General features: G+C 51.1%; 49 protein-coding genes, 17 pseudogenes and 2 other annotated features (2 of these 68 cut by a window edge). Of the genes and pseudogenes, 40 read left to right on the forward strand and 26 right to left on the reverse strand.

Going from position 1 to position 57,671, the window contains the following annotated elements; translation table 11 throughout:
- The 3 genes from patZ to trxC all read right to left on the reverse strand — a co-directional run.
- Positions 1–1,338 carry the 5' portion of a peptidyl-lysine N-acetyltransferase PatZ gene (gene patZ / locus C1P89_RS00440; RefSeq protein ID WP_000083025.1) on the reverse strand. The gene continues 1,323 nt to the left of window position 1, outside the view, so the window shows 1,338 of its 2,661 coding nt (coding positions 1–1,338); its start codon is at positions 1,336–1,338; the stop codon falls past the left edge of the window.
- A gap of 31 nt (positions 1,339–1,369) precedes the next feature.
- Positions 1,370–2,068 (reverse strand): tRNA-uridine aminocarboxypropyltransferase, encoded by a 699-nt coding sequence (gene tapT / locus C1P89_RS00445; RefSeq protein ID WP_005137294.1) that lies wholly within the window; start codon positions 2,066–2,068, stop codon positions 1,370–1,372.
- 68 nt (positions 2,069–2,136) lie between these two features.
- Positions 2,137–2,556 (reverse strand): thioredoxin TrxC, encoded by a 420-nt coding sequence (gene trxC / locus C1P89_RS00450; protein ID WP_001098726.1) that lies wholly within the window; start codon positions 2,554–2,556, stop codon positions 2,137–2,139.
- A 206-nt stretch (positions 2,557–2,762) separates the two neighbouring features.
- Here trxC and C1P89_RS00455 point away from each other — a divergent pair, with 206 nt between their 5' ends.
- Positions 2,763–3,800, forward strand: coding sequence for a tRNA/rRNA methyltransferase (locus C1P89_RS00455; RefSeq protein ID WP_000997403.1), 1,038 nt, complete (start codon positions 2,763–2,765; stop codon positions 3,798–3,800).
- Between the two features lie 47 nt (positions 3,801–3,847).
- Here the strand turns inward: C1P89_RS00455 and ung are convergent, their stop codons facing one another.
- Positions 3,848–4,537, reverse strand: a complete 690-nt coding sequence (gene ung / locus C1P89_RS00460) for a uracil-DNA glycosylase (RefSeq protein ID WP_001262716.1) — start codon at positions 4,535–4,537, stop codon at positions 3,848–3,850.
- A 304-nt stretch (positions 4,538–4,841) separates the two neighbouring features.
- Here ung and grcA point away from each other — a divergent pair, with 304 nt between their 5' ends.
- Positions 4,842–5,225: an autonomous glycyl radical cofactor GrcA gene (gene grcA, locus C1P89_RS00465; protein ID WP_000627807.1), complete on the forward strand. Its 384-nt coding sequence runs from the start codon at positions 4,842–4,844 to the stop codon at positions 5,223–5,225.
- A 55-nt stretch (positions 5,226–5,280) separates the two neighbouring features.
- Here grcA and eamB read toward each other — a convergent pair whose 3' ends face one another.
- Complete coding sequence (eamB, locus tag C1P89_RS00470; protein ID WP_000189207.1) at positions 5,281–5,868, reverse strand: cysteine/O-acetylserine transporter; 588 nt, start codon at positions 5,866–5,868, stop codon at positions 5,281–5,283.
- A 102-nt stretch (positions 5,869–5,970) separates the two neighbouring features.
- On the opposite strand from eamB, the gene C1P89_RS00475 reads away from it, so the two are divergent.
- On the forward strand, positions 5,971–6,852 hold the full coding sequence (locus C1P89_RS00475) for a LysR family transcriptional regulator (RefSeq protein ID WP_001445929.1): 882 nt from the start codon (positions 5,971–5,973) through the stop codon (positions 6,850–6,852).
- A gap of 208 nt (positions 6,853–7,060) precedes the next feature.
- Here C1P89_RS00475 and srmB read toward each other — a convergent pair whose 3' ends face one another.
- Positions 7,061–8,395, reverse strand: a complete 1,335-nt coding sequence (gene srmB, locus C1P89_RS00480; RefSeq protein ID WP_000219193.1) for an ATP-dependent RNA helicase SrmB — start codon at positions 8,393–8,395, stop codon at positions 7,061–7,063.
- 131 nt (positions 8,396–8,526) lie between these two features.
- On the opposite strand from srmB, the gene trmN reads away from it, so the two are divergent.
- On the forward strand, positions 8,527–9,264 hold the full coding sequence (trmN, locus tag C1P89_RS00485) for a tRNA(1)(Val) (adenine(37)-N(6))-methyltransferase TrmN (protein WP_005143255.1): 738 nt from the start codon (positions 8,527–8,529) through the stop codon (positions 9,262–9,264).
- Here the strand turns inward: trmN and C1P89_RS00490 are convergent.
- The 5 genes and pseudogenes from C1P89_RS00490 to C1P89_RS00510 form a co-directional block, all read right to left on the reverse strand.
- Positions 9,249–10,172, reverse strand: a pseudogene (locus tag C1P89_RS00490) (FAD-binding protein); the annotation flags it as partial. The gene trmN and the pseudogene C1P89_RS00490 sit on opposite strands and share 16 nt — an antisense overlap.
- 45 nt (positions 10,173–10,217) lie before the next feature.
- Positions 10,218–11,078, reverse strand: a pseudogene (locus C1P89_RS00495) (IS3-like element IS600 family transposase); the annotation flags it as partial.
- 15 nt (positions 11,079–11,093) lie between these two features.
- A protein-coding gene (locus C1P89_RS00500) for an IS1-like element IS1A family transposase (protein WP_223175047.1) occupies positions 11,094–11,791 on the reverse strand; the annotation gives its coding sequence in 2 pieces (ribosomal slippage) (positions 11,094–11,542 and positions 11,542–11,791; 699 coding nt in all).
- A gap of 55 nt (positions 11,792–11,846) precedes the next feature.
- Positions 11,847–12,151: pseudogene (locus tag C1P89_RS00505) on the reverse strand (transposase); the annotation flags it as partial.
- A 65-nt stretch (positions 12,152–12,216) separates the two neighbouring features.
- Positions 12,217–12,915: pseudogene (locus tag C1P89_RS00510) on the reverse strand (FAD-dependent oxidoreductase); the annotation flags it as partial.
- A 255-nt stretch (positions 12,916–13,170) separates the two neighbouring features.
- Here C1P89_RS00510 and rseD point away from each other — a divergent pair.
- From rseD to shoB, 13 genes are all read left to right on the forward strand, one after another.
- Positions 13,171–13,326 (forward strand): rpoE leader peptide RseD, encoded by a 156-nt coding sequence (gene rseD, locus C1P89_RS00515; RefSeq protein ID WP_001303621.1) that lies wholly within the window; start codon positions 13,171–13,173, stop codon positions 13,324–13,326.
- Positions 13,323–13,898 carry an RNA polymerase sigma factor RpoE gene (gene rpoE / locus C1P89_RS00520; RefSeq protein WP_001295364.1) on the forward strand — a complete coding sequence of 192 codons (576 nt, stop codon included), beginning with the start codon at positions 13,323–13,325 and terminating at the stop codon, positions 13,896–13,898. The genes rseD and rpoE overlap by 4 nt, the downstream gene beginning before the upstream one ends.
- A gap of 32 nt (positions 13,899–13,930) precedes the next feature.
- Positions 13,931–14,581, forward strand: coding sequence for an anti-sigma-E factor RseA (gene rseA, locus C1P89_RS00525; protein ID WP_001168452.1), 651 nt, complete (start codon positions 13,931–13,933; stop codon positions 14,579–14,581).
- Complete coding sequence (gene rseB / locus C1P89_RS00530) at positions 14,581–15,537, forward strand: sigma-E factor regulatory protein RseB (RefSeq protein WP_000812056.1); 957 nt, start codon at positions 14,581–14,583, stop codon at positions 15,535–15,537. The genes rseA and rseB overlap by 1 nt, the downstream gene beginning before the upstream one ends.
- Positions 15,534–16,013, forward strand: a complete 480-nt coding sequence (gene rseC, locus C1P89_RS00535; RefSeq protein ID WP_000589067.1) for a SoxR-reducing system protein RseC — start codon at positions 15,534–15,536, stop codon at positions 16,011–16,013. The genes rseB and rseC overlap by 4 nt, the downstream gene beginning before the upstream one ends.
- 197 nt (positions 16,014–16,210) lie before the next feature.
- A complete protein-coding gene (gene lepA, locus C1P89_RS00540) occupies positions 16,211–18,010 on the forward strand; it encodes a translation elongation factor 4 (RefSeq protein WP_000790168.1) in 1,800 nt (599 codons plus the stop codon).
- Between the two features lie 15 nt (positions 18,011–18,025).
- Entirely contained in the window at positions 18,026–19,000 is a 975-nt protein-coding gene (gene lepB, locus C1P89_RS00545) for a signal peptidase I (protein WP_000002542.1), read from the forward strand.
- A gap of 271 nt (positions 19,001–19,271) precedes the next feature.
- Positions 19,272–19,952 (forward strand): ribonuclease III, encoded by a 681-nt coding sequence (gene rnc / locus C1P89_RS00550; RefSeq protein WP_001068343.1) that lies wholly within the window; start codon positions 19,272–19,274, stop codon positions 19,950–19,952.
- Positions 19,949–20,854, forward strand: a complete 906-nt coding sequence (gene era, locus C1P89_RS00555) for a GTPase Era (protein WP_000020737.1) — start codon at positions 19,949–19,951, stop codon at positions 20,852–20,854. Before rnc ends, era begins: the two co-directional genes overlap by 4 nt.
- A gap of 11 nt (positions 20,855–20,865) precedes the next feature.
- Complete coding sequence (gene recO, locus C1P89_RS00560) at positions 20,866–21,594, forward strand: DNA repair protein RecO (RefSeq protein ID WP_000399393.1); 729 nt, start codon at positions 20,866–20,868, stop codon at positions 21,592–21,594.
- Positions 21,595–21,605: 11 nt separating this feature from the next.
- Entirely contained in the window at positions 21,606–22,337 is a 732-nt protein-coding gene (gene pdxJ / locus C1P89_RS00565) for a pyridoxine 5'-phosphate synthase (RefSeq protein ID WP_005137304.1), read from the forward strand.
- Complete coding sequence (acpS, locus tag C1P89_RS00570; protein ID WP_000986029.1) at positions 22,337–22,717, forward strand: holo-ACP synthase; 381 nt, start codon at positions 22,337–22,339, stop codon at positions 22,715–22,717. The genes pdxJ and acpS overlap by 1 nt, the downstream gene beginning before the upstream one ends.
- Before the next feature lie 221 nt (positions 22,718–22,938).
- Complete coding sequence (shoB, locus tag C1P89_RS00575) at positions 22,939–23,019, forward strand: type I toxin-antitoxin system toxin ShoB (protein WP_000128776.1); 81 nt, start codon at positions 22,939–22,941, stop codon at positions 23,017–23,019.
- Between the two features lie 193 nt (positions 23,020–23,212).
- Here shoB and yfhL read toward each other — a convergent pair whose 3' ends face one another.
- Positions 23,213–23,473 (reverse strand): 4Fe-4S dicluster ferredoxin YfhL, encoded by a 261-nt coding sequence (gene yfhL / locus C1P89_RS00580; RefSeq protein WP_000054752.1) that lies wholly within the window; start codon positions 23,471–23,473, stop codon positions 23,213–23,215.
- A gap of 214 nt (positions 23,474–23,687) precedes the next feature.
- Here yfhL and C1P89_RS00585 point away from each other — a divergent pair, with 214 nt between their 5' ends.
- Positions 23,688–24,890 (forward strand): tyrosine-type recombinase/integrase, encoded by a 1,203-nt coding sequence (locus C1P89_RS00585; RefSeq protein WP_001138337.1) that lies wholly within the window; start codon positions 23,688–23,690, stop codon positions 24,888–24,890.
- Between the two features lie 172 nt (positions 24,891–25,062).
- Here the strand turns inward: C1P89_RS00585 and C1P89_RS00590 are convergent, their stop codons facing one another.
- Both C1P89_RS00590 and C1P89_RS00595 read right to left on the reverse strand, forming a co-directional pair.
- Positions 25,063–26,250: an IS91 family transposase gene (locus tag C1P89_RS00590; protein ID WP_000937543.1), complete on the reverse strand. Its 1,188-nt coding sequence runs from the start codon at positions 26,248–26,250 to the stop codon at positions 25,063–25,065.
- Entirely contained in the window at positions 26,250–26,546 is a 297-nt protein-coding gene (locus tag C1P89_RS00595) for a hypothetical protein (protein ID WP_005116784.1), read from the reverse strand. Before C1P89_RS00595 ends, C1P89_RS00590 begins: the two co-directional genes overlap by 1 nt.
- Before the next feature lie 144 nt (positions 26,547–26,690).
- Here C1P89_RS00595 and istA (C1P89_RS00600) point away from each other — a divergent pair, with 144 nt between their 5' ends.
- Both istA (C1P89_RS00600) and istB (C1P89_RS00605) read left to right on the forward strand, forming a co-directional pair.
- Entirely contained in the window at positions 26,691–27,863 is a 1,173-nt protein-coding gene (gene istA / locus C1P89_RS00600) for an IS21-like element IS21 family transposase (protein ID WP_000952382.1), read from the forward strand.
- Complete coding sequence (istB, locus tag C1P89_RS00605; protein WP_000544828.1) at positions 27,863–28,660, forward strand: IS21-like element IS21 family helper ATPase IstB; 798 nt, start codon at positions 27,863–27,865, stop codon at positions 28,658–28,660. Before istA (C1P89_RS00600) ends, istB (C1P89_RS00605) begins: the two co-directional genes overlap by 1 nt.
- Positions 28,661–28,783: 123 nt before the next feature.
- On the opposite strand, the pseudogene C1P89_RS00615 reads toward istB (C1P89_RS00605), so the two are convergent.
- Positions 28,784–28,987, reverse strand: a pseudogene (locus tag C1P89_RS00615) (transposase); the annotation flags it as partial.
- A 53-nt stretch (positions 28,988–29,040) separates the two neighbouring features.
- Between C1P89_RS00615 and C1P89_RS00620 the strand changes: the two are divergent.
- The 11 genes and pseudogenes from C1P89_RS00620 (at position 29,041) to C1P89_RS00665 (ending at position 35,836) form a co-directional block, all read left to right on the forward strand.
- Positions 29,041–30,250: pseudogene (locus C1P89_RS00620) on the forward strand (IS3 family transposase).
- Positions 29,322–29,438 (forward strand) — a sequence feature (AL1L pseudoknot). (Overlaps the previous pseudogene by 117 nt.)
- A 39-nt stretch (positions 30,251–30,289) precedes the next feature.
- Positions 30,290–30,646: pseudogene (gene traA, locus C1P89_RS00625) on the forward strand (type IV conjugative transfer system pilin TraA); the annotation flags it as partial.
- A gap of 14 nt (positions 30,647–30,660) precedes the next feature.
- Entirely contained in the window at positions 30,661–30,972 is a 312-nt protein-coding gene (traL, locus tag C1P89_RS00630; protein WP_000900149.1) for a type IV conjugative transfer system protein TraL, read from the forward strand.
- Positions 30,973–30,993: 21 nt separating this feature from the next.
- Positions 30,994–31,176 (forward strand): annotated as a pseudogene (locus C1P89_RS00635) (TraE/TraK family type IV conjugative transfer system protein); the annotation flags it as partial.
- A gap of 1 nt (position 31,177) precedes the next feature.
- Positions 31,178–32,428, forward strand: a pseudogene (locus C1P89_RS00640) (TraG/VirB4 family ATPase); the annotation flags it as partial.
- Positions 32,425–32,811, forward strand: a complete 387-nt coding sequence (trbI, locus tag C1P89_RS00645; RefSeq protein ID WP_000214083.1) for a type-F conjugative transfer system protein TrbI — start codon at positions 32,425–32,427, stop codon at positions 32,809–32,811. The pseudogene C1P89_RS00640 and the gene trbI, both read left to right, overlap by 4 nt.
- Positions 32,808–33,119 (forward strand): annotated as a pseudogene (locus C1P89_RS25705) (type-F conjugative transfer system protein TraW); the annotation flags it as partial. The gene trbI and the pseudogene C1P89_RS25705, both read left to right, overlap by 4 nt.
- Positions 33,096–34,112: a conjugative transfer relaxase/helicase TraI domain-containing protein gene (locus C1P89_RS00650; protein ID WP_370657814.1), complete on the forward strand. Its 1,017-nt coding sequence runs from the start codon at positions 33,096–33,098 to the stop codon at positions 34,110–34,112. The pseudogene C1P89_RS25705 and the gene C1P89_RS00650, both read left to right, overlap by 24 nt.
- Positions 34,113–34,131: 19 nt before the next feature.
- Positions 34,132–34,879: pseudogene (gene traX, locus C1P89_RS00655) on the forward strand (conjugal transfer pilus acetylase TraX).
- A 54-nt stretch (positions 34,880–34,933) separates the two neighbouring features.
- Entirely contained in the window at positions 34,934–35,494 is a 561-nt protein-coding gene (locus C1P89_RS00660) for a fertility inhibition protein FinO (protein ID WP_000139341.1), read from the forward strand.
- 129 nt (positions 35,495–35,623) lie between these two features.
- Positions 35,624–35,836, forward strand: coding sequence for an ANR family transcriptional regulator (locus tag C1P89_RS00665; RefSeq protein WP_004971339.1), 213 nt, complete (start codon positions 35,624–35,626; stop codon positions 35,834–35,836).
- A gap of 366 nt (positions 35,837–36,202) precedes the next feature.
- Here C1P89_RS00665 and C1P89_RS00670 read toward each other — a convergent pair.
- Positions 36,203–37,359, reverse strand: a protein-coding gene (locus C1P89_RS00670) for an IS3-like element IS600 family transposase (RefSeq protein ID WP_085948186.1) whose coding sequence is annotated in 2 segments (ribosomal slippage) — positions 36,203–37,110 and positions 37,110–37,359 — 1,158 coding nt in all. Because the reading frame shifts where the segments join, the coding sequence is not laid out codon by codon here.
- Positions 37,360–37,489: 130 nt separating this feature from the next.
- On the opposite strand from C1P89_RS00670, the gene C1P89_RS00675 reads away from it, so the two are divergent.
- Positions 37,490–38,617: an IS110-like element ISSso6 family transposase gene (locus C1P89_RS00675; protein WP_001063816.1), complete on the forward strand. Its 1,128-nt coding sequence runs from the start codon at positions 37,490–37,492 to the stop codon at positions 38,615–38,617.
- 289 nt (positions 38,618–38,906) lie between these two features.
- Here the strand turns inward: C1P89_RS00675 and C1P89_RS00680 are convergent.
- Positions 38,907–39,604, reverse strand: a protein-coding gene (locus C1P89_RS00680; RefSeq protein ID WP_094096600.1) for an IS1-like element IS1A family transposase whose coding sequence is annotated in 2 segments (ribosomal slippage) — positions 38,907–39,355 and positions 39,355–39,604 — 699 coding nt in all. Because the reading frame shifts where the segments join, the coding sequence is not laid out codon by codon here.
- A gap of 519 nt (positions 39,605–40,123) precedes the next feature.
- Between C1P89_RS00680 and tnpB the strand changes: the two genes are divergently transcribed.
- Both tnpB and C1P89_RS25710 read left to right on the forward strand, forming a co-directional pair.
- Positions 40,124–40,471 carry an IS66 family insertion sequence element accessory protein TnpB gene (gene tnpB / locus C1P89_RS00690; RefSeq protein ID WP_000612543.1) on the forward strand — a complete coding sequence of 116 codons (348 nt, stop codon included), beginning with the start codon at positions 40,124–40,126 and terminating at the stop codon, positions 40,469–40,471.
- A 49-nt stretch (positions 40,472–40,520) separates the two neighbouring features.
- A pseudogene (locus tag C1P89_RS25710) lies at positions 40,521–40,622 on the forward strand (hypothetical protein); the annotation flags it as partial.
- 99 nt (positions 40,623–40,721) lie between these two features.
- Here the strand turns inward: C1P89_RS25710 and istB (C1P89_RS00700) are convergent.
- Both istB (C1P89_RS00700) and istA (C1P89_RS00705) read right to left on the reverse strand, forming a co-directional pair.
- Entirely contained in the window at positions 40,722–41,477 is a 756-nt protein-coding gene (gene istB, locus C1P89_RS00700; RefSeq protein ID WP_001282649.1) for an IS21-like element ISSso4 family helper ATPase IstB, read from the reverse strand.
- Positions 41,478–41,493: 16 nt separating this feature from the next.
- Positions 41,494–43,029 carry an IS21-like element ISSso4 family transposase gene (istA, locus tag C1P89_RS00705; RefSeq protein WP_000447019.1) on the reverse strand — a complete coding sequence of 512 codons (1,536 nt, stop codon included), beginning with the start codon at positions 43,027–43,029 and terminating at the stop codon, positions 41,494–41,496.
- Positions 43,030–43,260: 231 nt separating this feature from the next.
- Between istA (C1P89_RS00705) and tnpC the strand changes: the two are divergent.
- Both tnpC and C1P89_RS00715 read left to right on the forward strand, forming a co-directional pair.
- A pseudogene (tnpC, locus tag C1P89_RS00710) lies at positions 43,261–44,703 on the forward strand (IS66 family transposase); the annotation flags it as partial.
- Between the two features lie 37 nt (positions 44,704–44,740).
- Positions 44,741–45,202: pseudogene (locus C1P89_RS00715) on the forward strand (Tn3 family transposase); the annotation flags it as partial.
- Between the two features lie 525 nt (positions 45,203–45,727).
- On the opposite strand, the gene senB reads toward C1P89_RS00715, so the two are convergent.
- The 5 genes and pseudogenes from senB to C1P89_RS00745 form a co-directional block, all read right to left on the reverse strand.
- Positions 45,728–46,903 (reverse strand): enterotoxin production-related protein TieB, encoded by a 1,176-nt coding sequence (gene senB / locus C1P89_RS00720; protein ID WP_001020413.1) that lies wholly within the window; start codon positions 46,901–46,903, stop codon positions 45,728–45,730.
- Between the two features lie 68 nt (positions 46,904–46,971).
- Positions 46,972–49,233: a TonB-dependent receptor domain-containing protein gene (locus C1P89_RS00730; protein WP_001100764.1), complete on the reverse strand. Its 2,262-nt coding sequence runs from the start codon at positions 49,231–49,233 to the stop codon at positions 46,972–46,974.
- Between the two features lie 168 nt (positions 49,234–49,401).
- Entirely contained in the window at positions 49,402–50,178 is a 777-nt protein-coding gene (locus C1P89_RS00735; protein ID WP_000981092.1) for an energy transducer TonB family protein, read from the reverse strand.
- A gap of 7 nt (positions 50,179–50,185) precedes the next feature.
- A complete protein-coding gene (locus C1P89_RS00740) occupies positions 50,186–51,061 on the reverse strand; it encodes a ChaN family lipoprotein (protein WP_001224624.1) in 876 nt (291 codons plus the stop codon).
- A 332-nt stretch (positions 51,062–51,393) separates the two neighbouring features.
- A pseudogene (locus C1P89_RS00745) lies at positions 51,394–52,080 on the reverse strand (replication initiation protein); the annotation flags it as partial.
- Positions 52,081–54,061: 1,981 nt separating this feature from the next.
- On the opposite strand from C1P89_RS00745, the gene C1P89_RS00765 reads away from it, so the two are divergent.
- Entirely contained in the window at positions 54,062–54,409 is a 348-nt protein-coding gene (locus C1P89_RS00765) for a DUF6404 family protein (protein ID WP_000142452.1), read from the forward strand.
- Positions 54,410–54,428: 19 nt separating this feature from the next.
- Here C1P89_RS00765 and C1P89_RS00770 read toward each other — a convergent pair whose 3' ends face one another.
- Positions 54,429–55,019: a hypothetical protein gene (locus tag C1P89_RS00770; protein ID WP_000194540.1), complete on the reverse strand. Its 591-nt coding sequence runs from the start codon at positions 55,017–55,019 to the stop codon at positions 54,429–54,431.
- Positions 55,016–55,276: a hypothetical protein gene (locus C1P89_RS00775; protein ID WP_000371882.1), complete on the reverse strand. Its 261-nt coding sequence runs from the start codon at positions 55,274–55,276 to the stop codon at positions 55,016–55,018. Before C1P89_RS00775 ends, C1P89_RS00770 begins: the two co-directional genes overlap by 4 nt.
- Before the next feature lie 97 nt (positions 55,277–55,373).
- Here C1P89_RS00775 and C1P89_RS00780 point away from each other — a divergent pair.
- The 3 genes and pseudogenes from C1P89_RS00780 to C1P89_RS00790 form a co-directional block, all read left to right on the forward strand.
- Positions 55,374–56,583: pseudogene (locus C1P89_RS00780) on the forward strand (IS3-like element IS629 family transposase).
- Positions 55,655–55,771: a sequence feature (AL1L pseudoknot), on the forward strand. Its footprint overlaps the pseudogene before it by 117 nt.
- Positions 56,584–56,627: 44 nt before the next feature.
- A pseudogene (locus tag C1P89_RS00785) lies at positions 56,628–56,825 on the forward strand (Tn3 family transposase); the annotation flags it as partial.
- Positions 56,826–56,957: 132 nt separating this feature from the next.
- A protein-coding gene (locus tag C1P89_RS00790; RefSeq protein WP_001063816.1) for an IS110-like element ISSso6 family transposase crosses the window boundary here: on the forward strand, positions 56,958–57,671 show its 5' portion. It continues 414 nt past the right edge of the window; only the first 714 of its 1,128 coding nucleotides appear in the window; it begins with the start codon at positions 56,958–56,960; its stop codon lies beyond the right edge, outside the window.

Raw genomic sequence — 57,671 nt, forward strand, 5'->3', positions numbered from 1 at the left:
CTGATTACGCCGGTACTCCACCATATGCATAAAAGCAGTGATGGTTCCTTCCGGGGTACGGTAGGTCGGCAGCCCGGCTTCGCTGAATAAACGTCGTGCCTCTTGCGAGGAGTGCTCGCCGCACCAGTTCGTCAGCAAAGAGACATATTTGCTGCGGGGATGATGCTTTACCGCTTCAATTAATACTTGCGCGCTTTCTGTTGCGGGAGCAGCGGCGCTGGGCGAATGAATAACCATCAGCGCATCAAAATCCTGGCTGTGGAGCAGAATGTCCAGCGTTTTGACATAATGCTCGCTGCTGGCGTCATCGCGCAGATCGAGAGGGTTAGAGACTGCCACATGTTCTGGCAATGCATCGCGCAATTTCTGGCAGGTTTCTTCGCTTAGCGTTGCCAGCTTGCCATTGCGTGACCATAAGGCATCCAGCGCCAGCGCGGCAGGCGCAGCACCGTTGCTGATAATCATCAACCGGTCGCCACGCAGCGGGCGCATATGGCTAAGGGTTTCCACCGCCGAAAACAGTTCGTGGGTATCCTGTACCCGCAACAAACCGGCACGCTGAATAGCCGCATCCCATGCCGGGTCCATTCCTGCCGTCGTGTTGAGCAGTCGCTGTGCCGCCGGGCTACGTCCGCTTTTAATCACCAGAATCGGTTTATTACGCGAGGCACTACGGGCTGCCGAAACAAAGCGTCGCGCGTCGCTTAACTGTTCGAGATAGAGCAGGATGGCGCTGGTTTTACTGTCGCGCGCCAGATAGTCGAGCAATTCATCAACGTCGATATCCAGGCTGTCGCCGAGCGCAATAAAGTAGGAAAAGCCCATCTCACGCTGTTGCGCCCAGTCGAGGATGGTGTTGGAGACGGCTGCCGATTGTGAAATAAACGCCAGCTTGCCGCGTTTAATCGGCACAGGCGAAAAGCTGGCATTCAGACCTTGCCAGGGAGCCAGTAAACCCAGACTGTTTGGTCCAAGCAGGCGCATGTTATGGCGCAGGGCGCAGGCGCGGAGATCTTCGTGTTGCGATGCCGGGGCGGAAAGAATAATGCAGGTTTTACAGCCTTTCTCGCCGAGCTCTTCCAGAAGAGCAAGATTACGGCTGGCATTGGTACATAAAACCGCAAGGTCGGGTGTAAAGGGCAAGCTGGCAATATCCGGCCAGGCCAACACACCCAACACCGCTTTCCAGGCTGGCGTCACCGGGAGTACCGGTCCGTTAAAGCTTCCCGCCAGCAGGTTACGCATCATCAGGTAACCTGCGCGATTGGGTTTCATCGACGCGCCAATTACCGCTATCGATTTTGGTCGCAGTAGTGCTTCCAGTCCTCGCTGACTCATACCGGTCTCCCGCAGAAGTGACCGAATGATTTTAAACGCTTTCTAACTGTTCTGCTGTGATGCTACCCAGATGTTGCGTTTTTCCTGCCAGATAGCGTGTTTTAAAGCGGGTAAAATGCTCGCCTAACCCTGCTGCCGCCCCGGTATCGCCGGCCATATCTAACAGTGCGATGGCTACCTCGGCAGTACAATATTGGCCTGCAGCCTGGGCTTCACGCAGGCGATAGGCAGAAAGCCGGGAAAGATCGACGGAAATGACGGGAAGATTATCCAGATACGGACTTTTACGAAACATCTTGCGAGCTTCCGGCCAGGTACCATCGAGCATGATAAACAGCGGTGGCTTACCGGCAGGTGGTGTGAAGATCACTTCCCGTTGCTCATCAGCATACGAGGCGGGAAAGACCACCATTGGCTGATAATCCGGGTTTTGTACCAGATCCAGCAAATCCTGCGAGGGTTCGGTACGCGACCATTGAAACGCAACGGTATCAGGCAAAATATCAGCAATCAGACGCCCGGTATTACTGGGCTTCATTGGCTCGGTGTCGAACATCAGCAAACAGAAGCGACTTTTTGCTTGTGCTGGGGTAATTGTCGAACAGAGACATAATTTCTCTGGCAAAAGACAGCGTTGGCAGCGATGAACGCGATTACCGCGGGCAAGAAAAGGACGTGTTGCGCGCGCAATACGCTCGGCGCGTAACTGGAGAACAGCGTTTTCGGTCATAAGAGAGCGTCGAAAAAACGCCATTGTCGCAGAGGAGAAAACGGGGCACAAGATGCACCCCGGTAAGATTAAAGAGATTCGTTCAGCCAGCTATCGAACGGCGCTTTCGGTACTGCGCCATTAAGCATGTCGACAACCTGACCGTTTTTGAAAATCATGATCGTCGGTATACTACGAATTCCAAAGCGACTGCTCAATTCACGTTCAGCTTCGGTATTCACTTTCACAAAGCGCACTTTACCGCTACGCTCTTGCGCGACATCTTCAAAAATTGGTGCGAAATTACGGCAGGGGCCGCACCACGGTGCCCAGAAGTCGATCACCACAGGTAGATCATCCTTCAGCAATTTGTCGAGTGTTTCACCGGTCGCATTAATCACCTCTCCGTCAAACAAGTCGTGACCGCAGCGTCCGCATTTTGCCGCATCTTCGATCCGATCGTCGGGAATGCGATTGATGGCCTGACAATGGGTACAAACGGTATTCATAACTAACCTCGGGATGAGTAAGGAGACTTATCGGCAACGACGCCGGTATGTTTCTAATATGTTACATATTATCGGGGACATTGTTCCAGACAACAATCTGTTTTATTCAATAGGTATGATAGTCGCAGGCTTTGGTACGAAATCATGGCGAACCGCGCGGACTTCGGGTAATCTGCGCGCTTCGCGCAGCGCTGGTGGAGAAAAGCATGAACGATGAAATGAAAGGTAAAAGCGGCAAGGTCAAAGTGATGTATGTCCGCAGTGATGATGATTCTGATAAACGTACCCACAACCCGCGTACCGGGAAAGGGGGCGGGCGTCCAGGAAAATCTCGTGCTGACGGTGGCCGTCGCCCCGCCCGCGATGACAAACAGAGTCAGCCCCGTGACCGCAAGTGGGAAGATTCGCCGTGGCGCACGGTTTCCCGCGCGCCGGGTGATGAGACGCCGGAAAAGGCCGATCACGGTGGCATCAGTGGTAAAAGTTTTATTGATCCGGAAGTGTTGCGTCGTCAGCGTGCGGAAGAAACCCGCGTCTACGGCGAAAATGCCTGTCAGGCACTGTTCCAGAGCCGTCCGGAAGCAATTGTTCGCGCCTGGTTTATCCAGAGCGTAACGCCACGTTTTAAAGAAGCCTTGCGCTGGATGGCGGCAAACCGCAAAGCGTACCATGTGGTGGATGAAGCTGAATTGACAAAAGCGTCAGGCACGGAACATCACGGCGGCGTTTGCTTCCTGATCAAAAAGCGTAACGGTACAACCGTGCAGCAGTGGGTAAGCCAGGCAGGCGCGCAGGATTGCGTTCTGGCACTGGAAAATGAATCTAACCCGCATAACCTGGGTGGCATGATGCGCAGCTGCGCGCACTTCGGCGTGAAAGGTGTCGTGGTGCAGGATGCGGCACTGCTGGAGTCGGGGGCGGCTATCCGTACCGCAGAAGGCGGCGCAGAGCACGTTCAGCCGATTACTGGCGACAACATTGTTAACGTGCTGGATGATTTCCGTCAGGCAGGTTACACCGTAGTGACCACTTCCAGCGAGCAGGGTAAACCGCTGTTCAAAACTAGTCTGCCAGCGAAAATGGTACTGGTGCTGGGTCAGGAATATGAAGGGTTACCGGATGCCGCACGCGATCCGAACGATCTGCGCGTGAAGATTGACGGTACGGGCAACGTTGCCGGGCTGAATATCTCTGTCGCAACCGGCGTTTTGCTTGGTGAATGGTGGCGTCAGAATAAAGCCTGATAAATCAGCCGGGTGGCAACTCTGCCATCCGGCATTTCCCCGCAAATTTACTCACTCTCTGCCGGTAATACTGGCATCCAGTCAATCGGCGTCTCGCCACGTTGTTCCAGCCACTGATTTGCCAGCACAAAATGGTTGCAGCCAAAGAATCCACGATGCGCCGAAAGCGGCGACGGATGCGGTGCTTTCAGTACATGATGGCGTTGCTTATCTATAATCGCCCCTTTCTTTTGCGCATGTGATCCCCACAACAAAAACACCACGCCTTCGCGGTGCTGGTTAATCAGGCTGATGACTTTATCAGTAAACGTCTCCCAACCGAGGCTGGCGTGGGAATGCGCCTGACCTGCGCGAACCGTCAACACAGTATTGAGCAGCAGAACGCCCTGACGCGCCCAGCTTTCGAGATAGCCATGATTAGGGCGGGTGAAGCCCGGAATAGTATTTTCCAGCTCTTTATACATATTCAATAATGACGGAGGAATGGCAATGCCGGGACGAACGGAAAATGCCAGACCATGCGCCTGTCCCGGTCCGTGATAAGGATCCTGGCCGAGAATCACCACTTTAACGTCACCCAACTCGGTAAAGCGGAACGCGTTAAAGACATCTTTTTGTGGTGGATAGATAGTGACGCCGGACTGCCGCTCGCTGGCGACGGTCTGAAGGGTATTAAGAAAATAAGGTTGTTGCTTCTCTTCAGCCAGCACGTCATGCCAGGTTAATTCGTTAGCCATCTCGCTCTCCTGCGAATCTTCAATCCGCCTAGCTTAACTGCTTCTTTCTACAGAACAAAATCATGCTCATTTTTTAGACTTAAACGAGTGCAAAAAAATGTAAATTGGTAAAATTTCACACCCGCATAAGTTGATGTAAAACAATAAAATCCATTTACGACCACAATCGATGTGTGGTTTTTATTGATTTAAATCAAAGAATCAAGGGTGGTTGAGGAGTATATATACACTCAAGCAACAATGGTTTTACCAATTGGCCGCGACAGGCTGAACAAATCAAATAATTTTGCCGGGGAGGCATCACATGATTACAGGTATCCAGATTACTAAAGCCGCTAACGACGATCTGCTGAACTCTTTCTGGCTGCTGGACAGCGAAAAAGGCGAAGCACGTTGCATCGTTGCAAAAGCAGGTTATGCAGAAGATGAAGTGGTTGCAGTAAGCAAACTGGGTGACATTGAATACCGTGAAGTTCCAGTAGAAGTGAAACCAGAAGTTCGCGTTGAAGGTGGTCAACACCTGAACGTTAACGTTCTGCGTCGTGAAACTCTGGAAGATGCAGTTAAGCATCCGGAAAAATATCCGCAGCTGACCATCCGTGTATCCGGTTATGCAGTTCGCTTTAACTCTCTGACTCCGGAACAGCAGCGCGACGTTATCGCTCGTACCTTTACTGAAAGCCTGTAAGGCTTAAGTAGCAAGTTACTAAGCGGAAGAGGGCGACCTCTTCCGCTTTTTTTCGTTAATAGAAAATGCGTACCGCGCAATAGACCAGTAACAGGGCAAGCACGATATTTAACTGGCGACCATACTGGCGAAACAATCGCTGAAACAGATGCCCCGCCAGCGCCCAGCACACATTGCCAAACGTCCCAATCATCGCCAGCAAAACGCTGACGCCAACTACCCAGCTTAGCGCCTGTGTTTGCGGCAGAACAAACGTCGACAGTGCCGTAACACCGTACAAAATGATTTTGACGTTCACAAACTGCAAAGCAAAGCTGGCCCAAAAGCTGATTGGTTTTGCCTGAAGTCCGTCTTCCTTTGTTGGGCTGGTGGCGATTTTCCACGCCAGCCAGACAATATATGCCGCCCCCGCCCAACTCAAAAGGTGTACCGCTGCCGGGTCAATCACTGCCAGTGAAAATGAAATGCCCGCACACAGTAACATCACAATCAAAAATCCCAGACTCATCCCTGCCAGCACGCGGGTACTTTGACGAAATCCATGCGACGTAGCAGAGCTAAGGGCGAGAATATTGTTCGGTCCTGGCGTCATAGCGGTAATCAGGGTGTAAGTCCAAAAAGCACTTAAAAGGGTCGGTGTCACTTGTTATCTCCTCTGTTTTGGTAGACAGTACCCGACACGGAACATTTAAAAAAATGAATGTTTTTATATTCTAGATTCGATATTTTCGATAGGTTTGGGGTTATGGATCTGCGCCGTTTTATTACGCTTAAAACCGTGGTGGAAGAGGGTTCCTTTTTGCGAGCTTCGCAAAAATTGTGCTGTACACAATCGACGGTGACTTTTCATATTCAGCAGCTTGAGCAGGAGTTTTCAGTCCAGTTATTTGAGAAAATTGGCCGACGGATGTGCCTTACCCGCGAAGGAAAAAAGTTGCTGCCGCACATTTATGAACTTACCCGAGTGATGGATACGCTTCGTGAGGCTGCCAAAAAGGAGTCAGATCCGGACGGGGAACTACGCGTTGTTTCGGGCGAAACGTTGCTCTCTTACCGAATGCCGCAGGTGTTGCAGCGTTTTCGGCAACGCGCACCAAAAGTGCGTTTATCGTTGCAGTCGCTGAACTGTTACGTGATCCGTGATGCGCTACTGAATGATGAGGCCGATGTCGGCGTCTTTTATCGCGTAGGGAATGATGATGCCCTGAACCGACGAGAGTTGGGTGAACAATCGCTGGTGCTGGTGGCTTCACCACAAATTGTAGATGTCGATTTTACTGAGCCGGGAAGACATAACGCCTGTAGCTTTATTATCAATGAACCACAATGTGTCTTCCGGCAGATATTTGAGAGCACGCTGCGTCAGCGGCGGATCACGGTGGAAAACACCATTGAGCTTATAAGTATCGAAAGCATCAAGCGTTGTGTCGCGGCGAATATCGGAGTCAGCTACCTGCCGCGTTTTGCGGTGGCAAAAGAGTTGGAGTGCGGAGAATTAATTGAATTGCCTTTTGGCGAACAGTCGCAGACCATTACGGCCATGTGCGCACACCATGCTGGAAAAGCGGTTAGCCCGGCGATGCACACTTTTATTCAGTGTGTTGAAGAGAGTTTTGTGGCTGGATAAAAATAATGTCGGGATTAAACCCGGCATTTAACTTGTCGACAAAGTGCGCTTTATTCATGCCGGATGCGGCGTGAACGCCTTATCCGGCCTACAAGATCGTGCAAATTCAATATATTGCATGAGCCACGTAGGCCTGATAAGCGTAGCGCATCAGGCAGTTTTGCGTTTGCCAGCACTTTTAATACCAGGCTTAAACCCGGCATTGAGATTACTCTTCTGTCGTTTGCGGTGGCACGCCCGTTCCGCTTGGTTTACGGCGCTTACCAATATTTTTGGTGTCGCGATGGCGTTTTTTCACCCGCGGTTTCTCTTTCTCTTTAGCTTTTTTCTTCTCGGCGCGTTTTGCCAGTACTTTCTTCGATGGCTTGCCGGTCTGCTTCTCGCTTGGCGCACGCGTTTTCGGGCGTAACTCATCAATAACGCGAGCTTTAATCGGCTCTTCAATGTAACGGCCAACCTTGCCCAGCAGCAAATGGTCATGGGCTTCCACCAGCGAAATTGCGGTGCCTTTACGACCGGCGCGCGCGGTACGTCCGATACGGTGCAAATAAGTATCGCCACTGCGCGGCATATCGAAGTTAAAGACGTGGCTGACGTCAGGAATGTCGATACCGCGCGCGGCAACATCGGTTGCAACCAGTACGTTTACGCGACCTTCGGTCAAACGCTTGATCGCTTCGTTACGCTTGCCTTGTACCATCTCACCTTCGAGATAGCAGTTGTTGATGCCCGCTTCGCGCAGCCAGTTTGCCAGCTCATGCACACGTTCACGCTTACGCACAAACACAATTGAGCGGGTCGCTTCCGGCTGTTTTAACAGATGCACCAGCAATGCGGTTTTATGTTCCAGGTCATCGGCGCGGTAATACCACTGATGAATTTTTTTGCGCTCACGGGTGGACGGATTGGCAGAAACCTCCACCGGATCTTCCAGCAGACGCTCGGCAAAGTCCTGAATCGCATCGCCTTCCAGCGTTGCCGAAAAGAGCAGGGTCTGTTTACGCCAGCGCGTTTCGCCAGCAATATGTTCGATATCCTGAGCGAAGCCCATATCCAGCATACGGTCTGCTTCGTCGAGGATCAGCGTTTCAACCGCGCGGCAATCGAAGTTCTCTTCTTTTATGTATTGCAGCAGACGTCCGGTCGTGGCGACCACGATGTCCTGATTTTCGCTGAACACTTCCGCGTGGTTCATATAGGCTACGCCGCCGGTGATGGTGGCGATATCCAGATGCGTATGTTTCGCCAGTTCGCGGGCATGATCGGCCACCTGCATCGCCAGCTCGCGAGTTGGGGTGAGGATCAAAATACGCGGCGGACCGGATTTCTTACGTGGGAAATCGAGCAGGTGCTGCAACGCTGGCAGCAGATACGCCGCCGTTTTACCGGTGCCTGTCGGCGCAGAACCGAGTACATCACGGCCATCGAGCGCAGGCGGAATGGCGGCAGCCTGAATGGCGGTCGGGCGAGTGAAACCTTTATCCTGGAGGGCTTCCAGCAGGCTTTCGTCGAGTTCAAGTTCGGAAAAAGTCGTTACAGTCATGTTCTACCTCTGTGTGGGGCGCTGATTATAGACGTTACGGCTGCAATCTTCATCTGTTTGTATGGATATCGCTTCTCGGGTATTGTTCTCACCCGGTGCTATCGCCGTTTTTCCTGCAAGGTTTTATTTTCATGTCACAGTCTACATCCGTGCTTCGTCGTAATGGATTTACTTTTAAACAGTTTTTTGTTGCTCACGATCGCTGTGCGATGAAAGTGGGAACGGATGGCATTTTGCTGGGCGCATGGGCACCGGTGGCTGGGGTGAAACGTTGCCTTGATATCGGCGCGGGTAGCGGGTTGCTGGCACTGATGCTGGCGCAGCGAACCAGTGACAGCGTGATAATTGATGCCGTTGAGCTGGAAAGTGAAGCTGCCGCGCAGGCGCAGGAAAATATCAACCAGTCCCCGTGGGCAGAGCGGATTAACGTCCATACGGCGGATATTCAGCAGTGGCTCACACAGCAGACAGTACGCTTCGATTTAATCATCAGTAACCCACCTTACTATCAGCAGGGAGTAGAGTGCGCGACACCTCAACGGGAACAGGCTCGCTATACCACTACGCTTGATCACCCATCGCTGCTGACCTGTGCGGCGGAGTGCATTACCGAAGAGGGATTTTTCTGCGTGGTGCTGCCAGAGCAGGTTGGTAATGGTTTTACTGAACTGGCATTAAGCATGGGCTGGCATTTACGTTTGCGGACGGATGTGGCGGAAAACGAAGCGCGACTGCCGCATCGGGTGCTGCTGGCATTCTCCCCGCAGGCGGGAGAATGCTTTAGCGATCGCTTAGTCATTCGTGGGCCAGACCAGAACTATTCCGAAGCGTATACGGCGCTGACCCAGGCTTTTTATCTGTTTATGTAATGATTGCCGGGGGGAAGGATCGATGGACCGGAATGCGTGAGCAGTTCCGGGTAATCCAGCGTAAAATGCAGGCCACGACTCTCCTTGCGCATCATCGCACAGCGAACAATCAACTCGGCAACCTGTACCAGATTACGCAGCTCCAGCAAATTATTCGACACGCGGAAGTGGGCGTAATATTCGTCTATTTCCTGTTGCAACATATTGATACGCCGCAGGGCGCGCTCAAGACGTTTTGTTGTGCGCACAATGCCGACGTAATCCCACATAAACAGCCGTAGCTCGTGCCAGTTATGCTGAATTACTACCCGTTCGTCAGGGTTCTCAACGCGGCTTTCATCCCACGGTGGTAACGTACTGACGCCGTGGGCATCAGGCATACGTCTGGTGATATCTTCTGCCGCCGACCAGCCATAGACCAGACACTCCAGCAATGAATTCGAGGCCATGCGGTTAGCGCCGTGTAAGCCGGTATAACTCACCTCGCCAATGGCATACAAGCCCTCGACGTCCGTACGCCCATGATCATCAACCATTACACCACCGCAGGTATAGTGTGCAGCAGGCACAATCGGTACCGGTTCTTGTGTGAGATCAATCCCCAGCCCGAGCAATTTTTCATAAATCATCGGGAAATGCTGGCGAATAAAATCGGCGGGCTTATGGCTGATGTCGAGGAACATACAATCTGCGCCGAGGCGTTTCATTTCATGGTCAATGGCGCGGGCGACAATATCGCGCGGGGCCAGTTCGCCGCGCTCATCAAAATCGGGCATAAAACGCGTGCCATCCGGGCGCTTGAGATAAGCGCCTTCGCCGCGCAGTGCTTCCGTTAACAGGAAATTGCGTGCCTGTGGGTGATACAGTGCGGTAGGGGGGAACTGATTAAATTCGAGATTGGCAACCCGACTGAGGTGTACTGGCAATAGCGGACACTACCATTTGTTCTTTTTTTAAGCAGCCATCTGATGATATTTTTCCCTGAAGGCTGCCGGGGAGATATTCCCCAGACGAGAGTGACGACGCTGACGATTGTAGAAAATCTCAATGTATTCCCGTATTACTGAGATGGCTTCATCCCGGTTATTAAAACGATAGTGGCTCAGGCTCTCATTTTTCAGCGTTCCCCAGAAGCTTTCCATCGGAGCGTTGTCGTAACAGTTACCTTTACGCGACATTGATGTTTTCAGACCAGACTGCTCCTGTATGACCCGGTAATCGTATGCGCAGTACTGTGAACCTCGATCAGAGTGGTGGATTAGCCCGGCAGGTGGGCGCTGGCTCCTGAGCGCCATAAACAGGGCTTTACCTGTCAGCTCTTTTGTCATGCGCTCTCCCATGGCGTAGCCGACAATTTCGCACGTATAAACATCTTTGATGCCAGCGAGGTACAACCATCCCTCCTGTGTGGCAACATACGTCAGGTCCGCCACCCAGACCTGATTTGGTGCTGTAGGAGTGAACGTCTGGTTCAGCAGATTTGGCGCAACTGGCAGATTGTGGTTCGAGTTCGTAGTCGCTCTGAACTTGCGTTTCTGCTTACAGCGTAGCCTTAGCTCCTTACGAAGACGTGCCAGTCGGTCACGACCAACGATGATGCCATTCTCTGCCAGCTCCGTCTGGAGCCGCCGGGTTCCATATGTTTCGCGAGTGCGGATATGTGCCACCTTAATCTCCAGTTTTAGCCGCTCATCACTTTGTTTTCTGTCTGAGGGTTCATGCTGTACCCAGTTGTAATAACCGCTCCTGGATACACCAAATACCTGACACATCGCTTCAATGGGAAATTGTTGTCGCCATTGTTCGATTAACGCGGTAATGACTCCAACTTATTGATAGTGTTTTATGTTCAGATAATGCCCGATGACTTTGTCATGCAGCTCCACCGATTTTGAGAACGACAGCGACTTCCGTCCCGGCCGTGCCAGGTGCTGCCTCAGATTCAGGTTATGCCGCTCAATTCGCTGCGTATATCGCTTGCTGATTACGTGCAGCTTTCCCTTCAGGCGGGATTCATACAGCGGCCAGCCATCCGTCATCCATATCACCACGTCAAAGGGTGACAGCAGGCTCATAAGACGCCCCAGCGTCGCCATAGTGCGTTCACCGAATACGTGCGCAACAACCGTCTTCCGGAGACTGTCATACGCGTAAAACAGCCAGCGCTGGCGCGATTTAGCCCCGACATAGCCCCACTGTTCGTCCATTTCCGCGCAGACGATGACGTCACTGCCCGGCTGTATGCGCGAGGTTACCGACTGCGGCCTGAGTTTTTTAAGTGACGTAAAATCGTGTTGAGGCCAACGCCCATAATGCGTGCAGTTGCCCGGCATCCAACGCCATTCATGGCCATATCAATGATTTTCTGGTGCGTACCGGGTTGAGAAGCGGTGTAAGTGAACTGCAGTTGCCATGTTTTACGGCAGTGAGAGCAGAGATAGCGCTGATGTCCGGCAGTGCTTTTGCCGTTACGCACCACCCCGTCAGTAGCTGAACAGGAGGGACAGCTGATAGAAACAGAAGCCACTGGAGCACCTCAAAAACACCATCATACACTAAATCAGTAAGTTGGCAGCATCACCGATTAACGCGTATTTTTCAGCGACTCCTGTGCAAAATACGCTGTTGCTTTTTTTAATATATCTCGCTCAAGGCGAGCTTCATTTAACGCCTTACGCAGTTGCAGAATTTCAGATTCCAGTTCAGCCACCGTGCGGGAACCAGGAGTACCGAGCCCTTTTCTGGCGGCGGTAACCCATTGTCCTAAAGTGCCTTCAGGAAGAGATAATCGGGAAGCGCCTTCACTGATCGAAAGTTGATTTTCAAGAACCGTTCTGACAGCTTCGGCTTTGAACTCTTTAGAGTAACGTTGGGTTTTTCTGCTCATTATTAGCTCCTTCTGATGCCATTCTATTTCAGGAAGGAGTGTCCGTTAAACTCAGGCTACCTCATACAGCCCGCGCGCCACGCCATAGCAATGCCATCGCCAGAAGAAATATCCGGATTGGTGGTGTACTGATACACCTTCGACGCACCGCCGGTTGCCAGTACCACTGCTTTTGCGTGGCAGGTTTCCACCGTTTCTTTATTTCGGTTCCATACCCACGCGCCTACAACCCGTCGCGTGCCCGGCAGGCCAATTTTGTCAGAGACAATCAGATCAACTGCGTTGCTGCGCTCCAGCACACGAATATTCGGATGGTTCTGCGCCTTGCTCACCAGCGTGGATTGTACTTCTCTACCGGTGGCGTCGGCGGCATGAAGAATACGACGGTGACTATGTCCACCTTCACGGGTCAGATGGTAGCTTTCTTCGCCATTCGGTTGAACGTGGGTATCAAACAAAACCCCCTGGTCAATTAACCATTGCACACAGGAACGAGCATTGCTGGCGACAAATTCAACTGCATGGCGATCGCAAATACCAGCCCCGGCAATCAATGTGTCTTCCACATGCGAGTCAATGCTGTCAGTTTCATCAAACACGGCGGCAATACCGCCCTGGGCATAAAATGTTGAACCTTCCGTTACCGGGCCTTTACTTAGAACGATGACCTGATGCTGGTCAGCCAGGCGTAGCGCCAGTGAAAGTCCGGCTGCGCCGCTACCAATAATCAACACGTCACATGAATGTTCAGGGAGAGTATTCATTTTCTTTGTTTAATTTACTAAACATTGTTTGGTCAGCATAGCATCATGTTGTGCGAATAAACACCTGCTATTTTAATATTTGTTACAGTGGCTAAACACGTTGACGCAGGGCGGCGAGAAAAAGAGAAGTTACTGGCTGGTGGAGGATTAGGTGGTGAAATAAAAAGGCCGTTGGGTTACTCTTCAGGCAGTTAAATGGGCATTTCTACACAGATAATGCGATGTTCAGATTCTGTAGACTTATAATGATAGATAATGATCCGTCTACAGCATGACAAACAAAAACAGATGCGTTACGGAACTTTACAAAAACGAGACACTCTAACCCTTTGCTTGCTCAAATTGCAGCTAATGGAGTGGCGTTTCGATAGCGCGTGGAAATTTGGTTTGGGGAGACTTTACCTCGGATGAGCGAGCAGTTAACGGACCAGGTCCTGGTTGAACGGGTCCAGAAGGGAGATCAGAAAGCCTTTAACTTACTGGTAGTGCGCTATCAGCATAAAGTGGCGAGTCTGGTTTCCCGCTATGTGCCGTCGGGTGATGTTCCCGATGTGGTACAAGAAGCTTTTATTAAAGCCTATCGTGCGCTGGATTCGTTCCGGGGAGATAGCGCTTTTTATACATGGCTGTATCGGATTGCTGTAAATACAGCGAAAAATTACCTGGTTGCTCAGGGGCGTCGTCCACCTTCCAGTGATGTGGATGCCATTGAAGCTGAAAACTTCGAAAGTGGCGGCGCGTTGAAAGAAATTTCGAACCCTGAGAACTTAATGTTGTCAGAAGAACTGAGACAGATAGTTTTCCGAACTATTGAGTCCCTCCCGGAAGATTTGCGCATGGCAATAACCTTGCGGGAGCTGGATGGCCTGAGCTATGAAGAGATAGCCGCTATCATGGATTGTCCGGTAGGTACGGTGCGTTCACGTATCTTCCGAGCGAGGGAAGCTATTGATAACAAAGTTCAACCGCTTATCAGGCGTTGACGATAGCGGGATACTGGATAAGGGTATTAGGCATGCAGAAAGAACAACTTTCCGCTTTAATGGATGGCGAAACGCTGGATAGTGAGCTGCTTAACGAACTGGCTCATAACCCAGAAATGCAGAAAACCTGGGAAAGCTATCACTTAATCCGTGATTCAATGCGGGGTGATACTCCCGAGGTGCTCCATTTCGATATCTCTTCACGCGTGATGGCCGCCATTGAAGAAGAGCCAGTACGTCAACCGGCGACATTGATCCCGGAAGCCCAGCCTGCGCCGCATCAATGGCACAAAATGCCATTCTGGCAGAAAGTACGTCCGTGGGCGGCACAGCTTACCCAAATGGGCGTAGCAGCATGCGTATCGCTTGCAGTTATCGTTGGCGTCCAGCACTATAATGGACAATCTGAAACGTCCCAGCAGCCCGAAACGCCGGTATTTAATACACTGCCGATGATGGGTAAAGCCAGCCCGGTAAGCCTGGGAGTACCTTCTGAAGCGACCGCAAACAATGGTCAACAGCAGCAGGTACAGGAGCAGCGTCGTCGCATTAATGCAATGTTGCAGGATTACGAACTGCAACGCCGACTCCACTCTGAACAGCTTCAGTTTGAGCAGGCGCAAACCCAGCAAGCCGCTGTACAGGTGCCAGGACTTCAAACTTTAGGAACGCAATCGCAGTAATGAAGCAACTTTGGTTTGCCATGTCATTAGTGACAGGTAGCCTGTTATTCTCTGCTAACGCCTCGGCCACTCCCGCGTCCGGGGCGTTATTACAGCAGATGAACCTGGCCAGTCAGTCACTGAATTACGAGCTGTCATTCATCAGCATCAATAAACAGGGTGTTGAGTCTCTGCGTTATCGACATGCACGCCTCGATAACCGTCCTCTTGCACAATTGTTGCAAATGGATGGCCCGCGCCGGGAAGTGGTACAGCGCGGCAATGAAATCAGCTATTTTGAACCGGGACTTGAACCGTTCACGCTTAATGGCGATTACATTGTTGATTCTCTGCCATCGCTTATCTATACCGATTTCAAACGCCTTTCTCCTTACTACGACTTTATCTCCGTCGGGCGCACGCGTATTGCTGATCGTCTTTGCGAAGTCATTCGCGTGGTTGCCCGAGATGGTACACGCTACAGCTACATCGTGTGGATGGACACTGAATCGAAATTACCGATGAGGGTTGATCTCCTTGATCGCGATGGTGAAACGCTGGAACAATTTCGCGTGATTTCTTTTAACGTCAATCAGGATATCAGCAGCAGTATGCAGACGCTGGCGAAGGCAAATTTGCCGCCGTTGCTTTCTGTTCCTGTAGGTGAAAAAGCTAAATTCAGCTGGACGCCAACCTGGTTGCCACAGGGTTTTAGCGAAGTTTCCAGTAGTCGACGTCCGCTACCGACGATGGACAACATGCCTATCGAATCACGTCTCTATTCCGACGGATTATTCAGCTTCTCGGTAAACGTTAACCGCGCTACGCCATCGAGCACCGATCAGATGTTGCGCACCGGACGCAGAACCGTCAGTACAAGCGTACGTGATAACGCCGAAATCACCATTGTCGGTGAACTGCCGCCGCAAACGGCGAAACGCATTGCCGAGAATATTAAGTTCGGGGCAGCGCAATGATCAAAGAGTGGGCTACCGTCGTCTCCTGGCAAAACGGGCAGGCGCTGGTCAGTTGTGATGTTAAAGCCTCATGCAGCAGCTGCGCTTCACGCGCCGGTTGCGGTAGCCGCGTGTTGAATAAACTTGGCCCGCAAACCACGCATACCATTGTCGTACCCTGTGATGAACCGTTAGTGCCGGGGCAAAAAGTGGAATTGGGGATCGCCGAAGGCAGCCTGCTTAGCTCCGCATTACTGGTTTATATGTCGCCGCTGGTGGGATTATTCCTTATCGCTTCGCTATTTCAGCTACTCTTTGCTTCTGACGTTGCAGCATTATGTGGTGCGATCCTTGGCGGTATTGGCGGGTTTCTGATTGCGCGCGGTTACTCGCGTAAGTTTGCTGCCCGGGCAGAATGGCAACCGATCATATTAAGCGTGGCATTGCCGCCTGACCTTGTGCGATTTGAAACATCTTCGGAAGACGCGAGCCAGTGATTTCACTGGCTTTGTTGCATTTTGCATAACAAATGCGAGGACGTTTCCAGATACCACAATCCATACGGTATGAACATTTCCTCGCCTCAATGTTGTAGTGTAGAATGCGGCGTTTCTATTAATACAGACGTTAAGCTCAGAACAGCGACTTCTAAAAGCCTGGTTAACCGGGCATTAAGGCACAATAATCATACTTTATGAAGAATATACGTAACTTTTCGATCATAGCTCACATTGACCACGGTAAATCGACGCTGTCTGACCGTATTATCCAGATCTGCGGTGGCCTGTCTGACCGTGAAATGGAGGCGCAGGTTCTCGATTCCATGGATCTTGAGCGTGAGCGTGGCATTACCATCAAAGCGCAAAGCGTGACGCTGGACTACAAAGCGTCTGACGGCGAAACCTATCAGCTTAACTTTATCGACACCCCGGGCCACGTAGACTTCTCCTATGAAGTTTCCCGTTCGCTGGCTGCCTGTGAAGGTGCATTGCTGGTGGTCGACGCCGGGCAGGGCGTGGAAGCGCAAACCCTGGCAAACTGCTACACCGCCATGGAAATGGATCTCGAAGTGGTGCCAGTACTGAACAAGATTGACCTGCCGGCAGCCGATCCTGAACGCGTGGCGGAAGAAATTGAAGATATCGTCGGCATCGACGCCACTGACGCGGTGCGCTGTTCAGCGAAAACCGGCGTTGGCGTGCAGGACGTTCTCGAACGTCTGGTGCGCGACATTCCGCCGCCGGAAGGCGATCCGGAAGGCCCGTTGCAGGCACTAATTATCGACTCATGGTTCGACAACTACCTGGGCGTTGTTTCACTTATCCGTATTAAAAACGGCACCCTGCGTAAGGGCGACAAAGTGAAAGTCATGAGTACCGGGCAGACCTATAACGCCGACCGTCTGGGCATCTTCACGCCGAAACAGGTTGACCGCACTGAACTGAAATGTGGCGAAGTAGGCTGGCTGGTATGTGCGATTAAAGATATCCACGGCGCTCCAGTCGGCGATACCTTAACGCTGGCGCGTAATCCGGCAGAAAAGGCGCTGCCTGGCTTTAAGAAAGTCAAACCGCAGGTATACGCCGGTCTGTTCCCGGTAAGTTCCGACGACTATGAAGCCTTCCGTGACGCGCTGGGTAAACTCAGCCTGAATGATGCCTCACTGTTCTATGAGCCGGAAAGCTCCAGCGCGCTGGGCTTTGGTTTCCGCTGCGGCTTCCTTGGCCTGCTGCACATGGAGATCATCCAGGAACGTCTGGAACGTGAATACGATCTGGATCTGATCACCACTGCGCCGACCGTAGTGTATGAAGTTGAAACCACGTCAAGGGAAGTTATCTACGTCGACAGCCCATCCAAGCTGCCTGCGGTAAATAACATTTACGAACTGCGCGAGCCGATTGCAGAGTGTCACATGCTGCTGCCGCAGGCATATCTCGGCAACGTTATTACGCTGTGCGTAGAAAAACGCGGCGTGCAGACCAATATGGTTTACCACGGTAATCAGGTGGCGCTGACGTACGAGATCCCGATGGCGGAAGTGGTGCTCGACTTCTTCGATCGCCTGAAATCTACCTCGCGTGGTTATGCGTCTCTGGATTACAACTTCAAACGCTTCCAGGCGTCCGACATGGTACGTGTAGACGTATTAATCAACGGTGAACGTGTTGATGCGTTGGCGCTGATCACCCACCGTGATAATTCGCAAAACCGCGGTCGCGAGTTGGTGGAGAAGATGAAAGATCTGATCCCACGCCAGCAGTTTGATATCGCCATTCAGGCAGCGATTGGTACGCACATTATTGCGCGATCCACCGTGAAACAGCTGCGTAAAAACGTACTGGCTAAATGTTATGGCGGCGATATCAGCCGTAAGAAAAAGCTGCTGCAGAAGCAGAAAGAAGGTAAGAAACGCATGAAGCAGATCGGTAACGTCGAGCTGCCGCAGGAAGCGTTCCTCGCCATTCTGCACGTCGGCAAAGACAACAAATAACCCTTAGGAGTTGGCATGGCGAATATGTTTGCCCTGATTCTGGTGATTGCCACACTGGTGACGGGCATTTTATGGTGCGTGGATAAATTCTTTTTCGCACCTAAACGGCGGGAACGTCAGGCAGCGGCGCAGGCGGCTGCCGGTGACTCACTGGATAAAGCAACGTTGAAAAAGGTTGCACCGAAGCCTGGCTGGCTGGAAACCGGAGCTTCTGTTTTTCCGGTGCTGGCTATCGTATTGATTGTACGTTCGTTTATTTATGAACCGTTCCAGATCCCGTCAGGTTCGATGATGCCGACTCTGTTAATCGGTGATTTTATTCTGGTAGAGAAGTTTGCTTATGGCATTAAAGATCCTATCTACCAGAAAACGCTGATCGAAACCGGTCATCCGAAACGCGGCGATATCGTGGTCTTTAAATATCCGGAAGATCCAAAGCTTGATTACATCAAGCGCGCGGTGGGTTTACCGGGCGATAAAGTCACTTACGATCCGGTCTCAAAAGAGCTGACGATTCAACCGGGATGCAGTTCCGGCCAGGCGTGTGAAAACGCGCTGCCGGTCACCTACTCAAACGTGGAACCGAGCGATTTCGTTCAGACCTTCTCACGCCGTAATGGTGGGGAAGCGACCAGCGGATTCTTTGAAGTGCCGAAAAACGAAACCAAAGAAAATGGAATTCGTCTTTCCGAGCGTAAAGAGACACTGGGTGATGTGACGCACCGAATTCTGACAGTGCCGATTGCGCAGGACCAGGTGGGGATGTATTACCAGCAGCCAGGGCAACAACTGGCAACCTGGATTGTTCCGCCGGGACAATACTTCATGATGGGCGACAACCGCGACAACAGCGCGGACAGCCGTTACTGGGGCTTTGTGCCTGAAGCGAATCTGGTCGGTCGGGCAACGGCTATCTGGATGAGTTTCGATAAGCAAGAAGGCGAATGGCCGACAGGTGTGCGCTTAAGTCGCATTGGCGGCATCCATTAATAGCCCATCTTCGTTCACGTTGTCGCCGTTATGGCGACAACGTGAATTATTTATGAGATAAATCTCCCGTGGCTAACGACATCCCCCGTCGTTGTGTATAGAATATTCCCCGAAGTTTAAGGTTGGCACCTCCAGGTTGCCACGGCACACGAAACAGCGTTGGTCCCCATATACCGGTAAACTGAAACTGCAGCGAAGCAGTTAGCAGAGCCATGTATATCAGGTCTGTTTCGTGTGCTGAATTGTTGACGCATTTATTTATTGGTATCGCATGAACCCCATCGTAATTAATCGGCTTCAACGGAAGCTGGGCTACACTTTTAATCATCAGGAACTGTTGCAGCAGGCATTAACTCATCGTAGTGCCAGCAGCAAACATAACGAGCGTTTAGAATTTTTAGGCGACTCTATTCTGAGCTACGTTATCGCCAATGCGCTTTATCACCGTTTCCCTCGTGTGGATGAAGGCGATATGAGCCGGATGCGCGCCACGCTGGTCCGTGGCAATACGCTGGCGGAACTGGCGCGCGAATTTGAGTTAGGCGAGTGCTTACGTTTAGGGCCAGGTGAACTTAAAAGCGGTGGATTTCGTCGTGAGTCAATTCTCGCCGATACCGTCGAAGCATTAATTGGTGGCGTATTCCTCGACAGTGATATTCAAACCGTCGAGAAATTAATCCTCAACTGGTATCAAACTCGTTTGGACGAAATTAGCCCAGGCGATAAACAAAAAGATCCGAAAACGCGCTTGCAAGAATATTTGCAGGGTCGCCATCTGCCGCTGCCGACTTATCTGGTAGTCCAGGTACGTGGCGAAGCGCACGATCAGGAATTTACTATCCACTGCCAGGTCAGCGGCCTGAGTGAACCGGTGGTTGGCACAGGTTCAAGCCGTCGTAAGGCTGAGCAGGCTGCCGCCGAACAGGCGTTGAAAAAACTGGAGCTGGAATGAGCATCGATAAAAGTTACTGCGGATTTATTGCCATCGTCGGACGTCCGAACGTTGGCAAATCCACATTGTTGAACAAACTGCTGGGGCAGAAGATCTCCATCACCTCCCGCAAAGCGCAAACAACTCGTCACCGCATTGTGGGGATCCATACTGAAGGCGCGTATCAGGCGATCTACGTTGATACCCCTGGCCTGCATATGGAAGAAAAACGCGCTATTAACCGCCTGATGAACAAAGCGGCGAGCAGCTCTATTGGCGACGTTGAGCTGGTGATTTTTGTCGTTGAAGGCACCCGCTGGACGCCGGACGACGAAATGGTGCTCAACAAACTGCGCGATGGCAAAGCGCCGGTGATCCTCGCGGTGAACAAAGTGGATAACGTGCAGGAAAAAGCCGATCTGCTGCCGCACTTACAGTTCCTGGCAAGTCAGATGAACTTCCTCGATATCGTGCCGATCTCTGCTGAAACCGGGCTGAATGTCGACACTATCGCAGCAATCGTGCGTAAGCATCTGCCTGAAGCGACCCATCACTTCCCGGAAGATTACATCACCGATCGCTCACAGCGTTTTATGGCGTCTGAAATCATCCGCGAAAAACTGATGCGTTTCCTCGGCGCTGAACTGCCGTACTCCGTGACCGTGGAGATCGAACGTTTCGTCTCTAACGAACGCGGTGGTTATGACATCAATGGTTTGATTCTCGTTGAGCGTGAAGGGCAGAAGAAGATGGTTATTGGCAACAAAGGGGCCAAGATCAAAACCATCGGGATTGAAGCGCGTAAAGACATGCAGGAAATGTTCGAAGCGCCTGTCCACCTTGAACTGTGGGTAAAAGTGAAATCCGGTTGGGCCGACGACGAACGCGCACTGCGCAGTCTCGGTTACGTTGACGATCTTTAAGAGTCACTCCGATGGAAGGCTGGCAGCGCGCATTTGTCCTGCATAGTCGCCCGTGGAGCGAAACCAGCCTGATGCTGGACGTCTTCACGGAGGAATCGGGTCGCGTGCGTCTGGTTGCCAAAGGCGCACGCTCTAAACGCTCTACTCTGAAAGGTGCATTACAGCCTTTCACCCCTCTCTTGCTACGTTTCGGCGGGCGTGGCGAAGTCAAAACGCTGCGCAGTGCTGAAGCTGTCTCGCTGGCGCTGCCATTAAGCGGTATCACGCTTTACAGCGGTCTGTACATCAACGAACTTCTCTCCCGCGTACTGGAATACGAGACGCGCTTCTCTGAACTCTTTTTCGATTACTTGCACTGCATTCAGTCTCTTGCAGGTGCCACTGGTACGCCAGAACCCGCGCTGCGCCGCTTTGAACTGGCACTTCTCGGGCATCTGGGCTATGGCGTCAATTTTACCCATTGCGCGGGTAGCGGCGAGCCGGTAGATGACACCATGACGTATCGTTATCGCGAAGAAAAAGGGTTTATCGCAAGCGTCGTTATCGACAATAAAACGTTCACCGGAAGGCAGTTAAAAGCGTTAAACGCGCGGGAATTTCCTGACGCAGACACACTACGCGCCGCGAAACGCTTTACCCGCATGGCGCTTAAGCCGTATCTTGGCGGTAAACCATTAAAGAGCAGGGAACTGTTCCGGCAGTTTATGCCTAAGCGAACGGTGAAAACACATTATGAATGATGAGGATTGTCATGGCTGAATTACTGTTAGGCGTCAACATTGACCATATTGCAACGCTGCGTAACGCACGCGGTACTGCTTACCCGGATCCGGTGCAGGCGGCGTTTATTGCCGAGCAGGCGGGAGCGGACGGCATTACCGTGCATTTACGTGAAGATCGCCGCCACATTACTGACCGCGATGTGCGCATCCTGCGGCAGACGCTGGATACCCGAATGAATCTGGAGATGGCAGTGACCGAAGAGATGCTGGCGATCGCCGTTGAGACGAAGCCACATTTTTGCTGCCTGGTACCGGAAAAGCGTCAGGAAGTAACAACCGAAGGCGGCCTGGACGTTGCAGGGCAGCGTGAAAAAATGCGCGATGCCTGCAAACGTCTGACAGATGCCGGGATTCAGATTTCTCTCTTTATCGACGCCGATGAAGAGCAGATCAAAGCTGCGGCAGAGGTTGGCGCACCGTTTATCGAGATCCACACCGGTTGCTATGCTGATGCCAAAACTGACGCCGAACAGGCGCAAGAGCTGGTGCGTATCGCCAAAGCCGCGACCTTTGCCGCTAGTCTCGGTCTGAAAGTTAACGCCGGACACGGTCTGACCTATCACAACGTGAAAGCCATTGCCGCCATCCCTGAGATGCATGAACTGAATATCGGTCATGCCATTATTGGCCGTGCAGTGATGACCGGACTGAAAGATGCGGTGGCAGAAATGAAGCGTCTGATGCTGGAAGCGCGTGGCTAATGGCAATATTAGGTTTAGGCACGGATATCGTAGAGATCGCTCGCATAGAAGCAGTGATCGCCCGATCCGGTGAGCGCCTGGCACGCCGCGTATTAAGCGATAACGAATGGGCAATCTGGAAAACGCACCACCAGCCGGTGCGTTTTCTGGCGAAGCGTTTTGCTGTGAAAGAAGCCGCAGCAAAAGCGTTTGGCACCGGGATCCGCAATGGTCTGGCGTTTAATCAATTTGAAGTATTCAATGATGAGCTCGGCAAACCACGGCTACGGCTATGGGGTGAGGCATTAAAACTGGCGGAAAAGCTCGGCGTTGTAAATATGCATGTAACGCTGGCAGATGAACGCCACTATGCTTGTGCCACGGTAATTATTGAAAGTTAAAATAATACCGTTCTCTTTAAAAAGTAAAACCCCCGAACTGGTAAGGAACGGGGGTTTTACTTTTTAACTTTAATTTTGTGCAGCATGCACCCTCAACAACAGCGATTATGGATCAGTGTACTTATCTTTTACAAGCAACTTGCAATCTTTAGCATAAAAACTCAAGCCTTTACGAAGAAAGCAATACTGAACGGCTGCATTCCTTGTTTAAGGAAAAACGAATGACTGATTGCCGATACCTGATTAAACGGGTCATCAAAATCATCATTGCTGTTTTACAGCTGATCCTTCTGTTCTTATAACACAAGGAAACGTACTTAAGGTGCGTCCGGTGAACCAATCGGACGCGCCTTTAATAACTATAAATAAGTGTCTTGGCAGATACTATATAAATTAACTTAGTGAATGATTATGCTAATGTCATCAATTAAATAAATATAATGGCGTTAAGGCTTCCCAGTAATATAATTAATACTCTACTTCCAGAGTAGAATATTAAATTTTATCCGCGTGGTGCATCAGCACAAATTTATCCCACAACTGTTCTTCTGTCTCGACATGCGCCGGATCTTTCACAATAGTATTGGGGATCGGGCACACCTTCTGGCAGGTTGGTGTCTCGTAGTGCCCTACGCATTCGGTACACTTATCGCTGTTAATCTCGTAGATATGATCTCCCATTGAAATCGCCTCATTCGGGCATTCGGGTTCACACATATCACAATTAATACAGCGTTTAGTAATTAGTAAAGACATTTCAATGGATTACCGTTAAATCATTTTAAAATCAGTAAGTTGTATCGAGTTTGTATGCTTTACTGTCATTAACTTACTGTATGTTGATCCAGTGTATTTAACCTTGATAAACTCAGTCCAGCAACACAAAACCGCAACACATTGCATTTTGTCCCGTAGAAAAGACTTGTATGTGTGAGCTTGTTTTCTGCGCCTACGCAGATAAGGATTGAGAATGCCGCGCACTGTAACACATAATCCGGATAGCCCCAATAATGACGATGTTTTAGCCGCATCTGAAAAATGGGACGCCTGTAAACCCCCCTATACCAGCGCACACATGAAAATCTGTGTTGCTGCCGCCAAAATCATCCTCGCTGCTTCCGGCGTGGCTCGCCGTTCCAAATACGAAAAAGAGAACTATCTCCGTATCGATTTCAGCAAAGCCGGTAAGGTTACATTTTACGCCGAGTTTCCAAAAAAGATGGGCCTCAAAGGTAAAAAGCTCGGCGAGTGGCCGGAGCTCGCTATCCAGCTGGCGCGCGAAAAAGCACTAGGTATGGCTGACGGTGGACTGCGGGCAGAGTCCGTACATGCAGCGCTGGAAATGTACCGGGATGACCTCAAAGCCAAAGTAGCCCGGCAGAAGCTGAGCCCGGACAGTTTCACAACCTACGGGGTGCGTATCGACCGGATTAAAGCAACGTTCGGCGAGCGTGAGGTGTTCAGCGACGTAACATACAATCGGCTGGTGGAAGTGCTGGACGAGTGGATCGCCACTCGCTCGAACAATAACGCCCTGGAGTTGTTTGCCGAGCTCCGTCGGTTCTGGAAGTTCTGCGCACCTACTCTTTGCAACGGCCGCAATGTTGCCGCCAGTCTGCCAGATGATTATGTTTCCTCCCGCGTACAGAAACCTACCCCCACACGGCTTTTTACCGATATTGAATCAATCGCCCGACTCTGGCTCAATGTTGCTGCCTGCACCTCTGTACACCAGAAGAATGCTGTTCGCTTCATGATCATCACTGGTGTTCGTCCGATTAATGTCCATAACCTGCGCTGGGACTACGTTTACGAGGAGGCTGGTGAAATTGTTTATCCGGAAGGGGTTATCGGCATGCGAGGGGCTATGAAAACACAAAAGGCTTTCCGCCTGCCGATAACGCCTGAGATCCGGCGGATTATCGACGAGCAGAAAGCCTGGCGTGATTCAGTTCCTGAGTGCAACAGGGATTATGTATTTTTGCAGCCACGTGATCCAATGCAGCCATTTTCAAAACGATCACTGGATAAGCTGGTGAAAACATACAGCCCGGACGGGGCTGTAAAAGGAATAAAACATGATGGGACTGTTAAAGGGAAAGACGGTGCATTTAATACGATGTGCCGTAAATTCCTTAAGAGCAATGTTATTGCCTTGATCGATAGGAATTAAAACCCCAAAAAGATTAAAAAAACACCACAAAACGGATGTTTCTTCAACACCACTTTTGCTCATATGAACGGAACCGACGATTAAACTGGATGGCTCTGATTGATTCAGGGTATGAATGGCGGTTTTTTGCTCCGTTTCCCTCAAAATGGACGCAACTTTCCCTCTGCGGCTCTCAGCCGCACCACCGCATCCGGGCCAGCGGCTCATGCATCAGGACCTGCTCTGCCAGACGGTAGCCCCGCTTCAGCCCCGTAAAACGCATCTGACTCCCGCACAGCACGCACTTCAGCGGGTCAACCTTCAGTAACCTCTGATACATCCCTCTCCAGGTGATTTGCATCGCCGTTTTTCTCACTGTCTCCGTTATGATGTACACCACTTCTTCCAGTAACCGCCGTTTCGCCGGACTCAAAAAACCGTAGTACCTCACCATACGGAACCCCTTATCCGCCACATGCCAGGAGAACCTTTCCATGAACTCATCTCCACTCATCAACAGGTATTCTTCCCGTTTTGTTCGGTGACTGTTGTAACGCAGACCGATTTCATCCTGACCGGCATAATGCTCCAGACGACTCATCGGCACCGGTGGCTTTTTCAGGTAAGAGCCAAAGTACACCGCCACATGGGGGGCATTATCCATCACCCGGGATACGTTGACATTCCAGCCACGGCGGTAATGCGTGTCCAGGAAGCGATTCCATTCCCGTTTACTGCTTCCTTCTGCTGCCAGCGCATCCGGCATCACCAGGTCAGGGTATTTCCGTGACAGCAACCGTGTTATCCGGTAGCGCCACATGCTCATCACCTTACGGGCGTAAAAATGAAGATTTTTCCAGGTGTGGCCCGACGTCACACCACCGGCAGTTGTCGATAAATGGATATGCGGATGCCACTGCTGGTCACGCCCCCATGTGTGGATCACCGTGAATATCCCCGGCTCCACATCTGCCTGATGGCAGATTTCCAGTATCACATCCGCTGCAATGCGGCTCATCTCTGTCAGTAACCACCGGTTGTGGAACACCAGGGACCAGTACTGGCAGGGAAGTGTGAACACAATATGCTGCCACGGGCAGTCGGGGACCAGGCTCAGCAGATACTGTATCCACTGTGCGCCAGCCTTCACCCCGCAGTGCGGGCAGGAGCGGCTTTTACACCGGAAGCAGACCTTTTTTGTATGGCAACAGTCCGGTGATGAACAGCACCACTGTGTATACCCCATCAGTGTGGTCCCGCACGCCATGATTTTGGTCACCGACTCAATCACCACCGGACGTACTGCCCTTTCCGGCTGCTTCTCCAGCCAGTTAAGCCAGTGGTTTCCCTGCTGAAAGATATCGGCAAAACGGGGAAGCATCAGAAGGGCGGGGCGACTCCGTCCGGCCAGTGAACCGTGCCACACTCCGGGCAGTACATACCGCCGGCGCTGATACCGGAAAGAATGGTCGCAAATTCCCGCTCCGTGCAGCGGGCGATTTCCGGATACCCTTCGTCATCAACACGTACAAACCAGAAGACCAGCTTTTTGTTTCCCGCATCCACAAAGAACGGAATATTCAGGTCTGCGCAGCATTCAACGGCATCGTCAAAACTATCAAAGCGCAGAACTTCTGCGTCTTCTTCGTCAAAAAAATCATCTTCGTGAAGCTTCACGACATAGCGGGGAAGTTTGCTTCTTTGAGAGGCGGGTTTACGTTGTCAGCGCCAGTGATATAAGACGGTAATTCGCCATTTGGATTGTCCGCTCCACCCAACATGTTGTTTCCTTAAGGTTCTCACACCAGAAAGGACATCAACATGCTGAGCAGAGAGGACTTTTACATGATAAAGCAAATGCGCCAGCAGGGCGCGTACATCGTCGATATTGCGACTCAGATTGGTTGCTCTGAACGGACGGTCAGACGCTACCTCAAATACCCTGAACCGCCAGCCAGAAAGACTCGCCACAAAATGGTTAAGCTGAAACCGTTTATGGATTACATCGACATGCGCCTGGCAGAGAATGTCTGGAATAGCGAGGTTATCTTCGCGGAGATTAAGGCAATGGGTTATACGGGCGGACGTTCCATGCTGCGTTACTACATCCAGCCCAAACGTAAAATGCGTCCGTCAAAAAGAACAGTTCGCTTCGAAACTCAGCCTGGATACCAGCTCCAGCATGACTGGGGCGAAGTTGAGGTGGAGGTTGCCGGGCAACGGTGCAAAGTTAACTTTGCGGTTAATACGCTGGGGTTCTCCCGCAGCTTCCATGTCTTCGCCGCACCAAAACAGGATGCTGAGCATACCTACGAATCACTGGTTCGCGCCTTCCGCTACTTCGGTGGTTGTGTGAAAACGGTGCTGGTTGATAACCAGAAGGCTGCGGTGCTGAAGAATAACAACGGGAAAGTCGTGTTCAACTCCGGATTCCTGTTGCTGGCTGACCACTATAACTTCCTGCCACGGGCATGCCGTCCACGCAGGGCCAGAACAAAAGGTAAGGTTGAGCGGATGGTGAAATACCTCAAGGAGAACTTCTTCGTCCGGTACCGCAGGTTCGACAGCTTCACTCATGTCAATCAACAACTGGAGCAATGGATAGCCGATGTGGCTGACAAACGGGAGCTTCGCCAGTTCAAAGAAACGCCGGAACAGCGCTTCGCGCTGGAGCAGGAACATCTGCAGCCGTTACCGGATACAGACTTCGATACCAGTTACTTCGATATCCGCCATGTGTCCTGGGACAGCTATATCGAGGTTGGTGGTAATCGTTACAGCGTTCCCGAAGCGCTGTGTGGTCAGCCGGTATCGATACGAATATCGCTGGATGACGAGTTGCGGATCTACAGTAATGAGAAACTGGTGGCCTCACATCGCCTCTGTTCAGCATCGTCTGGCTGGCAGACAGTGCCGGAGCATCACGCCCCGCTCTGGCAGCAGGTCAGTCAGGTGGAACATCGACCACTGAGTGCCTATGAGGAGCTGTTGTGATGCATGAACTGGAAGTCCTGCTGAGTCGCCTGAAAATGGAGCATCTGAGTTATCACGTTGAAAGCCTGCTGGAACAGGCAGCTAAAAAAGAGCTGAACTACCGGGAGTTCCTGTGCATGGCGCTACAGCAGGAATGGAACGGCAGGCATCAGCGCGGTATGGAGTCCAGGCTGAAGCAGGCTCGTCTGCCGTGGGTCAAAACGCTGGAGCAGTTCGACTTTACCTTCCAGCCGGGCATCGACCGTAAGGTTGTCCGGGAACTGGCTGGTCTGGCGTTCGTGGAGCGCAGCGAAAACGTGATCCTGCTGGGCCCTCCTGGTGTCGGAAAAACTCATCTGGCCATAGCTCTTGGCGTGAAAGCGGTGGATGCGGGACATCGGGTACTGTTTATGCCACTGGACAGACTGATCGCGACACTGATGAAAGCGAAACAGGAAAACCGGCTGGAGCGTCAGCTACAGCAACTGAGTTATGCCCGGGTGTTGATCCTGGATGAAATAGGCTATCTGCCGATGAACAGAGAGGAAGCCAGTCTGTTCTTCCGGCTACTGAACCGTCGATATGAAAAAGCGAGCATCATACTGACGTCAAACAAAGGGTTCGCAGACTGGGGAGAAATGTTCGGAGATCACGTACTGGCAACAGCGATCCTGGATCGGCTGCTACATCACTCAACCACGCTGAATATCAAAGGAGAGAGTTACCGGTTAAAAGAGAAACGTAAAGCTGGAGTGCTGACCAAAAACACAACGCCAATCAGTGATGATGAAATGGTGGAAAGCGGACAGCATCAGTAACGAAAGTATTTAGCGGGCATGAAAATGGCAAATAACGGTCAAACATCGTGGCGTTGACAACGTTTACGGGGTTTAGCTGAACGGGCCATATAACCACCTGAAAGACAATGACATTGCCTGTTTTTATAACGGTAATTGCAGACCATGACAAGCCGCAGCCGTCAGGCTGCCTACTCGATGTTGAGTATATTGGGCAAGACATGTCTTTTTAGGAAAGTACTGCCGAATTAGCCCATTTGTATTCTCATTTGTTCCCCGCTGCCAAGGACTCTGAGGATCGCAGAAGTAAACTTTAACGCCGGTGCTGACAGTAAATTCTAGATGTCTGAACCGCCCCGGAAATCCTGGAGACTAAACTCCCTGAGAAAGAGGTAAACAGGATGACTAAAAATACTCGTTTTTCCCCCGAAGTCCGTCAGCGGGCGATTCGTATGGTTCTGGAAAGTCAGGATGAATATGACTCACAGTGGGCGGCAATTTGTTCCATTGCCCCAAAGATTGGCTGTACGCCGGAGACTCTGCGTGTCTGGGTTCGCCAGCATGAGCGGGATACCGGGGGCGGTGATGGTGGGCTCACCACCGCTGAACGTCAGCGTCTGAAAGAGCTGGAGCGTGAAAATCGTGAACTGCGCCGCAGTAACGATATCCTTCGCCAGGCTTCCGCTTATTTTGCGAAGGCGGAGTTTGACCGCCTCTGGAAAAAATGATGCTACTGCTGGATAAGCTGCGTGAGCAGTACGGGGTCGGACCGCTATGCAGCGAACTGCATATTGCCCCGTCAACGTATTACCACTGTCAGCAACAGCGACATCATCCGGATAAACGCAGTGCCCGTGCGCAGCGCGATGACTGGCTGAAGAAAGAGATACAGCGCGTATACGATGAAAATCACAAGGTATACGGTGTAAAGTCTGGCGTCAGTTGTTACGGGAAGGTATCAGAGTGGCCAGATGCACTGTGGCACGTCTCATGGCGGTTATGGGACTTGCCGGTGTTCTCCGGGGTAAAAAGGTCCGTACGACCATCAGCCGGAAAGCCGTTGCCGCAGGCGACCGCGTAAACCGTCAGTTCGTGGCAGAACGACCTGACCAGCTGTGGGTGGCTGATTTTACTTACGTCAGCACATGGCAGGGCTTCGTCTATGTGGCGTTCATCATTGATGTGTTTGCCGGATACATTGTGGGGTGGCGGGTCTCATCGTCCATGGAGACGACATTCGTGCTGGATGCACTGGAGCAGGCGTTATGGGCCCGTCGACCGTCCGGCACGGTCCATCACAGTGATAAAGGTTCTCAGTATGTATCGCTGGCCTACACACAGCGGCTTAAGGAAGCCGGATTACTGGCATCAACAGGAAGTACAGGCGACTCGTATGACAACGCGATGGCGGAGAGCATCAATGGTCTTTACAAAGCGGAGGTAATACACCGTAAGAGCTGGAAAAACCGTGCAGAAGTGGAACTGGCCACACTCACGTGGGTGGACTGGTATAACAATCGACGATTGCTGGAAAGGCTGGGCCATACTCCTCCGGCAGAAGCAGAAAAAGCTTATTATGCTTCCATCGGAAACGATGATCTGGCAGCCTGAGTTCACAGATAAAACACTCTCCAGGAAACCCGGGGCGGTTCAGCGTTAAGTGTTCAGGGTACTTCTGCGCCCGTCAAAAAGAAATCGTTTTTTTCTAAATTCACTCGTCTGAATATGCTTCGCCTGGTTCGTGCAGTGATCCCGGTTGCTGTTCTGATGATGTTGTTCCCTGAGTTAGCTATGGCTGCTGGTAAAGGCACGGACCTGATGGCTAAAGGTCAGGAAACGGTTAAGGCGACCTTCGGTAAGGACTCCAGTATCGTTAAATGGGTTGTTCTGGCTGAAGTTCTGGTCGGTGCAGTCATGTACATGATGACCAAAAACGTCAAGTTCCTGGTCGGCTTTGCCATACTCTCTGTATTTATTGCAGTAGGTATGTCTGTTGCCGGATTCTGACAGGAAATAAAACGATGTTGGGAGACGAGAATAAACTTAAGAAATATCGTTTCCCGGAAACACTGACCAACCAGAGCCGCTGGTTTGGCCTGCCACTGGATGAACTGATCCCCGCAGCAATCTGTGTTGGCTGGGGTATCACAACATCGAAATATCTGTTCGGTATTGGTGCAGCGGTTCTGGTTTATTTCGGGATTAAAAAACTGAAAAAAGGGCGGGGCAGTTCCTGGTTACGTGACCTGATTTACTGGTATATGCCAACAGCCCTGCTGCGCGGTATTTTTCATAATGTTCCCGATTCGTGTTTCCGGCAGTGGATTAAATAGAACTGATACCAGGATTGTTATATGGAACACGGTGCCCGTTTAAGTACCAGTCGTGTAATGGCCATCGCCTTTATATTTATGTCAGTGCTTATTGTTCTCAGCCTCTCTGTTAACCTCATTCAGGGGGTGAATAACTACCGTCTTCAGAATGAGCAACGCACTGCCGTGACCCCAATGGGATTTAATGTGCCCTTTGCCGTGTCACACCTACCGTAACCAGCTGGCGTTTATCGATATTTTCTTCCGGGGAATGAATAACACCAACTACAACATGGCGGTCTGTGGCACCTCCGGGGCCGGTAAAACCGGGCTGATACAGCCACTTATCCGCAGCGTGCTGGACTCCGGGGGCTTTGCCGTGGTGTTCGACATGGGGGATGGCTACAAGTCCCTGTGTGAGAACATGGGGGGCGTATATCTGGACGGTGAAACCCTGCGTTTTAACCCGTTTGCGAACATCACCGATATCGACCAGTCAGCGGAGCGTGTCCGTGACCAGTTGTCAGTGATGGCCAGCCCCAACGGTAACCTGGATGAAGTGCATGAAGGTCTGCTGCTGCAGGCGGTCAGGGCCTCCTGGCTGGCCAAAGAGAACAGGGCACGTATTGATGACGTGGTGGATTTCCTGAAAAACGCCAGTGACAGCGAGCAGTATGCCGGGTCACCGACTATCCGCAGCCGTCTGGACGAAATGATTGTGCTGCTTGACCAGTACACTGCCAACGGCACTTACGGCCAGTATTTTAACTCTGATGAGCCGTCCCTGCGGGATGACGCAAAAATGGTGGTGCTGGAGCTGGGCGGACTGGAAGACCGTCCGTCACTGCTGGTTGCGGTGATGTTCTCCCTGATTATCTACATCGAGAACAGGATGTACCGCACGCCGCGTAACCTCAAGAAACTGAACGTCATTGATGAAGGCTGGCGTCTGCTGGACTTCAAAAATCACAAGGTCGGTGAGTTTATTGAGAAAGGTTACCGTACCGCCCGTCGTCATACCGGTGCTTATATCACCATCACACAGAACATCGTCGACTTTGACTCTGACAAGGCCTCCAGTGCGGCCCGTGCGGCATGGGGTAACTCCTCCTACAAAATTATCCTCAAACAGAGTGCGAAGGAGTTCGCAAAATACAACCAGCTGTATCCGGACCAGTTCCAGCCACTGCAGCGCGACATGATTGGTAAGTTTGGTGCGGCCAAAGACCAGTGGTTCAGTTCCTTCCTGCTGCAGGTGGAAAACCATTCCTCCTGGCACCGCCTGTTTGTGGACCCGTTAAGCCGCGCCATGTACAGCTCTGACGGCCCGGATTTTGAGTTTGTGCAGCAGAAACGTAAAGAGGGGCTGAGTATTCATGAGGCGGTGTGGCAGCTGGCGTGGAAGAAGTCAGGGCCGGAGATGGCTTCGCTGGAAGCCTGGCTGGAAGAACATGAGAAATACAGGAGTGTTGCATGACCACAACGCAAAAAACGACTGATGTTACAGCCCCCCGACGCAGCCACTGGTGGTGGACGGTGCCGGGATGCCTGGCAATGGTGTTACTGAACGCAGCCGTCAGTTACGGCATTGTCAGACTGAACGCACCGATGACTGCCGCCTTCAACATGAAACAGACTGTGGATGCATTTTTTGACAGCGCCAGTCAGAAACAACTGTCAGAAGCACAGTCAAAAGCCCTTTCAGCGCGTTTTAACACGGCACTGGAAGCCAGCCTGCAGGCGTGGCAGCAGAAACACCACGCGGTCATTCTGGTGTCGCCTGCCGTGGTACAGGGGGCTCCGGATATCACCCGGGAAATCCAGCAGGATATTGCCCGGCGAATGAGAGCGGAACCATGAGATGCCGGGGGCTGATTGCCCTGCTGATATGGGGGCAGAGTGTGGCCGCCGCCGATCTTGGCACCTGGGGTGATCTGTGGCCGGTAAAGGAGCCGGACATGCTGACGGTGATCATGCAGCGCCTGACGGCACTGGAGCAGTCCGGTGAGATGGGCCGGAAAATGGATGCCTTTAAGGAGCGGGTGATCCGCAACAGTCTGCGGCCCCCTGCCGTGCCCGGTATCGGACGCACGGAGAAATACAGCAGCCGGTTGTTTGACCCGTCCGTCAGACTGGCTGCGGATATCCGGGATAACGAAGGGCGGGTGGCCGGCTTTGAGTCAGCCTACGTGGCCCTGTCGCGTATGAAGCAGCATGTGCAGGTGTACACCGATAACCGTCAGGGCTGGACGGATGCCATCAACAATGCCGTACAGAAAGGAACTGCCCACGATGTGTTTGAGCCGAAACCGGACCGGGAGGTCATGAATGCAGAGCGGCTGTTCAGTACGGCGCGGGAGCTGCGGGACGTGGCGGCAGGCCGTGCCGTTCTCCGTCAGGCGGGGCTGGCCGGGGGAGACAGTCCTGCACGGTTTATTGCTCCGGGACGTAAATATCCGCAACCGTATGTGGCACTGCCGGCGTTTGACCGTAACGGCAAGTCCGCCGGTATCTGGCTGAACCCGCTGACCACGGATGACGGAAACGGGCTGCGGGGATTCAGCGGTGAAGGTCGGGTAAAAGGCAGCGGGGATGCGCAGTTCGTGGCCCTGCAGGGCAGCCGTAACGGAGAAAGCCTGCTGGCTGATAATATGCAGGATGGCGTCCGGATTGCCCGTGATAATCCTGACAGTGGTGTGGTGGTAAGCATTGCCGGTGAAGGCCGTCCGTGGAATCCCGGTGCCATCACCGATGGCCGCGTGTGGGGGGATATCCCGGACAACAGCGTCCAGCCGGGAGCCGGAAATGGCGAACCGGTCACGGCAGAGGTACTGGCACAGCGGCAGGCTGAAGAGGCCATCCGCCGTGAAACGGAACGTCGCGCAGATGAAATTGTCCGTAAAATGGCAGAGAACAAACCTGACCTGCCGGACGGCAAAACAGAGCTGGCTGTCAGGGAAATTGCCGGGCAGGAGCGTGACCGGGCTGCCATAACTGAACGGGAAGCCGCGCTGCCGGAGAGTGTGCTGCGTGAATCACAACGGGAGCGGGAAGCGGTCCGGGAGGTTGCCCGGGAAAATCTGCTGCAGGAGCGTCTGCAGCAGATGGAGCGGGATATGGTTCGTGACCTGCAGAAAGAGAAAACCCCGGGCGGAGACTGATACAGGAAGACAAACACTGATGACAACGGATAACACGAACACGACACGTAACGATTCACTGGCTGCACGGACCGATACCTGGTTGCAGTCATTTCTGGTCTGGTCACCCGGACAGCGGGATATCATCAAAACGGTGGCACTGGTGCTGATGGTACTGGACCACATCAATCTGATATTCCAGCTGAAGCAGGAATGGATGTTTCTGGCCGGGCGAGGAGCCTTTCCGCTTTTTGCCCTGGTGTGGGGGCTGAATCTGTCCCGTCATGCGCATATCCGGCAACCGGCCATTAACCGGCTGTGGGGATGGGGAATTATTGCCCAGTTCGCATATTATCTGGCAGGCTTTCCCTGGTATGAGGGGAATATCCTGTTTGCCTTTGCAGTGGCGGCACAGGTGCTGACGTGGTGTGAAACGCGCAGTGGGTGGCGTACAGCAGCGGCCATTCTTCTGATGGCCCTGTTGGGGGCCTTTGTCCGGCACCAGTTACGGCATTGCCGGGCTGCTGATGCTGGCAGTCAGCCACCGACTGTACCGGGCGGAAGACAGAGCGGAACGTCTGGCGCTGGTCGCCTGCCTGCTGGCTGTTATTCCGGCGCTTAACCTTGCCACCAGTGATGCAGCGGCGGTGGCCGGTCTTGTGATGACGGTGCTGACCGTTGGTCTGGTGTCGTGTGCAGGAAAATCATTACCCCGTTTCTGGCCCGGGGATTTTTTCCCGGTATTCTACGCCTGTCATCTGGCTGTGCTGGGCGTTCTGGCGCTGTGACGGGTGTGGTATCTTTGACCGTAACAGGATGATTCGTCAGAGGCAGAACACAGCATGACAGAGCAGAAGCGACCGGTACTGACACTGAAGCGGAAAACGGAAGGGGAGACGCCTGTCCGCAGCCGGAAAACCATCATCAATGTCACCACGCCACCAAAGTGGAAGGTGAAAAAGCAGAAGCTGGCCGAGAAAGCAGCCCGGGAAGCAGAGCTGGCGGCAAAAAAAGCGCAGGCCAGACAGGCACTGTCCATTTATCTGAACCTGCCCACGCTGGATGAGGCCGTGAATACCCTGAAACCCTGGTGGCCGGGATTATTTGACGGTGACACCCCCCGGCTTCTGGCCTGCGGTATCCGGGACGTGTTACTGGAAGACGTGGCGCAGCGGAATATCCCGCTCTCGCATAAAAAACTGCGCAGGGCGCTGAAGGCCATCACCCGTTCAGAAAGCTATCTGTGTGCCATGAAAGCCGGTGCCTGCCGGTATGACACGGAAGGGTATGTGACGGAGCATATTTCTCAGGAGGAGGAAGCGTATGCGGCAGCGCGTCTGGATAAAATCCGCCGCCAGAACCGGATAAAGGCAGAACTTCAGGCCGTGCTTGATGAGAAATAAAAAAAAGCCTCCATCAGAGAGGAGGCAGGGAAATAAGGCTTAAAAGGAAATAACTTCCGCTTCCGAAAGGAAGCCAGTCCACTGAATTATTTATCACAATAATACTGACAACTAAAGGGGGACAAGAAAATGAATGGATTCAGAAACAGTTCACGGAACGGCCAGGTCTGGCGTTACCAGCGTGCCGGCGGGCGGGCCGTTATTCTGGAAGTCAGTGGACGCTGGATGGAAGCGGCAGAAGCATGGCGACGGGCTGCCTGTGTTGCGCCCAGGACAGACTGGCAGCAGTTTGCCCGAAAAAGGGCTGAACACTGCCACCGGCGCTGCCGGGGAAGGGTGTAACGAAAAAAGCAGCCTTCATTACTCCAGGAGTCAGAAGGCTGAAAGGAGTTTATGAGATTTGCTTTTTTTAATATCCGGTCGGGCAGTATGACCGGACAGTTCTGAGTAGCACAGAGTTTTTTCCGTATTAAGTCGTGATTTTATATTTTGTGATTAATTTCACAAAATAAGGTGTTATTCAGTGTGTGCTGCAATATTCAGGATGCCTGAAATACAGATGCTATTTATCTGATATGGAGAATAACATGAGGAAATAGTAAGGCAGTATGACTTTCCGTGAGACAGATGCTGGCCAACGTGGGATATTTAACGCGGGTTAACATTGAGGTGTACTGGCAATAGCGGACACTACCATTTGTTCTTTTTTTAAGCAGCCATCTGATGATATTTTTCCCTGAAGGCTGCCGGGGAGATATTCCCCAGACGAGAGTGACGACGCTGACGATTGTAGAAAATCTCAATGTATTCCCGTATTACTGAGATGGCTTCATCCCGGTTATTAAAACGATAGTGGCTCAGGCTCTCATTTTTCAGCGTTCCCCAGAAGCTTTCCATCGGAGCGTTGTCGTAACAGTTACCTTTACGCGACATTGATGTTTTCAGACCAAACTGCTCCTGTATGACCCGGTAATCGTATGCGCAGTACTGTGAACCTCGATCAGAGTGGTGGATTAGCCCGGCAGGTGGGCGCTGGCTCCTGAGCGCCATAAACAGGGCTTTACCTGTCAGCTCTTTTGTCATGCGCTCTCCCATGGCGTAGCCGACAATTTCGCACGTATAAACATCTTTGATGCCAGCGAGGTACAACCATCCCTCCTGTGTGGCAACATACGTCAGGTCCGCCACCCAGACCTGATTTGGTGCTGTAGGAGCGAACGTCTGGTTCAGCAGATTTGGCGCAACTGGCAGATTGTGGTTCGAGTTCGTAGTCGCTCTGAACTTGCGTTTCTGCTTACAGCGTAGCCTTAGCTCCTTACGAAGACGTGCCAGTCGGTCACGACCAACGATGATGCCATTCTCTGCCAGCTCCGTCTGGAGCCGCCGGGTTCCATATGTTTCGCGAGTGCGGATATGTGCCACCTTAATCTCCAGTTTTAGCCGCTCATCACTTTGTTTTCTGTCTGAGGGTTCATGCTGTACCCAGTTGTAATAACCGCTCCTGGATACACCAAATACCTGACACATCGCTTCAATGGGAAATTGTTGTCGCCATTGTTCGATTAACGCGTATTTTTCAGCGACTCCTGTGCAAAATACGCTGTTGCTTTTTTTAATATATCTCGCTCAAGGCGAGCTTCATTTAACGCCTTACGTAGTTGCAGAATTTCAGATTCCAGTTCAGCCACCGTGCGGGAACCAGGAGTACCGAGCCCTTTTCTGGCGGCGGTAACCCATTGTCCTAAAGTGCCTTCAGGAAGAGATAATCGGGAAGCGCCTTCACTGATCGAAAGTTGATTTTCAAGAACCGTTCTGACAGCTTCGGCTTTGAACTCTTTAGAGTAACGTTGGGTTTTTCTGCTCATTATTAGCTCCTTCTGATGCCATTCTATTTCAGGAAGGAGTGTCCGTTAAACTCAGGCTACCTCACATCGTTGTCAGAGCCGCATGGGTGAGCTGTTGCTACACCCCGGTATTTCCACCACGGAGGCCAGCATGAACAACAATAACACATTGTACGTCGGGTTAGATGTTCACAAAGAATCGATTACTGTCGCTTATGCTATCAATTCAGAACCTGTTGAACTGATGGGTAAAATTGGCACATCACCTACTGATATTCAGAATCTTTGTAAACGTCTCAGGTCAAAGTCATCGCAGGTCAGTATCGTTTATGAAGCGGGGCCCTGTGGTTATGGACTTTATCGTCGGCTGGTGAAATCCGGTTTTGACTGCATGGTCTGCGCCCCCTCACTTATCCCGAAAAAACCGGGGGAGCGGGTTAAAACCGATCGCCGTGATGCCATCAGACTTGTGCGTTCACTGCGTGCAGGAGATCTTTCTGCTGTCTACGTACCCGGCATTGAAGATGAGGCATTCCGGGATTTGGCCCGGGCATGGGCATCTGCCCGCGATGATTTACGGCATGCAAGGCAACGTCTGAAATCGTTTCTTCTGGTTCATGGGGTCCATTATGTCGGGCGAGCAGATTGGGGCCCTGCACACCGACGCTGGCTCAGCAAATACTCATTCGAAAGTCCCTGGCGACAATTAGCTTTTGACGAACACCGTCGTACAATAGAAGACCGGCAGGCACAATGTGAACGGCTGGAATCCGCCCTGAAGGAGGCCGTTACCGAATGGAGGCTGTATCCGGTAGTAGAGGCGCTGCAAGCCATGCGAGGGATTCAGTTTATTACTGCGGTTGGATTAATTTCTGAACTGGGTGATCTGACCCGTTTTGAACATCCACGACAACTGATGTCATGGTTTGGTATCACGCCATCAGAATATTCATCGGGTGGAAGCAGACATCAGGGCAGCATTACCAAAGCCGGAAACAGCTATGCCAGAAAGCTATTGGTCGAGGCAGCGTGGAGTTACCGTCATCCGGCACGCATCAGTCCGGCAATACAAAAAAGGCAGGAAAATTTACCCCGCCCCGTCATTGACAGAGCATGGGATGCTCAACTCAGGCTTTGTAAGAGGTATCGAAAACTTCAGGCCAAAGGAAAGAATGTCAATATTACAATTGTTGCTGTTGCACGTGAGCTGGCGGGTTTTATCTGGGATATGGGCCGAATAGCAATGTCTGTCGCACAACAACCACAATGTCACAAATAAAAAATGAGAATAACCAGTTCCCTGAAGGCGACGTAGCCCGGTACAAGAGTAACGCACGTTAGCGCTTGGCGACGGCGGAACAAAGCTGATTCGCGACGTAAGAAAGTGGCAGGCTCATATGACGGACCTCTGTAATGCGGTATCCAACCCGCGAATATCAGCGTGATTCACCGTCGGATTTACTGCTACGTCGCCCTCAGGGAATTAAACCTAAAAAGAAAATCGTCAAAATTAGAGATTCCGGTTTGACACGGAAAGTCATATCAGCAGCCTGGGTAATGACTCCAACTTATTGATAGTGTTTTATGTTCAGATAATGCCCGATGACTTTGTCATGCAGCTCCACCGATTTTGAGAACGACAGCGACTTCCGTCCCAGCCGTGCCAGGTGCTGCCTCAGATTCAGGTTATGCCGCTCAATTCGCTGCGTATATCGCTTGCTGATTACGTGCAGCTTTCCCTTCAGGCGGGATTCATACAGCGGCCAGCCATCCGTCATCCATATCACCACGTCAAAGGGTGACAGCAGGCTCATAAGACGCCCCAGCGTCGCCATAGTGCGTTCACCGAATACGTGCGCAACAACCGTCTTCCGGAGACTGTCATACGCGTAAAACAGCCAGCGCTGGCGCGATTTAGCCCCGACATAGCCCCACTGTTCGTCCATTTCCGCGCAGACGATGACGTCACTGCCCGGCTGTATGCGCGAGGTTACCGACTGCGGCCTGAGTTTTTTAAGTGACGTAAAATCGTGTTGAGGCCAACGCCCATAATGCGTGCAGTTGCCCGGCATCCAACGCCATTCATGGCCATATCAATGATTTTCTGGTGCGTACCGGGTTGAGAAGCGGTGTAAGTGAACTGCAGTTGCCATGTTTTACGGCAGTGAGAGCAGAGATAGCGCTGATGTCCGGCAGTGCTTTTGCCGTTACGCACCACCCCGTCAGTAGCTGAACAGGAGGGACAGCTGATAGAAACAGAAGCCACTGGAGCACCTCAAAAACACCATCATACACTAAATCAGTAAGTTGGCAGCATCACCAGCAGCCTGAACCGTCTGGTCAGAATCTGACGAATTAGACAAAGTGGTGTCCACCAAATAAGTAGTGGGAACCAAAGTGTCAGATATGCAGAAAAATGTGACTCCCGGCAGGCGAAAAGGCTGCCCTAATTATCCTCCCGAATTTAAACAGCAGCTCGTTGCTGCCTCCTGTGAACCCGGGATATCCATCTCAAAACTTGCTCTTGAAAAAATGGCATTAACGCCAATCTGTTGTTCAAATGGCGACAACAATGGCGCGAGGGAAAGCTGCTATTACCTTCTTCAGAGAGCCCCCAGCTACTTCCTGTGACTCTCGATGCAGCTGCCGAACAGCCAGAATCGCTCGCAGAGGACCCGAAAACCCTCAGTATCAGCAGTGAGGTAACGTTCCGGCACGGGACGCTCCGCTTCAATGGCAATGTCAGCGAAAAGCTCCTGACTCTGCTGATACAGGAACTGAAGCGATGATCCCGTTACCTTCCGGGATCAAAATTTGGCTGGTTGCCGGTATCACCGATATGAGAAATGGCTTCAACGGCCTGGCTGCGAAAGTACAGACGGCGCTGAAAGACGATCCCATGTCCGGCCATGTTTTCATTTTCCGGGGCCGCAGCGGCAGTCAGGTTAAACTGCTGTGGTCCACCAGTGACGGACTGTGCCTCCTGACCAAACGGCTGGAGCGTGGGCGCTTCGCCTGGCCGTCAGCCCGTGATGGCAAAGTGTTCCTTACACAGGCGCAGCTGGCGATGCTGCTGGAAGGTATCGACTGGCGACAGCCTAAGCGGCTGCTGACCTCCCTGACCATGCTGTAAATCTCTTTATCCTGGTTGTCACAGAATAAGCCCGGTAAAATACGGGCTTATGAACGACATCTCTTCTGACGACATCTTCCTGCTGAAACAGCGCCTGGCCGAACAGGAAGCGCTGATCCACGCCCTGCAGGAAAAGCTTAGCAACCGGGAGTGCGTATTCCGCTCTATTCGATCACGGATTGGCATCGAAGTTCGATCAGCGATTCGCATCCATTCGATCAACCGGGAACTTAACTTTTTCTACCGCTTTTTAACTCGTTTTTTCGCTGCTTTCCACTGTAGGGGGATTTTTCCTCAGGGACTCTCCCTGAAGGACCACTCTGTGTGAGTTATGTACCAGTCTGTCCAGGATGGCATCTGCTGTTGTTGGGTTCTCCATCAGACCATGCCATTTATCTACCGGGAACTGGCTTACCACTATCGTGCTGCTTTGTCCGTAACGATCCTCTGTGATCTCCAGAAGGTCATTACACTGGGCGTTACTTAACTGTTCCAGCCCCAGATCGTCCAGGATTAGAACCTGTATTTTTTGCAACTGTTTCAGATATTTCAGCCAACTGCCATCAACACGTCCCTGAGCCAACTGTTCCAGTAATCGCCCGGTTCTACAGTACCGGACGCTGTATTTCTGTCGACATGCCTGTTCGCCCAGCGCATTGGCTATCCAGCTCTTACCGCATCCTGTCGGACCGGTTATCAGTAGGTTTTTCCTGTGGATTATGTAGTGGCCGTTCAGCAGTTCCCTCATCTGTTCAGCCCGCAGACCTCTTGAGGCCGGATAACGCAGCCCTTCCGGTGTTGCCTGATATTTCAGGCAGGCATTTTTTCTCAACCGTGCCACACGACTGTTTTCTCTGCTCAGAAGCTCGTCATCAACCAGCAGTGTCAGCCTTTCCTCGAACGACAGTTCGTCGTAAGTCTGAGGCGTTTCCCGTTGCCGTATCAGGCTCCCGGCCATCGCCGGGAGTTTCAGTTGGGTCAGTTTGTTTAACAGATTATCACTCATACGGTTGTTCCTTCTGTCAGTGGTAGTAGCCAGGACCACGCAGGTTTTCATGCTCTGAAGCATATGCCGGATGTTGTTCGCCCTGGCGGGATAACGGAAGCTCAACGTTATCCCGATGATGACGCAGCAGATTGTCGATAAAGCGTCTGTCCGGGGCGTTATAGTGCAGGGCAACGTAACAGGCCTTTTCCAGCCGTTCCGGGCCGTATTTTTTCTGAAGTGCCAGCAGACCCAGGACTGCACGGTAAGCCAGCTCCGGATGGGGTTTGGCTTTCAGCATGGATTCAACCACCCGGCCTGTGGACGGACCTGTACGGTTTCCCTGCTCGATAAGGCGTTCCGGTGTCCATGTCCCATGCCGCCGGTGGCGTTCTGGCATGTGAAGCGGATTGGTTGTGTGTTTATATTCATGTGTGCTGCGCGGATGTTGCGCCACACACTGCCCCTTGTGCCAGAGCTGTACCACCGACTGCCCCACCTTCAGTGACAGACGCTGACCGACCAGTTCGTGTGGAACGGAGTACCAGTGACGGGCATATTCAACGTGGTAGTCAGGGCCAACCTTCACGGCTTTGTATTCCGTGTATTCATAAGGCTCCAGAGGCAGCGGAGAGAGTGCTGGTGCATCCAGCATGCGGAAGCGTTCTGCGCGGGTTTGATTACCGTATCCCTTCATTGGTCGGTTATTCATGTCCGTCAGCAACTCCCGAAGGCGTGCATTCAGCGCCCTGAGCGTGTGGAAGGTTTCATTACGGATGCGGGCAAGAAGCCATAGCTCGACGATGAGGACGCCGTTTTCTGCTTTTGGTTTATCTTTAGGTTTGCGCGGGCGGGCCGGGATAATAACCGTGCCATAGTGCTCAGCCAGCGCCTGATAACTGTCGTTGATGACAGGCTCATAGCGATCGGCTTTTTTCACTGCGCTTCTGAGGTTATCGGGGATGAGCAGCTTCGGTACGCCGCCCAGGAAGGTCAGGCAACGGCTGTGGGCATTTAACCATGACATCATGTCCTGACCTTCGCACGCTTCAACATAGGTATAGTTGGACGCCCCCATTACAGCCACGAAGATTGCCACGCGGCGTATCTCTCCGGTGTCCGGATTAATAACAGGGACCGTAGGACCACAGAAGTCGATAAAGAGCTTTTCGCCAGCACGATGCTCCTGTCGCATGGAGAGGCGTCGCGTTTTTTTCCACTTCCGGTAGCAACGGCAGAAGTGTGAGTATCCCATCGCTTTGTCACCCGCCTGTGCCTTGTATTCCATCCACAACAGTTGGCGCGTCACGCCAGGTTTTCTCATTTCCGTATCGAAGTACAGCATGTCAGGCATAACAAGCTCTGACGCAGAGGTGTCTTTGGGCGGGAAAATGAGTTTCTCCAGCGTGTCATGGGATATATCCGCAGGTAATGGCCATGACAGAGAAGAGGCTTTGAAGCGGGCAAGAACCTCAAAAACGGTTGAGGCGCTGATGTGTAACGTCAGTCCGATACAACGGTTAGTCAGCTTCTTATCGAACTTGAGCTGAAGGATCTTAAAACAAGTTTCCATAGTGCTCCTGGATTTTCTCTTTTTGGACATTGACGTCTCCACTGGTTTAAACACGGCAATGGAGACTGTGGTGAAAAGAGTTAATTCCCGGAGTGACTGGCGAATTCCAATCAATGATCGGAAGTATGCCAAATCGTGATCGATTGTGATGCCAAACTGTGATCGGAGATGGATGCCAAATCATGATCGATTCGAATGCCAAACTGCGATCGATTCAGATGCCATTTTGCACGGGAGCGCGAAATAGACCATCTGCAGGCGCAGCTGGATAAACTCCGCCGGATGAACTTCGGCAGTCGTTCCGAAAAAGTCTCCCGCCGTATCGCACAAATGGAAGCCGATCTGAACCGGCTTCAGAAAGAGAGCGATACGCTGACTGGTAGGGTGTATGACCCGGCAGTACAGCGTCCGTTGCGTCAGACCCGCACCCGTAAGCCGTTCCCTGAATCACTACCCCGTGACGAAAAGCGACTGTTGCCTGCGGCGCCGTGCTGCCCGAACTGCGGCGGTTCACTGAGCTATCTGGGCGAGGATACCGCCGAACAGCTGGAGTTGATGCGTAGCGCCTTCCGGGTTATCCGGACGGTACGGGAAAAACATGCCTGTACTCAGTGCGATGCCATCGTGCAGGCACCTGCACCTTCGCGGCCCATCGAGCGGGGTATCGCCGGACCGGGGCTGCTGGCCCGCGTGCTGACCTCGAAGTATGCAGAGCACACCCCGCTGTATCGCCAGTCAGAAATATACGGCCGGCAAGGTGTGGAGCTGAGCCGTTCACTGCTGTCGGGCTGGGTGGATGCATGCTGCCGGCTGCTGTCTCCGATGGAAGAGGCGCTTCATGGCTATGTGCTGACTGACGGTAAGCTCCATGTTGATGACACGCCTGTCCCGGTGCTGTTGCCAGGCAATAAGAAAACGAAGACCGGGCGGTTGTGGGCGTATGTTCGTGACGACCGTAACGCCGGGTCAACGCTGGCGCCGGCGGTGTGGTTCGCTTACAGCCCGGACAGAAAAGGCATCCATCCGCAGACCCATCTTGCGGGGTTCAGTGGTGTACGGCAGGCGGATGCATACGCCGGGTTCAACGAGCTGTACCGGGATGGCCGGATAACGGAAGCCGCCTGTTGGGCTCACGCCCGCCGTAAAATCCACGATGTGCACGTTCGCACCCCGTCAGCCCTGACGGAGGAAGCGCTGAAACGGATCGGCGAACTGTACGCCATCGAGGCAGAGATAAGGGGAATGACGGCGGAACAGCGCCTTGCCGAACGTCAGTTGAAAACGAAACCGCTGCTGAAATCCCTGGAAAGCTGGCTGCGTGAAAAGATGAAAACCCTGTCGCGACACTCAGAACTGGCGAAAGCGTTCGCATACGCCCTGAACCAGTGGCCGGCGCTGACGTACTATGCAGATGATGGCTGGGCTGAGGCGGACAATAACATCGCTGAAAATGCGTTGCGGATGGTCAGTCTGGGCCGCAAAAACTACCTGTTCTTCGGTTCGGATCATGGAGGAGAGCGGGGAGCGCTGCTGTACAGCCTGATCGGGACGTGCAAACTGAACGGAGTGGAGCCAGAAAGCTACCTCCGCTATGTCCTTGACGTCATAGCCGACTGGCCGATAAACCGGGTCGGCGAACTGCTCCCCTGGCGCGTAGCACTGCCGACTGAATAACACATTCCCGTCAATACGGTTCTTGCTGCACGCTTACAAACAAAATGGGTTGGCTAAAGCTCTGAGAGAGATTGGCCGTATAGAACGAACACTGTTTATGCTGGACTGGTTTCGGGATCCGGCATTGCGGCGACGTGTCCAGGCCGGGCTGAACAAAGGAGAAGCCCGTAATGCTCTGGCCCGTGCTGTATTCATGCATCGATTGGGGGAGATTAGAGATCGGAAACCGGAAAATCAAAGTTATCGCGCCAGTGGATTGACTTTATTGACGGCGGCTATTTCCTTATGGAACACAGTTTACATGGAAAGAGCGGTTGATGCTCTGAAGCGTAAGGGCATGAAAATAAATGCTCAACTATTATCGCATTTATCACCATTAGGTTGGGAACATATCAATCTGACAGGCGATTATATCTGGAAAAACAGCCGGATACCGACTTCAGGTAAGTTTCGTCGTTTGAGATCAGTTAAGATCGACAAGGTCAAAAAACAACCTTAACGTACAATAATTTTCGATATCCAAACTGACCCCAAGTATAAAAAACAGCCTGTCACGGTATAAAAATCGACCATGCAGAAATTATGCTGGTTATTTTACCGCTGCTGGTCCCTCATTCAGTGACTGCCCCAGGGGTTTTCATGCTCTCCTTATAGTACAATAATTTCCATATCCAAACTCACCCCTACTTTGACTTTTATCATAGTCAAAACCTCTTAACGTGAGTTTTCGTTCCACTGAGCGTCAGCCCTCTAAAACTACTGAATAATCAGTTAGAAAACAAACAATCGGAAAAATCTGGGGTTCCGGCCTAGAACCCCATGAACAGGCATAGCTGTGATTTCATTTAATTATTGGCACAAATCAGTTGATCGTACAATGCTGTGCCTGTCTCGTTTTCTGGAGATTCCTCAGCCTCATGGAGCGGCGTAACAGGCGTACCGGCAGGACAGAGATGTTTGCTTTTCCTAGTCCGGCCAGTTTAGTGGAATAACGGAGTTTTTATCCCATGTTTTTTCCCCCCGATCACGACTTTTTCAAATCAATGCTCAGAATACGTTCTTTAGCTCCTTCCACAAACACATCAGGATCCCAATCGCGGTTAAAGCCTTCTTTGATGCCAATGTAAAGGGTATCCATATCGTCCGACAACACCATCTGGTTTGGGTAGACCGGCATGTTAAATTCACGGGTGATGCTGTATTTGGTGGCATCCACTACGCTGATGGTGCCGCTAGTGAAGTTGGTGACATACAGTTCGTTATATTTCGGATTGTATTTCACCGCGTTAGCTCCGGCTCCTGTGTGCACATAGCCAAGCTGTTTACCGTCGCGTAAGTCAAAAATATAGAGTCCATCTTTTGTACCGGAACGATCGTCATGGTCGAATACCACCACAAAGGCACGGTCAGAAGCGGAGTCCACCGCCAGATTCTGCACACTTGTGATTTGTGGTCTCGGATCTTTCAACGGGATGGTACGCAGCAGCGTCTGATTTTTCGCATCAATTTCGTTGATGTAATCTCTTCCGCCAACGTAGATTTTCTGTGTTTTTTCATCCATCGTCAGACCATACGCTGTACCTTTGTAAGCATCCTTAACCTCGCCTTTTAAGGCAAGCGTCGTCCCGTCGAGCATTAACAGCTTATGCAGAGGCTTCATGCCCTCGGCCGTTTTCAGCATATTGCTATAACTCACAAACAGGGTATCGGAATCCTGGCTGTAAACCATATGGCGAAAATGCTCAAAACGCGAATCTGCAGCGTTTGCCGCTTTAAAACTTAACCTGTCGCTGGTTCTTACCAGTTTGCCGGTTGGGGTGTCAAACATACTGATACGCAGGGACGCTGACTGGGTGTGTCCGATATAGAGCTGATGTTTATCCTGATTTATCGCCAGCGAAAATGCCCGGTATGGCATCGTGTATTTATTTTCGACTTTCAGCGAATCTGAATTAAACGAATACAGATAGCCTTTATTGGCTTCACGATTTACACGATCGGTGACTGCTGCAAACACCTTTTTACTGGCATTATCAAACGCCAGTTCATAGACGCCTTCATCAGGGGACTGAAGGTAATTCGTTTTCAGGGCAAATCGCGAAAGTTCGCGTTCAGGTGGATCGATAGCCATGGCCATCGTGGGTAAAAATAGTGAAATTAACAGGTATAGCGGTGCTTTGGATAAAGTGAAAATATTCATTTTTCGTTCCTGCAATAAAATTGACATAAGAGAGAAAACGTATTGTCTGAACCTAGCGGAAATTGTCATCAGAAACGAATGTCCCCGCCAAATATCCATGTTCTGCCACGCGCGGAATTGGCTGGGTGGGTCTCGTCACCAAGACCTGGCATCATGTTGAGCTTATTCAGCGCCTCCGAATAATCTCTGTTCATCAGGTTTTGTACCGAAAGTTTCAGTGTTAGGTTGCGGTTGTACTCGTAAGTACCATAGAGATCGATAATCGTTGGGATCTGCGGCAAATCCTGTTTGATTATTGCGCCGGTATGTTCGTCCTGCTCAAAATCAGGCGACAGGCGACGAGCCTTGCCTGTGTATTTTATGATAGTGCCCAGGGTCAACGCGTTATCGAAGAAGCGAACACCAGTATCCAGCGTCATGTATTTTCTGGGCAGTTCGGTCATATCCCCTGCGCCAAAGTAGGTGCTGGCGATGGAGGTTGGCTGGTCTGTTTGCTGCTGGCTGAAAGAGAGTCGGCCAAAAGCAAAACCTGCATCATAATCCATCTCCAGTTCGAAGCCCTTTGCGATAACGTCGCTTGCCGAGTTAACGTAGATGTACATATTGTCGCTGTATTCATCGCTAATGCCCTCCCAGTCATTGCCAATCACCTCAGGCATACTGCATTTACGACCTCCAGAACAAACCAGATAAGACTCGCTGTAGATGTAGTTCTGGATCCTGCTGCGGTACGCCAGAGCCTTAAAGCGCAGGGCATCCTGTTCGACCAGTAAATCTCTGGTATCAATGTTAAAACCCGCCTGCCAGGTTTCTGCACGTTCAGGCTTCAGGAATGGGTTCATGGATGCGCCTCCTGAATTAGAGAAGAACATCTCCTGGATGTTCGGGGCGCGCATGGATTTGCTGTAGCCAATGAACGGCTGAAGCCATGGTGTTACCTGAGCAGAAAGCTGAACTGAAGGGTTGAAGCCACCCTCTTTATCGTCAATATCGTAGCTACCCTGTGGCACGCAGATAACGCGTGAATCGCAGGCGGGCTTGTACCCTGTGATCCTGTTACGTGTGTAGTTGAGATTGAAATCTGCCTCCCAGATGCCGCGCGTAACCTTCAGCCCGGTATACAGCGCTGAAATATCCTGCTGGCCGGAGGGTGCGAACGGATTGTTCTCGATCGATTCCTGATTCGCTTTCGGGTCGCCCGCCGCTGAGTGAATGGTCCGGTCATAGCGGGTACGCATCAGTTTGCTGCCCAGCATAAACTCCAGGTCATTGTCCGCGACAGTGAACCGGCTGGTATTGTTGATATCCAGCGCGTCAGAACGATTTTGCGCTGAGGTTTTGTAGAAAGTATACAGCGAGCCATCACGATACTTTTGATTACCGCGACTGGTACTGGCCGTTACGTTAAAGTCAATTAATTCAGAAAAAGGGGTGTAATGATATTTAATGTAATAGTCGTCACTGGTTATATCACGACGTGTAAATTTATTTTCATAGGTTCGAGCGGAAAGTTCGAAGCTGTTAAATTCGTCTGGTCTGATATCCATTTTATACAGTTGGGATTTGGGGTTCTGCTTCATATATTTATCATAACCAAACTCTTTGCTGTTAATTCCAGAACCATTTGAGAAATTAGAGTACACAGAACTGCCGCTCACAGCAGCCATAACGCCAATGCTTCCCGTATCCGTAAAAGCGTCGCTTTTTCCACCAAGGGCGATCATTCCGCTGCGTCCCAGCCCATTACTACCGACAGAGAAACGTGAACGAAGGCCATATGTATTACCGTTAAATATTACATCGTCAACGCCAATAGTACGCATATTTGCACTACCGGCAAGGGCGTTGATCCCTTCAGAGCCACTGCTGTCACCGCGTGTAACATCAACTGCTACCAGTAAGTTAGGATCTATAAGTACGCCAGCCATATTGTTAGTTGAACCATGCGTCGTTGTTCCGGAGGTAGAGGTTCCGTAAAAACTCTGGGTAATACCATCGACCATAGTGTTTACACGACCAAATCCGCTCATGCCTCGAATATTCACACTGATTGCTCCCTGACCAGGATCTATTTGAGTATAAGTACCAGGCATACTACGCACTGTTGCGTCAAGTGATTGCAGGTTTTTGTCCGTTGTCCGGGAACTGGTCGCGCCTGTTTTCTCGAGAGCTTCCTGCTCACTGGTCGTCTTCCCGACAGAAACGCTGAGCGGACTGAATTCTGCCGCTCCTTTTTTGTCGGAATTAGTTTTTTCACTGATGGATTGTGAGTAAGCACCGCAGCTGAGCAATAATATGCCTGAGCCGATAGCCAGTTTTATAACGTTCATAAATTTCCTTGGGTATAATATTAATAAAGATAAGTATAACTATTTGTTTATTAATTATGTTCTACTGTCTTTTTGATTTTTTCGACAGTGGAAAAGTTTGATAAAATGTTCAGCATAAAAATGAAAATTAAATTTCAGTTAAATGAACTTGAACGGCCAATTATCCCTTTACTCCTTCAACTTAAAGGTAATCGGCATTTTTACTTTAAATAATCCTCCCTCCAATATTTCAGGCGGTGGTTTGGGAAGTGGTTGAGCGCGTTCTAAAACAGCAATAGCTTCGCGGTCAAGAGAAAGGGTTCCTGAAGAGATTTCCAAGAAACTACTGACAATAGTGCCTTCCGTGTTTACGGTAAAAGTCACGACGGCTGTGCCGGTTCGTGCACGTTTTCTGGCATCGCCAGGGTAACGTTTATAACGGTTTAGGTGGCCTTTTACTCTGCTTTCCCAAGATGCCTCAGAATTATCTCGCTTTGTTGAGTCACTGTTAAAAGGCGCAGCAATACGGGACGATTCGACCAGAGCCTGAGGTGCAGCATTACTGGAAACGGCTGTGGGGTTGCTGTCGCTGGTTTGAGCCTTTATCTTACGAGGTGGACGTGTCTTTTTCTTTTCTCCATCGGATGACTTTTTCTTCCTAGTTATTTCAATGGTTGCATCACTGTCTTCAGTGACAGGACGTTGTTGTCTGTCCTCAGTTTGTTGCTTTTCTTCTGTCACTGCGGACTCCTGTTGAGCGATTCCCACCGGAAGCGAAAGTGGAGAAGAAGGAGCCTCTATAATTTCTGCCCATTGCAGCATGATCGCCGGTGCAGGAGACATAGCGGGCTGAACTTCGGAAAAACGCCAGATAAACGCAAGGAAAATCAGTCCATGAAGCAGTAGAGAACAGATAAACCAGCTGCTCCATTTTACCGACTGTGAGAAGTGGAGAATATTCATCATCCATGGTTTACCTTTTTGTTGTATCTGGCGCTACAAACCACACGTAGTCAGCATGATCTACTGTGATGTTCATTCCTTTTTCTGCAAGCATCAACACCACTGGATGGGTGCCGGTGGCAAGATCTTCCATGTGTAACGGTACGCCCATGCTTTTTGACGCGTGATAACCACCTGCAATCAACAACGACGGTACCGGGGCACTCAGAAGCTGGCGGGCCATGTAGCGATCCCGCTGCTGCTGAATAGAGAGCATTGACGTCAGTTGCTGGCTTTCAAGGTTGCCTTCATGCATAGATATGATGGTTTCACGCAGAGCTTCTTGTACCACAGGTGCAGTGGATTTTTTTCCTTTAGGAAATTCGTTTTTTTTGTACAGTGCCAACATCTGCTCCCGGCCAATGTTGGCATTGAGCAGCGGGTAAGGCCCACGTAATAGCTGCATGACGATGTCGCCATACATCTCCCAGGACCACCCTTTTTGCCAGTTAAGTAGTTCCTGAACACGGCTATCTCGAACCACAGGATTATCTTTCAGCCAACATTTAACTTGGTTAACTCGGGGCTGTTGCTCTGACGTCAACATCTCAAGCAACACACTCCCCTGTGGTCGCTGGATGAGCAAATTTTGAATAAGCCAAAGCTCAATCTGATGATGCTCGGCATTATCGTGTTTTTCACCAATAATAAGATGTCGAGCGGTAGCAAGATCCGCCAAAAGCTCGCTGCTAGAAATAATTTTGCCACTGTGCAAATCGTAAATCTGCCCGTCAGTCAGGAAAGCTTTCTGCCCTGGCGCATCCTGCTTTATGGTGACATTCTGTCTGCAGGCTCCCAGACTAACACTAGCTAACGTTATCATAGAAATAAGGATGAACTTTCTCATATTCCCATCTGAAACAATATGTTTCCATATATTTATTGACAAAACATTAATTATGATAAAACATCAAAGAATGAATGTAAATGATTATCATTACCAACAAAAAGAATGCACTAGCGAGTGATGTTTACCAGCCGATATTATGGGGTCCGCTTGGAAAACGGATCTATGGTCACTCCCGTTTTTGCAACACCGATTTTGACGATAAGTGGGCTTGCTTGAATCTATCCGGAGTCTGAATGGGATTTCATTCCCGCGCCCCGATGAGTTCCGCGCCTGATGTACATGTCGAAGAAAACGGCCGGCGGGGGGAATACGGCGCGCTACCTGGGTCGTTATCGGGGGGTGAGGGCCAATGGAACGAAAACGTACGTTAATGTGTGCGTATCAGCCACATACTGTGCGAAAGTTTCCGGCGTGAAGTTCCTGTGCGTGTATTTCGCAATGCTCTTGCCAATAGCCCGACATTCAGGCGGTGAAAGCGGAACGGGAAGCGATGCGTTGTACATTTCGACACGCTGAATCACGGCATCAAGCCACTGTGAGAATTCGGGCCAGCCCTGACGAATCGCCCTGTAAGCCCATTTGCGCGTCATTTCGAACAGGTGGCAGTTTCGCCCCATCCCGTAATGTTTATCGATGCTACGGCGCGCTGAGGCGCTCAAATCGAGATAATCAGCCAGTTCATCGAGGGTATAGGCTTCCTCTCGCCACTCCATCACCTGCCATTCCAGGTGGAACGGATTTTTACAAATCAGTCCGCTGTAGTTCACATCAGCACAAAGTTTCTCACACAGCGAACGTTCAATCGCAGCGGCGTATTTCAGCGCCTTAACCGAGCTGTCCGGCGCGGTTCTCACGGCGATATTGAGCGCGTAGAGCAGGTGAGCATGACCGTTCACAGGATTTTTTACGGTGATGTTCGGCGCGGGAGCGTTCCGGTCGCTCCAGTCAATCGCTGCCCCCTCGCGATCAACGTCAAAAACCAGCCAGAACTGCGCATGAGGCTGGTTCTGCCGGATCTGGACATGATTTCAGGGGCGTTTGTTTTTCAGTCGCTTACACTACACCCAACGGCAAATCCTGTCGAACCTTCCCGAAAACCCGATCCATTTACCATAACTCCCGTTGTACGTGCCCTCTCAGACGCTCTCTGACGCAAAAAACTCAAAAAGACAAGAAAAAACAGGGTAAACATAAAAAATGCGTCAGAATCGTTTTTAGCGCGTTGCATAACTATGCACGAAAGCGACCCGCGATCGGTTTTGTGTGTTCTGAATACCGAACGGGTCAAAATGACACGTTTTCTCTCCCTCAATGGAGCGTTCTATACAGAGATTTTTGTTCCCCTATCCATTATTCTGATTACCGGGTTTCCAAGCTGAAAACAGGACTTTTCTGCGACCAGTTTTTGCGAATATAGTCACATAAACCACCGATTGAGTGACAGTTACTGAAACAACTATTTCGACACAAAATCTCGTCTATTCAACATCATGCAAATTTGTCAGTGACTGAATTTAGTGACAGAACCCTCTGGAATTCTGCCGTGTAACCACTTATATGCAGACCTGCCCCGTTGCTCTGGGCTTTCAGGCTGCGATGAGTGATGAGCGATGATTTCCATACAGATGATATATCGACTGGAATTGATTGCCTGCAATTAGATTTAGTTTTATTGTGTGGATCGTTTTAGTTAGTGGGGATGAATTTCCGATAAATTAACCAATGGAAAGGAGATGATATGAATAAAAAGATAACTGGATTATTAATAATTAGTCTGGCGTCAATTTTCTTAATTGATTGCACCCAGTGCCATTAACATCTATCTACACAAAAATAGAGGAAAACAATTTTGATATATCAAATAATTACAAGCAGCTCCATTCTTTTTATTGTTTGGGGGATTACATCTATAATAATTAGAACAAAGAATTATTTTTCTAAGAAGAAAACAGACCTTAATATAAGCTTTTTTATAGCTTCCCTATTTCTATAACAATCCTTTTATTTTGCCGAGGTATATTATAAATATAACATAATACATCTATATGGGGTGTACATATCCCCACATAAAAACACATACTCTCATTAACACGGGAAGAAACTATGTTTTCCAATTCTCACTACATGTACATAATCGTTCTTGTACTATGGTTTAGTATTCTCAAGTACTTACAGAGAAAGAATAGCATATTACATCCTTTATTTTCACTAATCCTGACACCACTAACCATTTTAATCATTAGACTTATGATAGATTTAACATACAACCAATAAATTATAAACAAAATAAAAATAGGGAACATTATATGCTTTATAAAATTTTCACATTAAACACAAAGATAAAAACAACTATCATTACAATATGTGCATTATCATATAATCTTACAGCGCAAGCTTCCCCGTCATACAGACCTCGTGATCGAGTTAATAAGACTATGATAGAACTACAAACTAACGGAGTAGAACGGCAACTTTTAGATAATTCTTGTGGCATAAGTTCTGGGGTATTTAAATAAAATATAAGACAGGCTGTCTATCTTACAGACAGCCTTTTTATAATAACAGAAAGAATATATATCATACTTAACGGAAGAGATAATATGAAAACAGTACCCGTATAAACAGCAAGCAATCCCATTTTTCCAGGTGTATCAGCAAAAAAACCGCTGTTCTAGAAATCAGGCCGGGTAAATTTCAGAGCTGTATCTTCAATATACCATTTTGCAACCGGATACAAAACCATTCCGCAGAGAGAAATACACCAGAACAGTAATCTGTATTTAAAATCATAATCCCATGACATATACAGCATATATCCTCCCGTCACCCATCCCCACCACATATTATTAAAATAATATTTTCTGTTCATCTGCCAGTTTTCCTTTCTTTTGCACTTTTGTCAGTGTACTGATGCATGACAACATAACCACAGCATGATAATAATAATCAATAACAATAAGCTGTGTCACGTTTACATCATGGAACGGAGGTGCTCCTGTGACTTTTGAGCAGAAAAAAGCCCGGGCCATTGCCCTGATGGACAGCAAAAAGATGTGGCGGAGCAATTATGCCCCTCCTCTTCTGCGTATTCTCTGGCGGCTGGGTATCCGGCTTCCGCCATTACCCTTTATGCCGTTCTGGCAGGTCACGGTGCTGACGGGGGGCTTATGGGGCATTTCCTGGGGATGTGCAATGTGGTTTATCTACTGGGGGCCGTCAGGAATGGTGGCAGGTGAGGCCATTATTATAAGTATCACGGGGGGTTTTTTGTCCGGACTGCTCATGGCCTCTTTCCACTGGTGGCGCAGGAAAGTTAACCGACTGCCACCATGGGATGATGTGTAAACCGTGCACAGGCGTGTTCTTACGGAGCGGCACTTTCATTTATCTGTACGCGAACCTCCATTCCTGCATCGTGACAGGCCTGCAGCCACTGCGCCACTTCCAGCGGATCGCCCTCCCGGCGTACCACCCAGCCTTCTTTATTCCATAACTGCAGACAGGTGCTGCCGTCGAGACGCACCACAAAATCCCCACGGCAGGCCTGATACGTTATGCCGTTCAGCTCCACCGCCAGATCAGTGGCAGAAGTGCCGCCTGCGGGCAGACCTGCTGCCGGGACCAGCGGCAGTACGACGACTTCTGCCGCACGCTGTTCTGCCCGGATGCGGTCCTGTTCTGCCAGCAGCAGAGGCTGTGCCACGGCCCGGCCGGCGTCCGTCAGCTCCACTGCCAGCTGCAGGTTCGGAGCGCGCAGGGTACGCAGCCAGCCGGCATCCTCCAGACGACGGCAGGAGGCGCGCAGGTTTGGCCCGTAGACCGGGGCTTCCCCGCTTTGCTCCAGCACCCGTTCTATGTCCCGCGTCAGCACGGGTCCTGGCCGTTTTTCATCAAGGGCAGCCAGCACAATCAGCACTCTCCGCTGCAGTGGCGACGGTCGGCGGCTCTGAGTCATTTCCAGTCATCCTCCGGCCAGATGAGCTTTCTGAGGCGCTGATGGTCGGCGTCAATGATCTCCTGTCTCTTTATGGCATTCATTGAGGTATAGCCATTTATGGCCAGTTCATGCCAGAAGATCAGCACGGCTCCGGCTTTGGCTGACTCGCAGAGATAAGTTACGCCGTGGCTGTCCAGATTGCATTCCCGGATGCGTTTTTCCGCAAACCGGGTCAGTTGTTCATAGCTGAGTGAAAACGTCATTTCCTGATCCATCCTGCACGTTCCATCTGATAATGTTCTGACAGGTAAAAATCATTGAACCGCCCCGGGAATCCTGGAGACTAAACTTCCTGAGAAAGAGGTAAACAGGATGACTAAAAATACTCGTTTTTCCCCCGAAGTCCGTCAACGGGCAGTCCGTATGGTTCTGGAAAGTCAGGGCGAATATGACTCACAATGGGCGACAATTTGTTCCATTGCTCCAAAGATTGGCTGTACGCCGGAGACTCTGCGTGTCCGGGTTCGCCAGCATGAGCGGGATACCGGGGGCGGTGATGGAGGGCTCACCACCGCTGAACGTCAGCGTCTGAAAGAGCTGGAGCGTGAAAATCGTGAACTGCGCCGCAGTAACGATATCCTTCGCCAGGCTTCCGCTTATTTTGCGAAGGCGGAGTTTGACCGCCTCTGGAAAAAATGATGCCACTGCTGGATAAGCTGCGTGAGCAGTACGGGGTCGGACCGCTATGCAGCGAACTGCATATTGCCCCGTCAACGTATTACCACTGTCAGCAACAGCGACATCATCCGGATAAACGCAGTGCCCGTGCGCAGCGCGATGACTGGCTGAAGAAAGAGATACAGCGCGTATACGATGAAAATCACAAGGTATACGGTGTAAAGTCTGGCGTCAGTTGTTACGGGAAGGTATCAGAGTGGCCAGATGCACTGTGGCACGTCTCATGGCGGTTATGGGACTTGCCGGTGTTCTCCGGGGTAAAAAGGTCCGTACGACCATCAGCCGGAAAGCCGTTGCCGCAGGCGACCGCGTAAACCGTCAGTTCGTGGCAGAACGACCTGACCAGCTGTGGGTGGCTGATTTTACTTACGTCAGCACATGGCAGGGCTTCGTCTATGTGGCGTTCATCATTGATGTGTTTGCCGGATACATCGTGGGGTGGCGGGTCTCATCGTCCATGGAAACGACATTCGTGCTGGATGCACTGGAGCAGGCGTTATGGGCCCGTCGACCGTCCGGCACGGTCCATCACAGTGATAAAGGTTCTCAGTATGTATCGCTGGCCTACACACAGCGGCTTAAGGAAGCCGGATTACTGGCATCAACAGGAAGTACAGGCGACTCGTATGACAACGCGATGGCGGAGAGCATCAATGGTCTTTACAAAGCGGAGGTAATACACCGTAAGAGCTGGAAAAACCGTGCAGAAGTGGAACTGGCCACACTCACGTGGGTGGACTGGTATAACAATCGACGATTGCTGGAAAGGCTGGGCCATACTCCTCCGGCAGAAGCAGAAAAAGCTTATTATGCTTCCATCGGAAACGATGATCTGGCAGCCTGAGTTCACAGATAAAACACTCTCCAGGAAACCCGGGGCGGTTCAACCTTCACGATAAAAAACTTTTCATTAAAGGTAAAGCGGATCAATATCCGGCACTTCATTCTCTGATATCTCCGACCCGCATTAATCTGAAAGAAATAGAAATTCACTGGCGTGAAGTGCTACGTCTGGCGACCTCAATAAAACAGGGAACAGTGACAGCATCCCTGATGCTGAGAAAACTTGCCAGTTACCCCAAACAAAAGTAAGGCAGTATGACTTTCCGTGAGACAGATGCTGGCCAACGTGGGATATTTAACGCGGGTTAACATCGTTGTCAGAGCCGCATGGGTGAGCTGTTGTTACACCCCGGTATTTCCACCACGGAGGCCAGCATGAACAACAATAACACATTGTACGTCGGGTTAGATGTTCACAAAGAATCGATTACTGTCGCTTATGCTATCAATTCAGAACCTGTTGAACTGATGGGTAAAATTGGCACATCACCTACTGATATTCAGAATCTTTGTAAACGTCTCAGGTCAAAGTCATCGCAGGTCAGTATCGTTTATGAAGCGGGGCCCTGTGGTTATGGACTTTATCGTCGGCTGGTGAAATCCGGTTTTGACTGCATGGTCTGCGCCCCCTCACTTATCCCGAAAAAACCGGGGGAGCGGGTTAAAACCGATCGCCGTGATGCCATCAGACTTGTGCGTTCACTGCGTGCAGGAGATCTTTCTGCTGTCTACGTACCCGGCATTGAAGATGAGGCATTCCGGGATTTGGCCCGGGCATGGGCATCTGCCCGCGATGATTTACGGCATGCAAGGCAACGTCTGAAATCGTTTCTTCTGGTTCATGGGGTCCATTATGTCGGGCGAGCAGATTGGGGCCCTGCACACCGACGCTGGCTCAGCAAATACTCATTCGAAAGTCCCTGGCGACAATTAGCTTTTGACGAACACCGTCGTACAATAGAAGATCGGCAGGCACAATGTGAACGGCTGGAATCCGCCCTGAAGGAGGCCGTTACCGAATGGAGGCTGTATCCGGTAGTAGAGGCGCTGCAAGCCATGCGAGGGATTCAGTTTATTACTGCGGTTGGA

It is taken from the genome of Shigella sonnei (assembly GCF_002950395.1).
Taxonomy (GTDB): Bacteria; Pseudomonadota; Gammaproteobacteria; order Enterobacterales; family Enterobacteriaceae; genus ECMA0423.

Coding starts and splice junctions, on each gene's coding strand:
- tapT (WP_005137294.1), bottom strand. CDS start 2,068: ATGACCGAAAACGCTGTTCTCCAGTTACGCGCCGAGCGTATTGCGCGC.
- trxC (WP_001098726.1), bottom strand. CDS start 2,556: ATGAATACCGTTTGTACCCATTGTCAGGCCATCAATCGCATTCCCGAC.
- C1P89_RS00455 (WP_000997403.1), top strand. CDS start 2,763: ATGAACGATGAAATGAAAGGTAAAAGCGGCAAGGTCAAAGTGATGTAT.
- ung (WP_001262716.1), bottom strand. CDS start 4,537: ATGGCTAACGAATTAACCTGGCATGACGTGCTGGCTGAAGAGAAGCAA.
- grcA (WP_000627807.1), top strand. CDS start 4,842: ATGATTACAGGTATCCAGATTACTAAAGCCGCTAACGACGATCTGCTG.
- C1P89_RS00475 (WP_001445929.1), top strand. CDS start 5,971: ATGGATCTGCGCCGTTTTATTACGCTTAAAACCGTGGTGGAAGAGGGT.
- srmB (WP_000219193.1), bottom strand. CDS start 8,395: ATGACTGTAACGACTTTTTCCGAACTTGAACTCGACGAAAGCCTGCTG.
- trmN (WP_005143255.1), top strand. CDS start 8,527: ATGTCACAGTCTACATCCGTGCTTCGTCGTAATGGATTTACTTTTAAA.
- rseD (WP_001303621.1), top strand. CDS start 13,171: ATGATCCGTCTACAGCATGACAAACAAAAACAGATGCGTTACGGAACT.
- rpoE (WP_001295364.1), top strand. CDS start 13,323: ATGAGCGAGCAGTTAACGGACCAGGTCCTGGTTGAACGGGTCCAGAAG.
- rseA (WP_001168452.1), top strand. CDS start 13,931: ATGCAGAAAGAACAACTTTCCGCTTTAATGGATGGCGAAACGCTGGAT.
- rseB (WP_000812056.1), top strand. CDS start 14,581: ATGAAGCAACTTTGGTTTGCCATGTCATTAGTGACAGGTAGCCTGTTA.
- rseC (WP_000589067.1), top strand. CDS start 15,534: ATGATCAAAGAGTGGGCTACCGTCGTCTCCTGGCAAAACGGGCAGGCG.
- lepA (WP_000790168.1), top strand. CDS start 16,211: ATGAAGAATATACGTAACTTTTCGATCATAGCTCACATTGACCACGGT.
- lepB (WP_000002542.1), top strand. CDS start 18,026: ATGGCGAATATGTTTGCCCTGATTCTGGTGATTGCCACACTGGTGACG.
- rnc (WP_001068343.1), top strand. CDS start 19,272: ATGAACCCCATCGTAATTAATCGGCTTCAACGGAAGCTGGGCTACACT.
- era (WP_000020737.1), top strand. CDS start 19,949: ATGAGCATCGATAAAAGTTACTGCGGATTTATTGCCATCGTCGGACGT.
- recO (WP_000399393.1), top strand. CDS start 20,866: ATGGAAGGCTGGCAGCGCGCATTTGTCCTGCATAGTCGCCCGTGGAGC.
- pdxJ (WP_005137304.1), top strand. CDS start 21,606: ATGGCTGAATTACTGTTAGGCGTCAACATTGACCATATTGCAACGCTG.
- acpS (WP_000986029.1), top strand. CDS start 22,337: ATGGCAATATTAGGTTTAGGCACGGATATCGTAGAGATCGCTCGCATA.
- shoB (WP_000128776.1), top strand. CDS start 22,939: ATGACTGATTGCCGATACCTGATTAAACGGGTCATCAAAATCATCATT.
- yfhL (WP_000054752.1), bottom strand. CDS start 23,473: ATGTCTTTACTAATTACTAAACGCTGTATTAATTGTGATATGTGTGAA.
- C1P89_RS00585 (WP_001138337.1), top strand. CDS start 23,688: ATGCCGCGCACTGTAACACATAATCCGGATAGCCCCAATAATGACGAT.
- C1P89_RS00590 (WP_000937543.1), bottom strand. CDS start 26,250: ATGCTTCCCCGTTTTGCCGATATCTTTCAGCAGGGAAACCACTGGCTT.
- istA (WP_000952382.1), top strand. CDS start 26,691: ATGCTGAGCAGAGAGGACTTTTACATGATAAAGCAAATGCGCCAGCAG.
- istB (WP_000544828.1), top strand. CDS start 27,863: ATGCATGAACTGGAAGTCCTGCTGAGTCGCCTGAAAATGGAGCATCTG.
- traL (WP_000900149.1), top strand. CDS start 30,661: ATGTTGGGAGACGAGAATAAACTTAAGAAATATCGTTTCCCGGAAACA.
- trbI (WP_000214083.1), top strand. CDS start 32,425: ATGACCACAACGCAAAAAACGACTGATGTTACAGCCCCCCGACGCAGC.
- C1P89_RS00660 (WP_000139341.1), top strand. CDS start 34,934: ATGACAGAGCAGAAGCGACCGGTACTGACACTGAAGCGGAAAACGGAA.
- C1P89_RS00665 (WP_004971339.1), top strand. CDS start 35,624: ATGAATGGATTCAGAAACAGTTCACGGAACGGCCAGGTCTGGCGTTAC.
- C1P89_RS00675 (WP_001063816.1), top strand. CDS start 37,490: ATGAACAACAATAACACATTGTACGTCGGGTTAGATGTTCACAAAGAA.
- tnpB (WP_000612543.1), top strand. CDS start 40,124: ATGATCCCGTTACCTTCCGGGATCAAAATTTGGCTGGTTGCCGGTATC.
- istB (WP_001282649.1), bottom strand. CDS start 41,477: ATGAGTGATAATCTGTTAAACAAACTGACCCAACTGAAACTCCCGGCG.
- istA (WP_000447019.1), bottom strand. CDS start 43,029: ATGGAAACTTGTTTTAAGATCCTTCAGCTCAAGTTCGATAAGAAGCTG.
- senB (WP_001020413.1), bottom strand. CDS start 46,903: ATGAATATTTTCACTTTATCCAAAGCACCGCTATACCTGTTAATTTCA.
- C1P89_RS00730 (WP_001100764.1), bottom strand. CDS start 49,233: ATGAACGTTATAAAACTGGCTATCGGCTCAGGCATATTATTGCTCAGC.
- C1P89_RS00735 (WP_000981092.1), bottom strand. CDS start 50,178: ATGATGAATATTCTCCACTTCTCACAGTCGGTAAAATGGAGCAGCTGG.
- C1P89_RS00740 (WP_001224624.1), bottom strand. CDS start 51,061: ATGAGAAAGTTCATCCTTATTTCTATGATAACGTTAGCTAGTGTTAGT.
- C1P89_RS00770 (WP_000194540.1), bottom strand. CDS start 55,019: ATGACTCAGAGCCGCCGACCGTCGCCACTGCAGCGGAGAGTGCTGATT.
- C1P89_RS00775 (WP_000371882.1), bottom strand. CDS start 55,276: ATGGATCAGGAAATGACGTTTTCACTCAGCTATGAACAACTGACCCGG.